The 57671-nt window shown below is 56.7% G+C and carries 40 protein-coding genes and 3 tRNA genes (2 of these 43 cut by a window edge); 35 read left to right on the plus strand and 8 right to left on the minus strand.

Annotated features, from left to right (window positions below; all coding sequences use genetic code 11):
• Together CLV65_RS02935 and CLV65_RS02940 are read left to right on the plus strand one after the other, a co-directional pair.
• Positions 1–1784, plus strand: partial view of a SpaA isopeptide-forming pilin-related protein gene (locus tag CLV65_RS02935; protein ID WP_094691385.1) — the 3' portion only. It extends 160 nt beyond the left edge of the window; only the last 1784 of its 1944 coding nucleotides appear in the window; the start codon falls outside the window, past its left edge; its stop codon occupies positions 1782–1784.
• Positions 1785–2037: 253 nt separating this feature from the next.
• Entirely contained in the window at positions 2038–3099 is a 1062-nt protein-coding gene (locus CLV65_RS02940; protein WP_169713385.1) for a class C sortase, read from the plus strand.
• Here CLV65_RS02940 and CLV65_RS02945 read toward each other — a convergent pair.
• Positions 3057–4820 carry a DUF6020 family protein gene (locus tag CLV65_RS02945; RefSeq protein WP_144441885.1) on the minus strand — a complete coding sequence of 588 codons (1764 nt, stop codon included), beginning with the start codon at positions 4818–4820 and terminating at the stop codon, positions 3057–3059. The two genes, CLV65_RS02940 and CLV65_RS02945, sit on opposite strands and share 43 nt — an antisense overlap.
• 166 nt (positions 4821–4986) lie before the next feature.
• Positions 4987–7521, minus strand: coding sequence for a hypothetical protein (locus tag CLV65_RS02950; RefSeq protein WP_094691383.1), 2535 nt, complete (start codon positions 7519–7521; stop codon positions 4987–4989).
• 244 nt (positions 7522–7765) lie between these two features.
• On the opposite strand from CLV65_RS02950, the gene CLV65_RS02955 reads away from it, so the two are divergent.
• Complete coding sequence (locus tag CLV65_RS02955) at positions 7766–9343, plus strand: amino acid permease (RefSeq protein WP_094691382.1); 1578 nt, start codon at positions 7766–7768, stop codon at positions 9341–9343.
• Positions 9344–9392: 49 nt separating this feature from the next.
• On the opposite strand, the gene CLV65_RS02960 is transcribed toward CLV65_RS02955, so the two are convergent.
• Positions 9393–9480: transfer RNA gene (locus CLV65_RS02960), tRNA-Ser, on the minus strand.
• Between the two features lie 284 nt (positions 9481–9764).
• Between CLV65_RS02960 and CLV65_RS02965 the strand changes: the two genes are divergently transcribed.
• From CLV65_RS02965 to CLV65_RS03020, 12 genes are all read left to right on the plus strand, one after another.
• Positions 9765–13145 carry a DUF4422 domain-containing protein gene (locus CLV65_RS02965; RefSeq protein ID WP_094691381.1) on the plus strand — a complete coding sequence of 1127 codons (3381 nt, stop codon included), beginning with the start codon at positions 9765–9767 and terminating at the stop codon, positions 13143–13145.
• The gene (locus tag CLV65_RS02970) at positions 13139–14995 is read left to right on the plus strand and encodes a DUF6020 family protein (RefSeq protein ID WP_144441884.1); all 1857 of its coding nucleotides are present in this window, start codon (positions 13139–13141) and stop codon (positions 14993–14995) included. The genes CLV65_RS02965 and CLV65_RS02970 overlap by 7 nt, the downstream gene beginning before the upstream one ends.
• 42 nt (positions 14996–15037) lie before the next feature.
• Positions 15038–17083: a DUF6020 family protein gene (locus CLV65_RS02975; protein ID WP_094691379.1), complete on the plus strand. Its 2046-nt coding sequence runs from the start codon at positions 15038–15040 to the stop codon at positions 17081–17083.
• Between the two features lie 724 nt (positions 17084–17807).
• Positions 17808–20213: an RICIN domain-containing protein gene (locus tag CLV65_RS02980; protein WP_158216101.1), complete on the plus strand. Its 2406-nt coding sequence runs from the start codon at positions 17808–17810 to the stop codon at positions 20211–20213.
• 124 nt (positions 20214–20337) lie between these two features.
• On the plus strand, positions 20338–21372 hold the full coding sequence (locus tag CLV65_RS02985) for a glycosyltransferase family 2 protein (RefSeq protein ID WP_244569153.1): 1035 nt from the start codon (positions 20338–20340) through the stop codon (positions 21370–21372).
• A gap of 98 nt (positions 21373–21470) precedes the next feature.
• The gene (gene rfbB, locus CLV65_RS02990; RefSeq protein ID WP_169713384.1) at positions 21471–22496 is read left to right on the plus strand and encodes a dTDP-glucose 4,6-dehydratase; all 1026 of its coding nucleotides are present in this window, start codon (positions 21471–21473) and stop codon (positions 22494–22496) included.
• 157 nt (positions 22497–22653) lie between these two features.
• A complete protein-coding gene (locus tag CLV65_RS02995; protein ID WP_094691377.1) occupies positions 22654–24006 on the plus strand; it encodes a glycosyltransferase family 2 protein in 1353 nt (450 codons plus the stop codon).
• A gap of 232 nt (positions 24007–24238) precedes the next feature.
• On the plus strand, positions 24239–25696 hold the full coding sequence (locus tag CLV65_RS03000; RefSeq protein ID WP_094691376.1) for a sugar nucleotide-binding protein: 1458 nt from the start codon (positions 24239–24241) through the stop codon (positions 25694–25696).
• Positions 25697–25809: 113 nt separating this feature from the next.
• Positions 25810–26700 carry a glucose-1-phosphate thymidylyltransferase RfbA gene (gene rfbA, locus CLV65_RS03005; RefSeq protein ID WP_094691375.1) on the plus strand — a complete coding sequence of 297 codons (891 nt, stop codon included), beginning with the start codon at positions 25810–25812 and terminating at the stop codon, positions 26698–26700.
• A gap of 210 nt (positions 26701–26910) precedes the next feature.
• Positions 26911–28923 carry a rhamnan synthesis F family protein gene (locus CLV65_RS03010; protein WP_157847202.1) on the plus strand — a complete coding sequence of 671 codons (2013 nt, stop codon included), beginning with the start codon at positions 26911–26913 and terminating at the stop codon, positions 28921–28923.
• 57 nt (positions 28924–28980) lie between these two features.
• Positions 28981–29829, plus strand: coding sequence for an ABC transporter permease (locus tag CLV65_RS03015; RefSeq protein ID WP_094691373.1), 849 nt, complete (start codon positions 28981–28983; stop codon positions 29827–29829).
• Between the two features lie 11 nt (positions 29830–29840).
• Positions 29841–31286: an ABC transporter ATP-binding protein gene (locus CLV65_RS03020; protein ID WP_094691411.1), complete on the plus strand. Its 1446-nt coding sequence runs from the start codon at positions 29841–29843 to the stop codon at positions 31284–31286.
• A gap of 119 nt (positions 31287–31405) precedes the next feature.
• Here CLV65_RS03020 and CLV65_RS03025 read toward each other — a convergent pair whose 3' ends face one another.
• Positions 31406–32659, minus strand: coding sequence for a hypothetical protein (locus CLV65_RS03025; protein WP_094691372.1), 1254 nt, complete (start codon positions 32657–32659; stop codon positions 31406–31408).
• A 303-nt stretch (positions 32660–32962) separates the two neighbouring features.
• Here CLV65_RS03025 and CLV65_RS03030 point away from each other — a divergent pair, with 303 nt between their 5' ends.
• Positions 32963–34558, plus strand: a complete 1596-nt coding sequence (locus CLV65_RS03030; protein ID WP_094691371.1) for an NAD(P)/FAD-dependent oxidoreductase — start codon at positions 32963–32965, stop codon at positions 34556–34558.
• A gap of 530 nt (positions 34559–35088) precedes the next feature.
• Here the strand turns inward: CLV65_RS03030 and CLV65_RS03035 are convergent.
• The gene (locus CLV65_RS03035) at positions 35089–35976 is read right to left on the minus strand and encodes an FAD:protein FMN transferase (RefSeq protein WP_094691370.1); all 888 of its coding nucleotides are present in this window, start codon (positions 35974–35976) and stop codon (positions 35089–35091) included.
• A gap of 371 nt (positions 35977–36347) precedes the next feature.
• On the opposite strand from CLV65_RS03035, the gene CLV65_RS08695 reads away from it, so the two are divergent.
• From CLV65_RS08695 to CLV65_RS03065, 7 genes are all read left to right on the plus strand, one after another.
• Positions 36348–36488, plus strand: a complete 141-nt coding sequence (locus CLV65_RS08695; protein ID WP_157847203.1) for a hypothetical protein — start codon at positions 36348–36350, stop codon at positions 36486–36488.
• Between the two features lie 89 nt (positions 36489–36577).
• Positions 36578–36871, plus strand: a complete 294-nt coding sequence (gene rpsF / locus CLV65_RS03040) for a 30S ribosomal protein S6 (RefSeq protein ID WP_094691369.1) — start codon at positions 36578–36580, stop codon at positions 36869–36871.
• A 215-nt stretch (positions 36872–37086) separates the two neighbouring features.
• A complete protein-coding gene (gene ssb, locus CLV65_RS03045) occupies positions 37087–37716 on the plus strand; it encodes a single-stranded DNA-binding protein (RefSeq protein WP_094691410.1) in 630 nt (209 codons plus the stop codon).
• A 66-nt stretch (positions 37717–37782) separates the two neighbouring features.
• On the plus strand, positions 37783–38031 hold the full coding sequence (gene rpsR / locus CLV65_RS03050) for a 30S ribosomal protein S18 (RefSeq protein WP_094691368.1): 249 nt from the start codon (positions 37783–37785) through the stop codon (positions 38029–38031).
• A gap of 28 nt (positions 38032–38059) precedes the next feature.
• Positions 38060–38512: a 50S ribosomal protein L9 gene (gene rplI, locus CLV65_RS03055; RefSeq protein ID WP_094691367.1), complete on the plus strand. Its 453-nt coding sequence runs from the start codon at positions 38060–38062 to the stop codon at positions 38510–38512.
• Positions 38513–38720: 208 nt separating this feature from the next.
• The gene (locus tag CLV65_RS03060) at positions 38721–39290 is read left to right on the plus strand and encodes a GtrA family protein (RefSeq protein ID WP_211278419.1); all 570 of its coding nucleotides are present in this window, start codon (positions 38721–38723) and stop codon (positions 39288–39290) included.
• A 220-nt stretch (positions 39291–39510) separates the two neighbouring features.
• Positions 39511–39858 carry a phenylpyruvate tautomerase MIF-related protein gene (locus tag CLV65_RS03065; protein WP_094691365.1) on the plus strand — a complete coding sequence of 116 codons (348 nt, stop codon included), beginning with the start codon at positions 39511–39513 and terminating at the stop codon, positions 39856–39858.
• Positions 39859–40022: 164 nt separating this feature from the next.
• On the opposite strand, the gene CLV65_RS03070 is transcribed toward CLV65_RS03065, so the two are convergent.
• Positions 40023–41273, minus strand: a complete 1251-nt coding sequence (locus CLV65_RS03070) for a LacI family DNA-binding transcriptional regulator (protein ID WP_094691364.1) — start codon at positions 41271–41273, stop codon at positions 40023–40025.
• Positions 41274–41659: 386 nt separating this feature from the next.
• Here CLV65_RS03070 and galE point away from each other — a divergent pair, with 386 nt between their 5' ends.
• The 7 genes from galE to CLV65_RS03105 all read left to right on the plus strand — a co-directional run bounded on the left by galE (position 41660) and on the right by CLV65_RS03105 (position 48120).
• Positions 41660–42661, plus strand: coding sequence for a UDP-glucose 4-epimerase GalE (gene galE / locus CLV65_RS03075; protein WP_094691363.1), 1002 nt, complete (start codon positions 41660–41662; stop codon positions 42659–42661).
• 275 nt (positions 42662–42936) lie between these two features.
• A complete protein-coding gene (locus CLV65_RS03080) occupies positions 42937–44124 on the plus strand; it encodes a pyridoxal phosphate-dependent aminotransferase (RefSeq protein WP_094691362.1) in 1188 nt (395 codons plus the stop codon).
• A 2-nt stretch (positions 44125–44126) separates the two neighbouring features.
• Positions 44127–44819: a histidine phosphatase family protein gene (locus tag CLV65_RS03085; protein WP_094691361.1), complete on the plus strand. Its 693-nt coding sequence runs from the start codon at positions 44127–44129 to the stop codon at positions 44817–44819.
• A gap of 8 nt (positions 44820–44827) precedes the next feature.
• Complete coding sequence (locus CLV65_RS03090) at positions 44828–45715, plus strand: hypothetical protein (protein ID WP_094691360.1); 888 nt, start codon at positions 44828–44830, stop codon at positions 45713–45715.
• A gap of 191 nt (positions 45716–45906) precedes the next feature.
• Positions 45907–47424: a glutamate--tRNA ligase gene (gltX, locus tag CLV65_RS03095; RefSeq protein WP_094691359.1), complete on the plus strand. Its 1518-nt coding sequence runs from the start codon at positions 45907–45909 to the stop codon at positions 47422–47424.
• A 514-nt stretch (positions 47425–47938) separates the two neighbouring features.
• Positions 47939–48011: transfer RNA gene (locus CLV65_RS03100), tRNA-Glu, on the plus strand.
• 37 nt (positions 48012–48048) lie between these two features.
• Positions 48049–48120: transfer RNA gene (locus CLV65_RS03105), tRNA-Gln, on the plus strand.
• Between the two features lie 1075 nt (positions 48121–49195).
• On the opposite strand, the gene CLV65_RS03110 is transcribed toward CLV65_RS03105, so the two are convergent.
• Complete coding sequence (locus CLV65_RS03110) at positions 49196–49828, minus strand: VanZ family protein (protein ID WP_157847204.1); 633 nt, start codon at positions 49826–49828, stop codon at positions 49196–49198.
• Between the two features lie 403 nt (positions 49829–50231).
• On the opposite strand from CLV65_RS03110, the gene CLV65_RS03115 reads away from it, so the two are divergent.
• On the plus strand, positions 50232–51827 hold the full coding sequence (locus CLV65_RS03115; protein ID WP_094691357.1) for a metallophosphoesterase family protein: 1596 nt from the start codon (positions 50232–50234) through the stop codon (positions 51825–51827).
• Between the two features lie 280 nt (positions 51828–52107).
• On the opposite strand, the gene CLV65_RS03120 is transcribed toward CLV65_RS03115, so the two are convergent.
• Complete coding sequence (locus tag CLV65_RS03120) at positions 52108–52908, minus strand: IclR family transcriptional regulator (RefSeq protein WP_094691356.1); 801 nt, start codon at positions 52906–52908, stop codon at positions 52108–52110.
• A 173-nt stretch (positions 52909–53081) separates the two neighbouring features.
• Here CLV65_RS03120 and leuC point away from each other — a divergent pair, with 173 nt between their 5' ends.
• The 4 genes from leuC to metK all read left to right on the plus strand — a co-directional run.
• Complete coding sequence (leuC, locus tag CLV65_RS03125) at positions 53082–54485, plus strand: 3-isopropylmalate dehydratase large subunit (RefSeq protein ID WP_094691355.1); 1404 nt, start codon at positions 53082–53084, stop codon at positions 54483–54485.
• A gap of 90 nt (positions 54486–54575) precedes the next feature.
• A complete protein-coding gene (gene leuD / locus CLV65_RS03130; protein ID WP_094691354.1) occupies positions 54576–55259 on the plus strand; it encodes a 3-isopropylmalate dehydratase small subunit in 684 nt (227 codons plus the stop codon).
• A gap of 1006 nt (positions 55260–56265) precedes the next feature.
• Entirely contained in the window at positions 56266–57006 is a 741-nt protein-coding gene (locus tag CLV65_RS03140; RefSeq protein WP_157847205.1) for a class I SAM-dependent methyltransferase, read from the plus strand.
• A 239-nt stretch (positions 57007–57245) separates the two neighbouring features.
• Positions 57246–57671 carry the beginning of a methionine adenosyltransferase gene (gene metK / locus CLV65_RS03145; RefSeq protein ID WP_094691352.1) on the plus strand. It continues 825 nt past the right edge of the window, so 426 of the gene's 1251 nt are visible here — the first part of the coding sequence; the start codon lies at positions 57246–57248; its stop codon lies off the right edge, out of view.

Consider the following 57671-nt stretch of genomic DNA (forward strand, 5'->3'; position numbering starts at 1 on the left):
CGCCGAACGGTACGACAGGCCATACGCTGACTGCGTATCTTGTTGCCGCATACAACAAAGACTATGCTGCCTACACTGATACTGATAGTGCTGTTACCAGCGGCACCGCTAAGGCCGGCAATCTCAACATCGATACGTTCCGTTACGTTGTGCACGACAGCGACGAGACGGCTATCGAGAATGCTCTTACTACAGCAGGCGTCACCGCTGAAGCCTCTGGCTCGCAAACCGCAGCGGAAGAGGGGCTGAAGTCCCTGACTGGAGTTTCTGCTACATCTCCCTACGGCTACGATGTCAATACAAATACTGCCAGCGCACAAGAGCGTAAGTTCGCTGATGCACTCGCGGCACTGCTGAATGATACAGATACAACCAAGAAGTGGACGCCGAGTATTTCTAAGGACTTGACGCTCGGACAGGAAAACACGCTCACTCCTGAGGGCCTGTATCTGGTGATTGATACGTATAAGCAGGATGATGATAAGGTCGCTAACAGTACGCAGTCTGTGCCGATGCTCGTGGGAACCACGTTCGCCACCCTCACGGTTACCGACGAAAACGATCCTAACAAGAACCTGGGCGTGGGCACCATCGATATGAAGAACACCACGGCTCCCATCACCAAGCAGGTGGTGGGCAAGGACGGCACGACCCCGAACAACCATCCTTCCTACAATATCGGTGATACCGTGTTCTTCCAGCTGACGACCACGATCCCCGATTTCACGGGCTATGCTTCTGATCCGACTCTGAAGTCGGCAACGACGCGTCTGTTCAACATCGTGGATACCTTCCAGGATGGCAGCTTCGAGGCTCAGAAAGTTGAGTCTGTCACGGATAAGACAGCTGTAGATAAGACAACGAATCAACCCCTGGCCCTGAACCCCGGGACGGATTATGATGTGACCGGCGAAAGCACGAATACCCTCACCGTCGATTTGAAGAGGCTTGTCAATGGCGCTGCAGGTGCTCAGACCGGTTGGAAGGCTGGCGATGAGATTGTGGTGATTGTGTCCGCCACGCTTGCGAAGGGCGCCACCACGACCGATTCTCCGAATGTCGATGCCGCCGACAAGACCGGTGCTGATCCCCAGGGTAACTACAACAAGGTGGAGCTGAACTACTCCAACAATCCCTCGGATAATTCCAAGATGAACAATGTGCCTGGTCCGACGGTCAACGTGTATTCCTTCAACCTCAACCTGAACAAGGTTGGCCCCGACGGAAAATCCCCTGTGTCGGGCGCTGGGTTCACAGTCAAGACTGGTGAAACAACCTATAAGTTCACTAAGCAGACTGATAGCGCCACCGGTAAGGTCACATACGTTGTCGATAACGTATCAGGGACGACAGATCAAGTTCTTTCTGGCGAAGACGGTACCATCTCCATCAAGGGCCTTGACGCTGGTACCTATACGGTGGAAGAGACCAAAGTGCCGAGCGGCTACTTCTCTGGCGCTCGTCCGACGTTTACGGTGACGATTGCTGACACTTCCTATCAGAACGATAAGACCAACAATGCTCCTAAAGGCACTGCAGATGGGGCGGGTGATGATTGGCTGACCGGGCTGACGTACACCACATTCACCCCGGATTTCTTCAATCTGGTAACGCAGGATAACGCTGACAAGGATGGCTTCACTGTGAAGAACGTCAAGTCCGTCACCCAGCTGCCGAAGACCGGTGCTGCTGGCATTGCGTTCTTCAGCTTCATCGGTCTGGCTCTTATCGCCGCGGCGGCATTCTTCGCCATCCGCGCACGCAAGGCAGCCAAGATCGCCTGAATCGAGACTGACGCATTGTGCTAGTTCCTCGTGCTCGTCACGTGGTGCTATTCGCACGATGCCGGTCTCACGACGCGCACATGTGGTTGACGCAACCTAGTTGCGCAACCTACCCTGACCCCGTGGGCAGAAACGCGGACCTCGAGCCCGCCGCTCTGCACACGGGGTCATTTCTTGAATCGTCCAGTGCTTTAAGAAACAGAAGAATCTCAGAAATTTCAGTAAGCTCAGGAACCTGAGGAACCGAGGAACCATGGCTGCGAAACATTCACCCAAGGCGGCACGCCCAACGCGGGACGCGAGCCGTTTCACCGCCACTCCCTCCACCATGCCCGAGCTTTTTGACGCTGGCTTCACCGAGCGCATGCGTGCGCAGCGCTCCGCCAAGCGTCAGGCGACTTTCTTCACTGCCGTCGCACTCGTGCTGTTCATCGTGGGCTGCACGGTGATCGGTTACCCTTACGTGCTGCAATTCATCGACCATCAGCGCCAGGCGCAGATCGCCGCGGAGGTCAAGAAAGACGTAGCCGATTGGCCCTACCCGCAGGCCGAGGACGCGCTTGCCGCCGCGAGAGCTTATAACACTGTGCTTGCTTCGAACGGTCAGCCTACGATTGGCGAGACAATTGACCCGTTCACCGCGGAATCCGGCCAATCCTCCACGAATGATGACTCCGATTCTGCCTCCGCCCAAGATGCCACATACATGGGCCTGCTCAATGCTTCCAACGACGGCATCATGGGATCCATCGTGATTCCCAAAATCTCCGTGAATCTTCCCATCTACCATGGCACGAGCGCCGACTCCCTCAACCGTGGTTCCGGCCATCTCTACGGCACGTCGCTGCCAGTGGGCGGTGACAGCACGCATGCCGTGCTCACCGGTCATCGCGGCATGGTGAGCGCCCTCATGTTTACTCGTCTCGATGAGATGGTAATCGGCGATGATTTTTACATCAACGTGATGGGCGAGACGCTTGCCTACGAAGTGGACTCCATTCGCGTGATTCTGCCCACCGAGGGCAGCCAGTACCTGCGTATCCGCTCCGGTGAGGATCGCGTCACCCTCATGACGTGCACGCCCTATGGTGTGAACACGCACCGCCTGCTCGTTTCCGGCCATCGGGTCTCCATGCCGGAACCGGCTCCGTACCCTGAGGAGGCGCGCGGCGATTACCGGCTGGTGGCATGGTCGGTGGGTGCTGTGTGCGCCGTGGTGGTGATTTTCAGTTTCGCTATCATCCACCGCCGTCATCGCTTCCTGCCGGCGCATCACCGTGCGACTGCGGCAGCCAGCGCCAATGGCAGCGCGTAGACGCTGGCTACGAGGTAGCGGGGGAGCACAATAGCCGCGGCAGCGAGCGTGGCGAGAGTGACGAACGCGGGCACGAGCATCACAAGCCCCAGCCCGTTGCGACGGCGCAGGCAGTAGGCGGCGCAGATGAGAGGAATCCACGTGGTGAAGGTCGCCTTGATGAACAACACGGGTGTGTAATGCTCCAGCCATGCATACGCGGTGTCGAAACTGTCGGCGATGCGCGCTGCCCAGGCGGGGCGGTAGGAGCTGCGCATGAGGGCTTGCACACGGGCGAGGCTATCGGCGGTCGTATCGCCGGTCTGCCAGCATAGATAGGCTTCAGAGCCTATGGCGGACGGGCTGGTGGAGGCGGCGGGCAGATTGTTGCGGTAGCTCACGAAGGATTCATCCGCCTGCGTGGTGGTGTCAGGATACAAGAGCGGCAGGGCGGTGGCACCCCATGATATGAAGAAAACACCGGGATTGCGAAGCATGGTGGCGGCATACCAGCGCAGGAAACGCCATTTGGCGGCAGATGGGGCATTGCTGACCCAGCTGTCTTTCGTCGCGTCGGCGCGGTACGGGTCATACACAGTGCCTAGATTGTGTGCATCCGTGAACACATCGCTCACGGTTTGCCAATCTTCGTCGCTCATCTCGTCACCATGCCATGCAATGTAGAGCGCTGTCTGCTGAGTAATGATGCTCATCGTTTCTTTGCTGGGGCCGGGCTGCACGCCCATCGCAGGGAGTGCGACGTGCTGCCAGACTCCGCCCACCAGGGCAAGCGCTGCACACAGCATTGCGATTGCGCGCGTGAAGGCATGCGGCTGGCGTTGATCTCGCCGCGACCACCACCATATGTATGCGATCAACACAATGCAACTGATGACGGCAATGTAGAGACCGGTTTTCTTGGTAAGCATCATGAGGCATGTCACCACGCCGAATGCGCCGACAAAACGCCACGAGGCGAATGCCGCGCCTCGCGTGCGGGCGGCTTCGGCGAGGCAGAGCAGGAACAGCAGGTATGGCCAGGCGAATAGCATGTCTTTCGCCATCGTCTGGGCGAAAAGGGGTATTGCGGGGTAGAGGGCGGCGAAAATCAGTGTGAAGCGTTGCAGGGTGCGCGGCAGGCCGGCATTGTGCATCCAGCGGATGCACAATGCAAACGTGCACGCAGTGCAGGCCATTTGTATGAATTCATACAGCAACAGCGACCATGCGAAGGAACCGAGCGCCTTGCCGAGCTGCCAGAATGCGCCGAATACGAGTGTGTCAAACCATGGGTGCTGGTCCGTGCGGCTCGCCAATCCGTAGAACTCCAACAGTTGCCATTGGGTGTCTGGATCCAGGTTGCCGGGGAATCTCAGCAGCAGGTATGGCGACCAGCATATGCAGATAATCGCAACATGGGCGGCAAACGGGTGGGATGCTCTGGTGGGTTGGCGCTTCTCGCGACTGGTGTCGGTTGATGTGGGCTGCGACTGTTTGAATGAACGGTCAAGTGAACAAAAAACAACATGAAGCGATAGATATAGCACGGCGATAATCGCTAATGTCCATAATCCGGTGACCGGCCAATATGCGGAGTGCATATGCCATGTGTCGCCCGCGCTGAACACGCGGTGCACGTAATCGCCCCATGCAATCGGCAAAGCTATGGCGATGGAGGTGACCAGCGCCCATGTGTCGCATCGCGTCGAGCGTGCAGTGGCTGCAGCGGCGGTAGGGGTCATCGGGGCTGCAGGAGTGTTGCGGGCGTCATTAGAGTTGTTGAGCGATATGTGTTCGAAAACATGTTCAGATTGTTCACAGGTGTTTATGGCTTGAGTGTTCATATGTGTGTTTGTGTGCATATTGCGAACATCCATTGCCTGCGCCATCCGTCTACATGCCAGTCCGCTACATGCACAGTCCGGTGAACCAGCTGCGCACATAGGCATACAACACCGGATCGCGGTAGGTGAGGGCCTCATAGCGTCCCGGCGCAAAGAATCCAGCAAAGACCATGAACAAGCCAATCAACACCATCGCGGCAATCGTCGCAGCGAATATGCGTGCCGGAGCCGTGGCGCATGTGGCTGTCACATCATCACGCCTGCCGTCCGGCCGAAGGGCCTCTTCCACGCAAGCGGCAACACAAATCGCCGCCAGCGCGATGAGATACGCGTAATCGCCGTAATAGCGGTTGTTCACGCCACCAATCGACGTATCAAACCACAGCGCCACAGCAGCCAGCGCCAGGCACAGCACAGTGAGCCCCCATACGCGGTGAGCCTTGAGCTGACGGCGCATCATCCAAAAGCCCAGAGCCAGCACGGTGAACGGTACAATCGCGAAGATGCCGCCCAACGACGGTTCGCAAGGCAGCGGCAGCGCGTTGTCGGTCGTCTGCACGAAGGGGAACCTGGGGCTGATGGCAATCGGTTGGAACAGTTGCACAAACAATGCCGCCGCCATCAGGAACTTCGAGGGGCGCTGACTCGTCATGTCGAACGCCGTGAGGTTGTAATCCGAGCCGAAATCCAGCAGCGAGCCAAAGCGCGCGGCGTTGTAGCCGAGCAACGGCACGAGCACGATGAGTGCGCCGAGCGCCGCCGCCAGCGTAAGCCTCCAGCTGCTGCGCGAAAACAGCTGGCGCGTATGGCGTATCTCGTCCCAGAAAATCGGCACTGCCAGCAGAAAAGCGATGGCGAACTGCGGCCGACTGCCCACGTTCATCGTCATGAGCACCGAACCTAGCACCACGCGCCACGCGGAAAGTGCCGTGTTGCGGGGCTGCGTAGCAGCGGTGGCGGTGGTAGTTGCGGCAGCCGTAGTGGCGGCGGCAGTGGTGGTTGTTGCATCGGTGCCCGTGGAAGCCGTGTCCGTGGAAGCCGCGACCGTGGCATCTGCGAATTTCGCAAGACCTGCCCATTCACCGCTCGCTGAATCACGCCGCGCGCTCACCCAAAAATACAGCGCCGCGGCGGTGAGCATCATGGACATCAGCATCGGAATGCCATAGAACGACGGGGCGAACACGTAATACCACATGCTGTTTGCCACCATGAGGGTCAGCGTGCACATCACCGCCAACGCCTGCGAGATATGGGGGAAATAGCGTGCTACGAATTTCGTAGCCAGCAGCGCGGCAAACACCGTGAAGCCCACCGACAGCAGCCATGACGCCGCCCACGTCGGCAGCCAATGCCCGGTGAGAGCCTCGAACGGTGCGAAGAGGAACACGGCAGGCAGCACGCCAAAGTAGCAGTAATACTTGCCTTGGAAGTAGGCGTGATCCCAGTAATACACGGCGCCGGTGCTGCGGTTCAGCGCCTGCCGCTGCGAGAAGTCATAAGGATTGCTCATCGCCTGCAGCGAATTGTCAACCTGCAGGTCAAGCCATGTGTGCCCATGGAGCAGCGCATCGCCGAGACGCTGGTATTGCAACGGATCGAACCAGTGCTGGAATCCCCAGCCGAAGCTCACGCCTTGGCCCACGAACGCGCCACCGGTCATCTGGCTGACCGCGAGCAGCACCAGCGACTGCACGGCAATGAGGGAGCCGACCGCCATTTTGTGACCGCGGCTGGAGACGTCCAAGCGCCTGCGCCACAGCACAGAGCCAGGGCGCAGGCAGATGAGGAATGCTGCAATCGCCAGCATGATGAGCACGCGCAGCGGCGAATAAAACATCGGCACCGTGGGATTGAGCTCAAACGACGCTAGGCTCACCGTGGAGCCGGCGGTTTCTTGGCTGAAGCTGATGCGCAGCCACGTGCTCGTGCGGTTGTCGGCGCTTTTCTGCCCGGCGAGGATGTATTGCGTGGAGGGCAGCTTCGTGTAGGTGAGCGTGCGCTCATTGTCGGTCCACACGCCTGCGCCTAGGTCGCGCCATGAGATGTCGTCGGTCTCGCTTGAGGTGGCGTCGCTCGACGTGTAGAACTCCACTGTGGTGCTTTCCCACCCTTGCGAATCAGGCACCAGCCGGATGCTGTGCAATTCCGCCGCGCCGCCGGTCTTGGCATCGCTGATGGGAATGTCAATCGTGGCTGTGTCCGGATCGCTCACCGTGAACGTGCCGGTGGCGCTGGTCGCCCGAGTGCCATCCGCGGAGGTGAGGCCCGCCCCGATCACTGCTGTGCCGGTCTGGATGCTGGGCGTGTGTAGCGTGCGCCAATGCGCCAGATTGAAAACGCCGACTTCCATGACGGCGATGATGGCGATGGCAATGATCCACAGGATGGCAGTGTGCATGCGCGGGCCCACGCGGTGCAGCTTGCTGCTGCGAGCGGCGGCGTCTGTGGTGGCAGCCGTGGCGGCATCTGTAGCGACGTCTGCGGCGGCTTTTGCGGCAGCGCTTCCCGACGTGGCGCGTTCTGCCGAAGCAGCGCGTGAAGCATCACCTTGCGAAGCGGTGCTGAGTGATGTCTGTGGATTCCTCGGGAGATTCATGGGGCTCCTTGCCAATTGCCTGCGGCCGGTGCATGTGCGCGGCATATGAGCGGCGTGCCTGCGCCGGCCTTCCGTCTGTACCGTACCATTGACGCTCGAATGGCGGGCGAGGTTGCGGGTATGGCGCTAGCGTTCATGCGAGTGGCGGCGTTTGCCGGTATGTGGTGCCGGCGTCCCTGCGGGCGGTGACATTTGTGCGGTTGTGTCGGCATTCATCGATATGCGGCGGTAGAGTGCCATTATTATGTCTTCTCATTCTTCTGTGCACGAGTCGTCTGATACCGCGGCCAATGCAGCGGCTGTCACCAATACCACCGGCACCAATACCGCCAATACCGCTGGCGCCGGCACCAGTGCCGACCTCGCCGACCTTGACGCATCCAACTCCATGAAACGCGGCCTCAAGAACCGCCACGTGCAGTTCATCGCCATCGGCGGCACCATCGGCACCGGCCTGTTCCTTGGTTCCGGGCGGTCCATCAGCCTCACCGGCCCCAGCATCATCTTCGTATACATCGCCGTGGGCGCCATCATGTTCCTGCTCATGCGCGCCATCGGCGAACTCATGTACCGCGACCCCAGCCAGCACACCTTCATCAACTTCATCCACCGCTACCTGGGCTACGGATGGGGCAAGTTCGCCGGATGGTCATACTGGATCGTGCTCGTGCTGCTCGGCATGACCGAAATCACCGCCGTCAGCACGTATTTCGTCACGTTCTTCGCCACGTTCGGCATCGACCTCGCCGCATGGAAGTGGCTCATCGAACTGGGATTCCTCGTCGTGCTCACAGGGGTGAACCTCATCGCCGTCGAAGTGTTCGGCGAAGTCGAATTCTGGTTCTCGATGATCAAGATCACGCTCATCATCGCCATGATCGCCACCGCTATCGTCATGGTCATCGTGGGATACCACTACAACTCCGTGTCGGTGCCCGGGCAGGACCATCCCTCGCTCGCCGGCACAGCCAGCCTGCACAACCTCGTTGATAATTTCCAGATCGCGCCGAACGGTTGGCTCGCATTCCTCATGAGCTTCCAGATGGTGTTTTTCGCTTACGAGATGATTGAATTCGTGGGCGTGACGGTTTCCGAAACGCGCAATCCGCGCACAGTGCTGCCCAAGGCCATCAACGAGATAATCATGCGCGTGCTGATTTTCTATGTGGGAGCGCTCGCGGCGATCATGGTGATTGTGCCGTGGCGCAGCTTCCAGCCGAATGCGGATGGTTCGTTCGCATCGCCGTTTATCATGGTGTTTCGTTTCGCGGGGCTGAACTGGGCGTCGGCGCTCGTGTTCTTCGTGGTGATCACCGCCGCCGCCAGCGCCCTGAACTCGCTGCTGTATTCGGCAGGGCGCCACTTGTATCAGCTTGCGCAGGATTCCCCGTCGCCCACCTTGGGCAAGCTCGGCGTTGTGTCGCGCCGGCAGGTGCCTGCGCGCGCCATCGTGGCGTCGGCGGCGTTGATCGTGCTGTCGCCGATCGTCAACGCGATTCCAGGCGTGAAAGGTGCGTTCGTGCTGTTTTCATCCGCGTCGAGCGCGGTGATTCTGTTCATTTACATCCTCACGATGGTGGCACATCGCCGGTATCGGCGCAGTGTCGACTTCATGCCGGATGGCTTTGTGATGCCCGCATGGCGGGTGACGAACACGCTGGCGATTGCGTTTTTCGTGTTCATTTACGTGACGCTGTTCCTGGATTCTTCAACGCGCGGCCCGGCGATTGCCGGCGTCGTGTGGCTGGTGGTGTTTGGCGGGTATTGCGTGCTGCGCGAACACTGGCAGGAGCGTCCGCTGCGCCGTGCCGCGAGGCGGTAAGCGAGAAACAAAAAGCCGGAAGGCTTGGCGTTCCAAGCTTTCCGGCTGATGGCGGAGGATACGAGATTTGAACTCGTGAGGGCTTGCACCCAACACGCTTTCCAAGCGTGCGCCATAGACCACTAGGCGAATCCTCCATTAACTTATTTAAGTTATTGCTGACCGCTTCGCAACTTCACAGTCGCTCGGCAAGCAACTTGATAAAGATACCGCACATTCCCTGATTGCGCAACCGCGTGTCGCGATGTCGCACGGGTACGGCTGCCCGCCCGGTCTTGCGTCCGTCCATGAATCTCCCAGCCTCGGTCAGTGCCATTGCACGCTCGAAGACGTCAGACAGTCGGTTCTGTATACTATCAGGCAGAATCAGGACTGGTCCTTGTACGGTGTGTGCGCAGTCATGTGAGAAAGTGAGCGAAAAATGTCCGAAGCGTCTCAGGAAGCACAAAAGATTCGGCTCTTTGTCTCGTGCCATAAACAAGGGATCCATTTCCCCAAGAACTCCTTACTGGTCCCTATTCATGTGGGTGCTGCATTGTCGCAAGTGACGCTTGACGGTGTGCAGCGCGATGATGAGGGCGATTCCATTTCGGAGAAAAATAAATCGTATTGCGAACTCACAGGGCAGTACTGGGCCTGGAAGAACACAGATGCGGATTACTACGGTTTTCTGCACTATCGTCGGTATTTCAACTTCACCGAGCATGAACTGCCCATTCATCATGAACCCTTCATTTTTGGCGATGTCGTATTTGAACACAACGACGACGCGACGTTGCGCCAGATTGGGTTTGAAGAAGAGAATATGCGAAAGGTGATAGAAGCCCATGATTTCATCGCTCCTACACCTATCGAGACGCCAGACCACGCAACAGTTTATGAGCAATATTGCACGTCGGTAGGCCATCACATTGAAGATCTGGATACGTGTCTGGCGATTATCCGAACTGATTTCCCCCAGATTTGGAGAAGCGCTAAAAAATACCTGTCTCAGACAAAGGTATACGCATGCAATATGTTCGTGATGCGAAAAGATTTGTTCAACGACTATTGCAACTTCCTGTTCTCCGTACTTGCGAAGCATGAGCAACTCCGTGACATTTCTCACTACACGGCCGTCGGCAGACGAGTTTCGGGATACCTGGGTGAGCGTCTATGCGGCATTTATTTGCAGTATCTGTATGATTCCGGATACAACGGAATTGATTTGCAGCGTGTGTACTTCCGCGATCCTGGCGAACATTCCGACGGCGCCGTTGGCAGCAAGGCAGTTACGGCAAATGGCGGCGTTCAGCCTTCCCTCCGCTTGTCTCACACCACGCGAGGGACCGGGAAGTCATATTCATTGGTCTCGGTTGATGATTCATTGCGGCCGTGCCATCTCGTTGCCACTGCAAAAAATGAGAAGGGTAATTCGCTTCCCGTAAAAATCATCAAGACGCAGTGGGGGAACGTCCTCGTTGCGGCGCTGATACTGGGCAAGCAAACGGTTACCATTCAGGCGAAGAAAGGGAAGCGGGTACTCCTGTCGCAAGATTTCGTACTGCATCCTGAGCGAATCAAGCGGGAGTCGCGTTTGCATACGTTGCGGCATGATCCCCTTGCTATGAATATTCGTCGATGCGACGAAAAGATGATGCTCAATGATGTTCAGGTCGTCATTGATCAGATCAGTGCGGATGTGGATGGCTCCGACATCGTTCACGGGCATGTATCCATTCCTCAGGTTGGTTTGCATTCCGATCCCCATGAGTTCGTGGAAATAAACGTCATGGGGAACTCCGGTGTGCCTTTTGGCATTACGGATTGGGTGTGCATGGGCGATCGGATTGAGGACGAAAAAGAGCTGCCCGGATTGCGGGTGCGCACGGTGTCTTATTCGGTGAAAGTGCCAACCGGCTCGACCTTCTATATTCAGGCGAGTTTCCCGGACTCTGACGCTGCGGACGGATTCCAATATTGTGATGTAGCGATGGCCACCCGACTGCGAGCACAGTGGAACGCAATGACGGAACCTGCTTGCAAGGCGCCGTCATATGATTCGTGGTTCCGCTCACAGCACCGTGCATCAGCGGAAGAGATCGAAATGCAGCGGCATATTCATTTCGATGTGGAACCGACCTATTCCATCATTGTTCCGTTGTACAAGACCCCTATCAGCTTCTTCAGAGATATGGCGAATTCCGTGCTTCGACAGAGCTATCCTCGCTGGGAATTGGTTCTTGTCAATGCGTCCCCGGAGGATGACGCCTTGAGGGGCCAGGTGGCCAGTCTCTGCGAGCACGATAAGCGAGTTCGTTGCGTTGAGCTTTCTGAAAATAAAGGAATCACTCTCAACACCAATGAGGGTATTACTGCGGCAACGGGGGATTTCCTGTGCTTCCTCGACCATGATGATTTTCTCGAGCCCGATGCCCTGTATAGATATACGCTTGCGATCAATGACCGCCCTGACACGGATATGCTCTATTGCGATGAGGATAAGTTCGATAACGGTCGTTATCGTGAGCCGTTCTTTAAGACAGAGTGGAATCCTGACCTGTTAATCGGGATGAACTATGTATGCCACTTCTTGACGGTGCGCAAATCAATTGTTGATTCTCTTACGCTTCCCGAAGCGGAATACGATGGTTCGCAGGATTGGCATATGACATTCCGCGTCGGCGAAAAGGCGCGTCACGTATGCCATGTTCCTAAGGTCCTCTACCACTGGCGCGTCCATAAGAATTCCACCGCACAAAACGCTGAACAGAAGGAATACACGCTTGATTCAAGCAAGCTGGCGGTGGAAACCCATCTGCAGCGATTGGGCATCAAGGGCGAAGTCGTCGAATCCCCGATTGCGCCGCGTCGTTTTCTGGTGAAGTATGACCTGGCGCCATTTGCGAAGCATCCGCAGCAAAAAGAAGACACGGCCAAGGATATTGATGTGACATATGGCGAGCCGTTTGTGTCCATCGTGATTCCTAACAAAGACTCGGTCAAAGTGCTCCATCGCTGCCTGATGTCGATTCGCAAACTGACGACATACCATCATTATGAGATTGTCGTTGTCGAAAATAACAGCAGTGAGGAAGAGACCTTCCAGTATTATCGCGATATTGAGAAGGCGGATGAGCGCATCCATGTCGTTTACGATCGCGATGTGGAAGGCTTTAACTTCTCTCAAATCGTCAACTTCGGCGTGAAGAATTCGCATGGCGACTATATCGTTTTGCTGAATAATGATACTGAAATTATCACGCCGGAATGGATTCAGGAATTGCTGGGGCCCTGCACCCGCGAGGATGTTGGCGTCACCGGCGCCAAGTTGCTATTCCCGGATGACACCATCCAACATGTTGGTATAACCTGCGGTCCTTCTGGCCCTGGTCACCTGTATTATCAGATGCCTTATCGCAACACAGGCAATTTTGAAGAGACAATTGTCGCTCATGACGTGGCGGCAGTGACCGGCGCCTGCATGATGGTATCCCGAAAGCTCTATGACGCGGTCGGTGGATATGACGAAGATTTGGCTGTGAATTACAACGACGTGGATTTCTGCCTTCGCGTGCAGAAGGCTGGAAAACTCGTGGCGGTATGCCCCACTGCGATGCTCCGTCATTATGAATCGGTATCGCGCGGTCCGGAGACGGAGGGTGCGAAGGCCCTTCGCTTCCAGCGGGAACGAGGGCAATTCATGGAACGTTGGCCTGAAGCCTTTAACGTCAAGACTGCGCCGATGGCAAATCCCAATCTGGTATTTGGAAACATTTACCAGATCCTCGATACCTTCCAGCCCAAGAGAGTTCAATGGTAACATTCCGCGAGCATATCCGGACGTGGGTGTCTCCGAGGAACATCCTTGCCTCCTTGTTGCCTGCGGTGGTGGCGGCAGGAGTAATGGTGCTATGCGATGCTATCGATGGGAACGGATACTTTGCCTTCTCCCATACGGTCCTGCATGCGTTACTCCTGACCGGGGGAATGACATTGTTATTTCTCCTTCTTCTGGCGGTCGCTCCTTATGCGCGGCTTCCTCAGAAGGAGAAGCGAGGCGGAGATTCTCGGGATGCAGATAAGGCCAGATGGTATTCTCGACATGCGGTATTGGTCGAGACCGGCATTATCTTTCTTTGCTGGCTTCCTTGGCTGATTGCGCTGTATCCCGCGAACTTTCTCGGCGATACATTGATATCCATCGGTTGGTTCACTGGAACAGTTGACGGGGCTGGTAATTTCCTCTCGGACCACAATCCGATTTTGACGGTTGCGCTTTTTGGCGGGCTCGCCGAATTAGGAAAACTGCTTCATCATGTGGGGTTGGTTTTCTTTGTGTTCGTGCTTGTTCAGGCGGTTTGCACCTGTTATGCATTCGCCCGCGCTGTGCAGTATGTGTATGCCGAGTTCGGATTGAGAAAAGCTGCGAGAAATCTCGCGCTTGGCTTCTATGCGTTATGCCCGTTGTTCCCAGTATGGTGCACGTATCTTTCGAAGGATGCCCTTTTCTCGCCGCTGTTCGTGCTGTGGTGTGTTCATTTTGTAGAACTTGTGCGCACATCGGGGCGTTCGATGGCTTCTTCTCGAGAGGCGGTTGTTTTTTCGCTTCTCACTATTGCCGCCTGCTTGACGAAGAAGCTCGGGATTTATATCTTATTGCCCTCAATATTCATTGCGCTCATATGCTGTGCCATTTCCCGGGGTGGATCTGATGCCTTTGAAGGCAATGTTGCGCATGATGGTGGTGTTGCGTGCTCCGGCGCACATGGCGAAGGCAAGACCTCTGGCACGTCTCGTGTGCCAGTAATGAGGAATGTCATTATTTCTTTTGTGGCGTCGGCAGCGGTTTTGCTGGTGCTCGTTCCTCATGTCCTGCTTCCAATCCTTCATGTGCAGCCGACTGAACGATATGAGACATATTCGGTGCAGTTGCAGCAGACGGCTCGGTATGTTGCCGATCACCCTGATGACATAACTGCCGAAGAATGGTCCGCTATCGACCGATTGCTTGATGGTAGTGATTTGTCCACGCGATGGGTTTGGTACATCTCGGATCCCGTGAAGTATCGCATCAGTGAACCAACGGATGCTTATTCGGATTGGTTGAAGGCGTATCTTGCCGAAGGTCTGCGCCATCCATTGTCTTATGTGCAATCGTATGTTGCTCTCGAAAGCGGTTTTGGGAAGTCGGATTTGCAAATCGCTGTGCAGATGGACTCGAGTTTCATGTCTGCATATGACGCTTCAGACATTCCTGATGCGTATATGAGCACGGGGTGGAGTCTGAAGACAGGAGAGATGGCGGAACGGATCTATACGAAGCTGGCTTCGTTGCCAATCGTGGGGCTGGCCCATCGATGCGTCGTGTATACCTTAGTCATCCCGGGTTTTTATGTTGCGGCATTGCTTGCTTCTCGAAGAAAGAAAGCGTGGATGTGGCTTATTGCCTTGCCGTTCGCGCTCACGGAATTGGGACTATGGGTGTCGCCTATTTCCATAACTGTTCTTGGCAGTCGGTACTTCTTGCCATTGCTGTATTGTGGTCCCTGGCTGTTTCTGTTATCAATGGCAATGTACGCATCGGGCTCGCCTGCTGACGGGGAATCTTATGGTGATGATGCACCGTCGAAGTCAGCGTCACAAGCTTCTCTCAGCGCCGCTGAGGCCTAATATGACGGATCACGATAGTTTGAGCAGTACAAAGGAAATCGGATGGTAGACAGGACCTCAACTGAGGGAGATACCTCAGAACATTCGGCGGCGACGAAAATTTCGAAAAAATTGAAATATGGCTATTGGAGTCTTTCCGATATCATCCTGTGCCTTGTTTTATCTATCATCGTCGGGTCCGGCATGAGCCTCGGTGCGGAGTTTTACCACACATCCGGCTCTCCTGACTATTGGTCTCCGTCGATGTGGGGGATAGGCGCTGGCATTGCTGTCGTCGTCGCGTTGCTGTTCTTGGGGCTTGTGGCTTGCTGGAACCGGAGATGGTCAAGAAGCAGCCACAAGGGCACCGATTGCGATGCTCCGGATGCTTCTTATGCAGAAGGTGCATCAATGGGTGGCCGACGGGTGGCTGATCGTATCAAGCGCGTGAATCCGCACCTGGTCAGATTGGTGATGTGCCTTGGCGTGGTGCTGATTTGGCTGCCGGCAATCATCGTTTTCTTTCCGGGCAACTATTCTTCGGATGCTCCTTTGCAGCTTTCCGCGTACTACAACGGGCATGTGCTTGATGCACATTGGCCGTTGGCTCATACGCTTTTTCTTGTCGCGTGTTTCAACACCGGCTTTCATCTGTTTGGGAATTTGAGTGCAGGGGTTTTTCTGTATTGCCTTGCGCAATTACTGTTTCTCGCATTCGCATTATCATTCGCTGCTGATCGACTGATCCGTTGGAACGTGCCTGTTGGGGTTGTGGTTGGTGCATTCGCCATCATTGTTTTTAATCCCGTGGTCCAGACCTATGCGATGACAACTGCAAAGGATTCGTTGTTCTCTGGTTTTCTGCTATTAACCGGCGTGCTTCTGGTTCAGGTACTTCGGGATACCAGCAACTTGCGGGACTGGAAATTTGTAGTTGAGTTTTGCCTAGCATGCCTCGGGATGTCTTTGCTCAGAAAGCAGGGACTGTATGTGCTGCTGATCGTATGCCTCATCGCTGTTTGCATGTCGTCGCTGCATAAGAAGAGGGTGCGGTTCGCCGCTATTGTAGCCGTGCCTGTCTGTGCTGCAGTGATCTTTCCTGTGGTGGTTGGATGGTGCTTCCCCGTGCAGCAAAGCCAGGTCCTTGATGAACTCTCATTAGCTCGACAGCAGATTGTCGCAACGTATATGTACGACAACAGTTCGCTGTCGGCCTCCGAGAAAGAAAGAATCTGGGAATACTTTGATAAGTCCTCGCTGGATGCAGGTCTCAACAGCGAATATCCGTGGGAGGGTATGCCAGGAGTCGGCAGATATTACAACTCCCAGACGGGGACTGGCTATTTGGAACCGTTGACCGATGTCGCGGGCATCGATATGAAGACGGATTATACGAAGCAGCATCTGGCTGGTTTCATTAGCTTGTATTGCGAGTTAGCGCTGCATCACCCATACAGGTTCACCACGGCATTTCTGTGGGGGTCGATGGGCTATGTTTACCCGACGACGCTCGCCGACAATCGTTGGTCAGGCCTGGCTCCATGGAATGAGTTCGGAGTGCAGCTCGGAATCGCCTCTTCTGAAGCCCAGCCAGTCGACTATCACCAATCATGGAAACCCCAGAAATTATTGGCATGGTATTGCGATGCGGCGGAATTTTTTGCCAAAGCTCCTGCATCAACCCCATGGGGGACTCCGTCGAGCAGATATCTTCCTTTCCTGAGGCTATTGGTGCCGTGGGTTTCGCCAGCCTTGCCGTTTTTCGCGTTAATCCTGTCGTTGTTGCTGATTGGCAGCCGGAGGAAATTCCTGCGTGGCGCCAGCCGGAAAATGGCTGATGGGACGGCTCATCGAGGTGATGAATTTGCCTTGGGGGCGGGTTCTGCAACCTTTGTTGCCATGACACTTGTATGGCTTTTGGCAATGCTGTACTGGCTCACGTTGTTTGTGTCTCCCGTCATGTGCGGCAGATACGCTTTGCCCCTGTTTCTCTTGATTCCTCTGTTACTCTGCGTGCCATGGATCTCATCGTTGGCGTATCGGCAGGCGGAACGCCAACGGGAGAATGTTGAAAGGACTGCAGTTGAAGGGACAGGTGCAAATGCTTGATTCTTCCACCACGACACCAGATGGTGCAATTCATGCGTGCGATTCGGGCTGTGATGATGATGCGTTCTTTGAGAACGTGAGGCGTTGCAGTCAGAAAGGGCACGAGTACCGTTCGCAGCAAGAATTGGCTCGATTGAATGAAGCGGCAGCTGAGAGCAAACAGCTGCCCGGGGGAAGCAGCCCTCGGACGGCCGTTGCCGTTGTGAAGAGAGTTGGCGGTCATGTTCCGCTCTTGCGCAGGGCGGGTTCCGTAACAGGACGTGCATTGCGCATCGCGCGGTCTGGAAAATGGCATGGAATGGCGCTGCGGGATTTATTCGTTCGCTGTGCACGGATGTGTCGCCCCGTGTTGTTGGAGCGCTTGAAGCAGTACTATTTGTATGTGAAAAGACGGTGATCTGAAGTCGACGACCAGATTCTTGGGTGATTTCAGGTTGCCGTTCGTTGGCGTAGATTCGGTGTGATGCCGATACCCGTACATACGAACTGGGATAGTTGGAGAACACACATGAGAAAAAGTCGTCACTGCGCTGAAGACACTTCGCGTTCGTCCCGATTCCACGGCAGGCGTGGTCTTTATGCTGCCATGATGTCACTGGGCTGCATCGCTGCAGTGGTCGCCGCAACCTGTATGCCAATGGGTGCTGGGGATGGTGGCAACGCTCAACTCAGCCAATTGACGTTTGCGAGTAATCAGGCGGGTGATGTCGCGGCTTTGAACGCGATGTCTTCGAGCGCGCAGAAGCAGGAGCTTCCCGCCACAGTGGATTCTTCTCTTGCGGATTCTGATACGGTGGTTTCGCCAACGATGGCGGTGAAAGAGGATGGCACCGCCGTTGATGTTGCGACCGGCGATGAGATTACCAATCCCCAGCTGGTCGGCACAGTTGACGAGCAGCCTGATCCGCTGGCAAAAACCGATGGCGATACCTATGTGCCAGTTGAAGTCGGAGAAGTTCGTGCAGCCAATTCGCACAATGGGACCGATGGCGATACGGCTGTCAATGGTGACGGTGCTGCAATGGCAACCGTGGCAACGAGTGCTCTGGGGCTTCAAGATGATGGTTCCTTTGCGGCAACGGCAGTTGCGGAACGAGTCGGCAATTCATATGGCGCATATTGGGGCACTTACGATGGAGCCGCGGCAATGTTCAATTCCGATGGAACCGTCGCCATCCCTAATGCCTCCGCGGTCATTGACGTCTCCTCGTGGCAAGGGCGCATCGATTGGAACAAGGTGAAAGCAGCTGGTGTTGAGGGTGCAATCATCCGCATCGGATACGGTTGGGACAATCCGATGGATTCAACAGCGGCATATAACATTTCCCAGTGCGAACAGCTGGGGATCCCCTTTGGCATCTATTTGTATTCCTATGCTTATTCATCTGAGCAAGGAACATATGAGGCGAACACCGTTATCAGGTATTTGCAGCAGCTGGGGATTTCTTCGGCACAAATGACCTTCCCGATTTATTACGATTTGGAAGCGTGGACGTGGACAGGACATTCGCATCCCACAGATGCGAATACCTATGGGCAGATTGTCCGTAATTTCTTCTCGACACTCGCTTCAGCGGGATATTCGAATACCTCGGTGTATTCGTATACCTCATATCTCGACACTGCGTTGAACAGCACATATCTGCATCAACTCACGGGTTGGGTCGCTCAGTACTCATCGGAATTGCAATATTCCAACTGGTCATCGGCCCAACGCGGCTGGCAATATTCGGCCTCGGGAGCGATTGCTGGAATCAGCGGGAACGTGGACTTGGATGCCATGTCGTTATCGCCGGGAACGGCAGTTCGTCTTGATGATGATAGCTATTATGTAAATTCTGCTGTTTCTGATGCGTATTCGTTGTCAATCGACGGCGAATCTACAAGGTCGGGGGCTCAGACTCGGTTGGGGCGGGGCACTGGAACATCTGCGCAGCAGTTTGCTTTCACGCGTCTGGACGACGGGTCCTACAGGATCACGGATGTGGAATCCGGGTTGTGCCTGGATGTGCCTGGAGCTGATGCCCGCTCGGGTGCTCGCGTGCAGCAGTATCAGTGGAATGGCACAAAGGCACAGCGCTGGTATGTGATCGACGCTGGTGATGGTGCGTATTATCTCCAGTCCGCTCTAGGCAACTGGGTCTTGGATTTGGCAGGGGGCAACGCGGCTGATGGGCAGGTCGTGCAATTGTATGCTCCCAATGCCACTGCTGCTCAGAAATGGAAGCTTGCGTCCGCCACTGTTTCCGTCCCGACATCGGGAGCGGTGCGGATTACTTCTGCGGTTGATTCCTCTCATGTGATGACTTTCACAGATGCACAGAAATCTCAAGGGGCGAAGCTCCGCATCGCGTCGTGGTATGGAGCGAATTCTCAGTTGTTCCAATTCGTGCGCGTCGGCAACGGTGTCTATGAGATCAAGAATCTGGGGTCGGGGAAGTTCCTCGACGTTCCGAGCAATAGCACTGCCGATGGAACGCGGATTCAGCAGTGGGATGGGAATGGCACACCGGCGCAGAAATGGTATGTGAGGAACGGTTCCAACGGGACTGTTGTCTTCTTCGGTGCGGGAAGCGGCAAGACTTTGGATCTGTCGGGGGCGTCCGTGGCGGATGGCAACTCCATCGATTTGTATTCTTCGAATGGCACGAATGCCCAGAGGTGGATACTGTCGCGTGGGAATACTCAAGTCTCAATTACGGCCGGCACATATTCCATCCGTGCATATGGCAATTCAACATATGCCTTTGATGTGGCGGGAGGATCACATGCAAATAGCGCGAATGTGCAGTTGTATGCATTGAACGGCACTGCTGCACAGAAATGGAACGTCCGAGTTGATTCGTCTGGCTTCCTTACCTTCGTCAATGCCGGATCTGGGAAAGCCCTCGATCTGAGCTCTGCGCGTGCGGTGAATGGCGCGAATGTCCAACAATATTTCGCAAACGGAACCAATGCCCAGAAATGGCGGGTCATTGCCAAGAATGATGGGTCGTTCGTCCTGCAATCAGCGGTAAATGGATGGTACGTCATTGACCTATCCGGTGATTCTCTCACCAATGGCAGCAACATCCAGCTTTATTCATCCAACAATACGGATGCGCAGCGCTGGTATTTCGCTAAGCTATAAATGCTGATAGAAGTCCGAAGATAAGAATCACATTTCGTGAGACGTGTCGGGATTCATGCTCTTGTGAGCGCAAATCCCGACACGACGCGAGCGACTGAACAACTCTCCTAAGACGAGGAATTTGATGATGCCTGAGACAAAAGAGCAACTTTCCCCCAAGGCTGCGGCGAGCAGCATTGCTGTGCTGATTCCCTGCTACAACGAGGAAGTTACAATCGGCAAGGTTGTGCGCGACTTTCATGCCGCGCTGCCGGGCGCGACGGTGTACGTGTATGACAATAATTCGACGGACGCAACCGCCGAGATCGCCCGCCGGGAGGGAGCGGTGGTGCGTCGCGAGCCGCGGCAGGGCAAGGGCAACGTGGTGCGCGCCATGTTCAACCAAGTGGATGCCGACATCTACGTGATGGTGGACGGCGACGACACATACCCGGCGGAAGAGTCAGTGAAGCTCGTGAACAAAATCGCCGAAGGCTACGACATGGTGATCGGCGATCGGCTGAGCTCCACGTATTTTGAAGAGAACAAGCGCCCGTTCCACAACTTCGGCAACAAACTGGTGCGCTCATTCATCAACCGGTTCTTCCACGCGAATGTGCGCGACATCATGACGGGGTACCGTGCGTTCTCGTATTCGTATGTGAAGACGTACCCGTGCCTGTCGCGCGGCTTTGAAATCGAGACGGAGATGACGATTTTCTCGCTCGACAAGAACGTGCGCATTTATGAGACGCCAATCCAGTACCGCGACCGGCCGGAGGGGTCGGAGTCCAAGCTCAACACCGTGGGCGACGGCGTGAAGGTGCTCAACACGATCTTTTCGATGATTCGTCAATACAAGCCGATGCCGTATTTCAATGCGCTGGCTGCGGTGTTTGGCGCATTCGGCATTGGGTTCCTCATCTCGGTTTTGGTTGAGTTTTCGCAAACGCATATGGTGGCGCGGTTCCCCACGCTCATCGTATCGGTGCTGCTGATTCTCATCGCCTTACTGCTGTTCGTGGCGGGCATCATCCTGGATGCACATGCGCGCAAGGACCGCAAGGACTACCTGCTGTGGCAGAACCTGTTTGCGCAGGCACCCGGTGCAGCATCTGCTGAGAACGGTGTGGTGCGCGGCGCCAATGCACGCGATGTCAATACTCGCGACAAGCGATGACGCCCGCGCAATCCAAGATGATTACACCGGATGATTACATATCCAAACAGAGGCGGCTGAGCGGTGTTTGGTTCGTGCGTTCGGTTATGATGGGTGCCATGGTTGATACTGAGGTTTTTGCTCCTCGTAACATCATTGTGACGGGCGGGGCTGGTTTCATTGGTTCGAATTTCGTGCATTGGGTGGTGGATCATCATCCGGAGACGCATGTGACGGTGCTGGACAAGCTGACGTATGCGGGCAACCTGGAGAACCTGGCGGGGATCCCGGACGACCGCATGGATTTCGTGCATGGGGACATCTGCGACGCGGAGCTGCTTGACAGGATTGTGCCGGGGCATGACGCGATCGTGCATTATGCGGCGGAGTCTCATAACGACAATTCGATCGCGGACCCGGAGCCGTTTGTGCGCACGAACGTGGTGGGCACGTTCCGCTTGTTGGAGGCGGTGCGCAGGTACGGGATCCGTTACCATCACATCAGCACGGACGAGGTGTACGGGGACCTGGCGTTGGACGACCCGGCGAAGTTCACGGAGAGCACGCCGTACCATCCGTCGAGCCCGTATTCGTCGACGAAGGCGAGCTCGGACCTGCTGGTGCGCGCGTGGACGCGCACGTATGGTTTGCGCACGACGATCAGCAATTGCAGCAACAATTACGGCCCGTACCAGCATGTGGAGAAGTTCATTCCCCGCCAGATCACGAACATCCTCACGGGCGTGCGCCCGAAGCTGTATGGCGCGGGCCTGAACGTGCGTGACTGGATCCACACGGAGGACCATTCCTCCGCGGTGTGGACGATCTTGACGAAGGGCCGTGTGGGCGAGACGTATCTGATCGGCGCGAACGGCGAGAGGAACAACATCGACGTGCTGCGCATGATCCTGCGCCTGATGGGCCAGCCGGAGGATGCGTTCGACCATGTGAAGGACCGTCCGGGGCATGACCGCCGGTATGCGATCGACGCGACGAAGCTGCGCACGGAACTGGGCTGGGAGCCGAAGCACACGGACTTCGAGTCGGGCCTCAAGGCGACGATCGACTGGTACACGCAGAACCCGCAGTGGTGGGAGAAGACCAAGGCTGCGACCGAGGAACGCTACAAGCAGCAAGGCCAGTGAAACGTAACGAATTAATGCTGGGGTTTGATTCGCCCCAGCATTAATTCGTTGTCATTGCGGACGTTGCATGTGCGTTGCCATCAATTCATGTGCCTGGATCTTGCCGGGCAGCGATTGAAAGAAACGTGCGAAGCGGCTTCAGAAGCGGAGGTGCAGGGTGCCAAGATTCTCCTTTGTCGTGATTGCTTATAACGTTGAACGTTATATAGAAAAGTGTGTAGAGAGCATCAAGTCCCAGACGTTTTCCGATTTTGAAGTCATCATCGTTGATGACTGCAGTACGGATGCAACGGCATCCATTGTTGATAATGCAATTGCCGAGGATTCGCGTTTCTCTCTCGTGCGTCGGCGCGTCAATGCTGGAGCGCACATTGCGAGGAAAACAGGGGCTGGCAGAACACACGGAAGGTATCTGCTTTTCATCGACGGAGACGATTGCGTCCGACCGGATTTGTGCGAACGTCTGGATACAGAGTTTCAACGCGATGATGTGGATATTCTCCGTTTCGGGCTTGAAGTGTCATCGACGGATGCGCCGTTGGACTTTCGCCGTGCACTTGAGGACTCCTTTAACTTGGATACAGGCTTGCGGCGTGGCCATGAGATATTGCAGTCCATTTTCTCCGAGACTTTTCCCCAGCGCGGGAATTGGAGCGTGGAAGATTGCTGCTTTGAAGGTGACTTTGCCAGAGAGTCCTTCGCAATGATGACAGAGCAATCATTAGGGCGGATGGAAGATGCCTATGAGTTTTTCGTTCTGGCCGACAGGGCTCGCAGCATGCGCGTTATCAATGATTATCGTGGTTTGCTGTACTCATATGGTGCGGGTGATTCCGGGAATGGCAACCAACCCCGCGAAAAGTTCGAGAAAGGGCAACGAGGCATTCATGATTCACTTCAGGCCCTGATGGACTATTCGGCTAGTCATGATGATGAAATTCATCGAGAATGCTCTGCCTGGATGAGAAGGACTACATTAGGCATCGTTGGTCGCGATTGGTCGGGGCGAATGCCAATGGAGGACCAGATTCACTCGTTTCCCGCTTTGCGTGACACATGGCAGCCTTCGGAAGTTGCTTATATCGTGTCTGAACCTTTGTATGCACGAGCAGTTTTTGTATGGCAAGCGGGTGGTTATCCGGATTACCAAGACCCGTTGGTTCAATGGGCACAGTTACTGATGTCTGTGCCTCGACAGGATGACAGAGATGAGCGCGTGACGGCAAAGGTCAGAATGTGCCGTGAACTATGTTCAGCGATTGAACATCGTGAGGATTCCCGGATGCAGGCAGGCTTTCTCGCGTGGGCGCGTATGCATGAGGCGGACAGGCAGAATGATTTGCGTGCACGCATTGAACGTGCGCGTGCAACGGAAGTTCAGGCTGTCGAGGAGTATGAAGCATCGAAGGCCGGTGTGGCACGCGCGATTGGTCATCGAATGCTCCCTGCAGGGACGCGCCGTCGCGAAGTTGTCAGAGCTCTTGCCCGGCGGAGTCTGCATCGGTTGTGATGGTCTAAGGAGGAGGGACGCCCCTCCCGCCCTTCGTTCATCCCTCCACTCATTGGGATATAATCAAGGCGGATTGTTTTGCACTCGCGTGCATTCCCGCTTGACAGTAATGCCGATGCCGGGAGCTGCGCGAGCGGTGCGATTGGGGCGCCCAGTGGATCCGCGCGGCACACACCGCCTGATTCACACGAGAATCCAGAGAACTCAAGAATCGTAAGGAACGAGAACGCACATGGAATTCGAAAAGGAACTCAAAGCCACCCAGACCGGTATCCCAGGCCTCATCGTGTTTGACCTGCCGGTGCATGGCGACAATCGCGGTTGGTTCAAGGAGAACTGGCAGCGTGCCAAGGAAGTCGCCCTCGGTCTGCCGGACTTCGGTCCCGTGCAAAACAACATCAGCTTCAACACCAAGCGCGGCGTGACGCGCGGCATCCACGCCGAGCCGTGGGACAAGTACATTTCCATCGCCACGGGCAGTGTGTTCGGGGCCTGGGTGGATTTGCGCCCCGGCGAGACCTTCGGCAAGGTGTTCACGTGCACCCTCGACCCGTCCAAGGCCATCTTTGTGCCGCGCGGCGTGGGCAACAGCTTCCAGACGCTGGAGGACGGCACCGCCTACACCTATCTGGTGAACGCTCATTGGAGCCTCGAGCAGAAGAAGACCTACACCTTCGTGAACCTCGCGGATCCGACGCTCAACATCCAGTGGCCCATCCCGCTCGACCAGACCGAGCGCAGCGAAGCCGACCTGCATCATCCGATGCTCAAGGACGCCAAGCCGATGGAGCCCAAGCGCACGCTTGTCACCGGTTCGAACGGACAGCTGGGTCGCGCCATCCGCGAATACGCGGAATCGCATGACCTGCACGGCTTTGAATACCATGACATCGACACCTTCGATTTCTCCGACCCGGCAGCCTACGATCAGTTCGATTGGGACCTGTATGGCACAATCATCAACGCCGGCGCGTTCACCGCTGTCGACAAGGCCGAGACGCCGGAAGGCCGCACCGCCGCGTGGAAGGCGAATGCCAGTGGCCCGGCGCTGCTCGCCAAGGTCGCCCGTGAGCATCACATCACGCTCGTGCATGTGAGCTCCGACTACGTGTTTGACGGCACGGTGGAGGAGCACACCGAGGACGAGCCTTTCGCGCCGCTGGGCGTGTATGGGCAGAGCAAGGCGGCGGGCGACATCGCCGTGGCTCAGGCGCCGCAGCACTACATCCTGCGTTCCAGCTGGGTGATTGGCGATGGCCATAATTTCGTCAAGACGATGATGGCGCTTTCCGATCGCGTGGCGGATCCGGGGCAAGCGCTCAACCAGGTGACCGTGGTGGATGACCAGTTCGGTCGTCTCACCTTTACGAAGGATATGGCCGCCGCCATCTTCCACCTGCTTGATTCGCAGGCGCCGTATGGCACGTATGACCTGACCGGTGAAGGCGCCGTGCGCTCGTGGAAGGACATCGCGGCCGAGGTGTTCGACCTGACGAATGGCAATGGCGCCGCCGTCAAGCCTGTCACCACCGAACAGTATTTCCAGTCCGCCAAGGGCCCCATCGCGCCCCGCCCTGTGCATTCCGCGCTGTCGCTGGGCAAGATCGAGGCAACCGGCTTCACACCGGGCGACTGGGAGCAGACTCTGGGGGAGTATGTGCGCGCTGAGCGCACGAAGCAGGCTGAGTGACGCACGAAGCGTTGCGCCAGATGCGGCGCCAGGGCAGCACACATGATTCGCCCCGGCGCCGCCCTCGCAACGCTTGTGCATTCGCTCTGTCAATCACAACGCGAAAGGCAAATATGAAGGGAATCATTCTTGCAGGCGGTTCAGGCACGCGCCTTTACCCCTTGACCACCGTCACGTCCAAGCAGCTGCTGCCCGTCTACGACAAGCCGATGATCTACTACCCGTTGAGCGTGCTCATGATGGCCGGCATCCGCGACGTGCTCGTGATTTCCACGCCCAAGGATCTGCCCAACTTCGAGCGCCTCCTTGGCGATGGTTCGCAGTATGGCATCTCTCTGAGCTACAAGGTGCAGCCCAGCCCCGACGGTCTCGCGCAGGCGTTCCTGCTGGGCGAGGAGTTCATCAGCGGCGATTCGTGCGCACTCGTGCTCGGCGACAACATCTTCTACGGCAACGGCTTGAGCAAGCAGTTGGAGCGCGCTTCGCACATCGAGCGCGGCGCCACGGTGTTTGGCTATTACGTGGATGATCCGGAGCGCTACGGCGTCGTGGAGTTCGATGACAACAAGAAGGTCGTGTCCATCGAAGAGAAGCCTGCGCACCCTGCATCCAACTATGCGGTGACCGGTTTGTATTTCTACGACAATCGCGTGGTGGATTTCGCCAAGCATGTGCGTCCTTCGGCGCGCGGCGAGTTGGAAATCACCGACCTCAACAAGATGTATCTTGCCGATGGGTCCCTCAATGTGGTGACGCTCGGCCGTGGCTATGCTTGGCTTGACACCGGTACGATGGACAGCCTTTATGAGGCGGGTGAATTTGTGCGCACCGTGGAACGCGCCCAGGGCCTGCCGATCTCCGTCCTTGAAGAGATCGCCTTCGAAAACGGGTGGATCACCCGCGAGAAGCTGCTTGAGGCGGCTCACGCCTACGGCAAGTCCAACTACGGCAAGCACCTGCAGCAGGTCGCTGAGAACCGCGTGATCTCCAAGCCCAACGACTGAGACAATAGACTGCGATTCCGCGATCGTCGCTCAATGACAGGGCAGGATTGACAGGGCAGGATTGGCTGGACGCCTTGGTCGTCGCTTATGGTGAGGTAACCATGGGGAGTTGTTGACCGGGGCATCCAGTCAATGGCGTTACGTACGCTACCTAACTCATACTATTTTTCAATAGACTCGATTCACAAGAAGCTCGAGGCAGAGGAAGCCATGGCACAAAACGACGATAAGACGCTGACGAGCGGCACGACGAACCGCCTTGCGATTTTCTGCTTTTACGATGCCCAGGGGCACGCTGATGATTATGTGCGCGTGTTCCTTGAAGGGCTCATGCCGAGCATCCGCCGCCTTGTCGTTGTATCTAACGGCAAGATTGATGATGAGAGCCGCGCGATGTTCGAGGGATTCACCCCATTCGTCATTGAACGTGAGAACGAGGGCCTCGACACCGCTGCCTACAGGCAGGTGCTGCTGCAAGTGGGATGGGATCAGCTGGTTAAGTTCGACGAAGTCATCTGCTGCAACGACACATGCTTTGGTCCTGTCCATCCATTCGAGGACGTCTTCGATGAGATGAACAAGCGTCCTGTGGACTTTTGGGGGATCACGTCCTACGCTGCGACAGTGCTGCCCTCAGGGGAAGAGATTCCAGAACATGTGCAAGCATACTGGCATGTTTATCGACCGTCATTGATTGCGGCACCGTGCTTCCAGCGTTATTGGGAGACGCTCAGGCTTACAAACGATTATGGAGAGAACACTCACAGGCATGAGATAACGTTCACCAAGTATTTTCAAGATTTGGGATTTTCTTGGGATACGTTTGTTCCGCGTGACAAATATGCGGGCATGACACCATACCCATTGCTGGACATGCCGATGCAGGTCATGCGTGATGATCACTGTCCCGTGTTGAAGAAGCGAGTCTTTGAGACGGGACTTGTTATGTCGCTTGAGCACACTGCGGGGCAAGGTGCTCGCCAAGCATTAGATTATGTTGCTTCCTCCACAAATTATGATACGAGCCTGATTTGGCATCATGAGCTGCGATCCCAGAACGTTACACGATTGCGGCAAACCCTGCATTTGGAGTATGTGCTTCCTCGGCACGCTCTTCAGGATTCCGGGCAGAGGCCCCGTCGAGACTTGACACATGTGCGGAGTGCGTTCATTTTTCATATTTTCTTCGTGGATATGCTCGATGAGACTCTTCGTTATGTAAGAAACATTCCTGAAGAAACTGACATTTATATCACGACCAATGAAGAGAAGATTGCCCGCATTGATGAGGCGATCCTTGACGCAGGCATTACGCGACGCGTGACATTTCTTCCAGTGAAGAACCGAGGACGTGATGTTTCTGCATTGCTGATTGCTGCTCAAGACGTCGTGCTTTCCGGACGCTATGATGTCATCGGATTCGCGCATGACAAGAAGTCGTCTCAGAACACGAGACTGCTCGGACGTCAGGGGACGGAATCCGAGGGTTTCCAAGAGCGTCTCTTGGAAAATACGCTGGGCAGCACGGAATATGTGCGGAATATCCTTTCGCTGTTTGAGAAGAATGCCTGCTTGGGGCTTGTGGCACCTCCGTCTCCCTTCCATGCGATTTATTTCCCAACAACGATGCCGACTGATTGGGGGCCGAACTTTGAAAATACGGTGACGCTCCTGGAATCTTTGGATATTCACGTTCCGCTGGATTCCACAATCGGGACGACAAGTGCCATAGGATCGTGTTTCTGGTTCCGTCCTGAAGCGTTGCGGCCACTGTTCGAACGAGGGTGGGAATATGAGGATTTCCCCGATGAATCGCACATGAGTGGAGATGGCACGATTTCCCATGCGATTGAGCGAGCCAATGGATATGTGGCTCAGTCACAGGGATTCTATCCGGCATGGGTGATGACGGATGAATGGGCTTCGTTGGAAGCGAGTCAGTTGCGGACGCTGCTGGAGGAGTTCATTGCTGCGCGCCCCCAGCGATACGTGGAAGCTACACCTCGAGAAACGTTGCTGAGCCAGCGCTTGGGGACCCGATTGACATATGTGGATTCGAAAAAGGTAGCAGGCAGGCTTGGGTCTCTTATGGAGCGGATCATGTCTGCTCTGCCTGGGCGCATGGCCGAGTCGATGAAACATGCTGCAGGCAACGCGAATGTCCGGGGGCGTTGGGCGATGCATCGCTTGCTAGACAACTTTCAAAGGATGACGAGACACTGACGACATAAATGCCGGAGGTTAGACGTCCTTGGTGTCATCAGCGTATATTTAAGAACTATGGCTAAGAAAATCAAGAGTCAGGGAGGTGCGCGAACTGCGCCCTCCTCAGGTCATGAATATTCACGAATCGTTCTGAAAGAGCTCGTCAAGACCGATTTCAAGATGAGATATCAGGGCTCTGTTCTTGGCATGGCTTGGTCAGTGTTGAAACCGCTGATGCTATTCGTCGTGATGTATTGCGTATTCGTCCGTTTTCTAAAGTTCACGGACGGAACTCCTCATTTCGCCATGGTGCTGTTATTGGGCACTGTGTTGTGGAATTTCTTTTCTGAAGCGACTGGAATGGGTCTACAGTCGATTGTCGCTCGTGGAGATTTGCTGCGAAAAATTCACTTCCCCAATTACATCATTGTTATGGCTGCAACGTTGAATTCATTGATTTCGCTTGCCATCAACTTGGTAGTGGTGGTGATATTCAGCATCATCAACGGCGTGCATTTCACGTGGCGAGTCGTTCTGGTCCCCGTTGGAATTGCGGAACTCTTCTTTTTGACTCTTGGCGTATCGTTACTGCTTGCGACGATGAACGTATATTTTCGAGATATCCAGCACATCTGGGAAGTCTTGAGCCAGGCGCTTTTTTACAGTATTCCTGTGATTTACCCTCTTTCCATGGTCATCAGTGTATCCCCGGTTTTTGCGAAAATCCTGCTGTTGAATCCTCTTGCACAGACAATTCAGGATATTCGATACTGGCTCATCGCCCCCGAGACCACTCCGACTGTGTGGAACTACATTAATACTTGGTGGATCTCTTTGATTCCTCTCGTTATTGCTGTGTTGATTTTTGCCGTTGGAGCGTACGTCTTCAATAGGAACAGCCGTCGGTTTGCAGAAATTCTTTAGGATTGTGGGAAATGAATACACATTCAACTGATGAGTCAGAAACCATCATTACCGCACGAGACGAATATTCCGAATCCGTTGTGGATGCTCAGAAGAATGATGATTCTTCCGATGATGTTCCTCAAGACGTTGTGCTGAGAGTGAGCCATGTCTCGAAGTCATTCCGTTTGCCAACTGAAAAATCCAGCGGTTTGAAGCAGGCGTTCATTAATTGGACGCGAGGAATTAAGGGCTATACGGAACAGCATGTTCTTAAGGATCTTACTTTTGACGTGCACCAGGGTGATTTTTTCGGTATCGTCGGACGCAATGGCTCGGGTAAATCCACTTTGCTGAAGTTGATTTCCGGCATCTATGTGCCCGACTCCGGTGAAATTCTGGTGAAGGGTAAGCTCGTATCTTTCATTGAACTTGGTGTTGGATTCAACCCTGAACTGACCGGTCGTGAGAACGTATACCTCAACGGCGCTTTGTTGGGCTTCACTCGCGATGAGATTGATAGTATGTATGACGAAATCGTTGAGTTTGCTGAGCTCGAGGATTTCATGGATCAGAAACTGAAGAATTATTCTTCAGGTATGCAGGTTCGTCTTGCATTTTCCGTTGCCATCAAGGCGCGTGGGGACATTCTTGTGCTCGATGAGGTGCTCGCTGTGGGCGATGAGGCGTTCCAGCGCAAGTGCGACAATTTCTTCACCAGCATCAAGAAGGATCCGACAAAGACCGTCATCCTTGTGACTCACGATATGAGCGCAGTGAAAAAGTATTGCAATCGAGCCATTCTTATCAAGGATGGCGTCATCGTTGAGTCGAAGAGCAAAGATGATGTAGCAGATGCATACTCATTGGAGAATCTTGCAGTTCCCGATGCTTCAGAAAAAGCATCTTCTTTTGAAGCATCTCATGGCACGCAGGCAGATGACAAGACACCGACAGAAAATCCCGCTCCGGAATACGAGACTGGACTCAATGCTCGAGTGCCGTTGTTGAGAATAACACCAGCAGGGCTGCCTATTGTGACGTCGGACGATGACTTTGCGTTCGACATCGAATACCGCTTTGACGAGAAGGAGACCCCGTTCTATGTGGCGTTCTCCTTGCTTGACATGAAGCGTGGCGGCATTCCCTATGATTCTGGCTCCGTGCCGCTGACGAAGCGCGGGCATCAGAAGATTCGCTTCACGCTGCCGATGAAGCTGTTCAACTCCACCGAGTTCAAGATTGTTGCGTCGATTCGTGAGGATGACCCCGACAATGAGCGCGATACCAAGCTCGTGGCGTTCACCAGCGACAAGAACTCCTGCTTCTTCTCGGTGCACAACGACTACATGCGGCCGGATTACGCGCTCATCTCCCCGGACCAGCTGCCGCTCAAACAGGAATACGTGCCTGTGGAGGACGAGCCGACGGAGAAAACGCAAGCCGAGGATGCACAGGGTGCAGATTCACAGGCCTGATTGTCCATCGGCCTTGGTTATTCATCCAAGCTCTTGAAGAGTATGCAATAGCCAGTACCTTGCACTAACAAGGCTGCGCTGCCACGAAGCAATTCCGTGGCAGCGCAGCCTTTTCGCATCTATTCGTTGTTGCTCGTGCCTTCGCCTCGCGTGGGATCGCCGAACCACGCGTTGTAAAACAGCGTGAAATTACGGTTGCCATACGTCGAGCAGGAATCACCCTCGCCGCCGGAACCATCCGCCAACCCCTCAAGCGCTGCCTTGTTGGGCTGGTATGGCGTGTAAATGTAAAGCATTGCGGTGGCGTCGTTTTCAATGTAGACCTTGGTGCCGCCGCAAGACTCGTCAGGATTGTATTGGATGTATGCCGTTTGCTTGGGGCGATAGTTGTAATCCTTGAAATGCGCCTGATAATACTTAAGTCGATGGGCAGCACCGAAGACCTGGTTGAAGAAACCGTAGTACGCTGCGTCGCAATCGCCATCATCAGGGCATGAGAGTCCCATCGCGATTGTGTAGTTCTTGTTGGTCGGGTTGGCAGCGGTCACCAAGCCTTGTTCCTTTTGCAGCATGACAATGAGCACTTTTGGGTTGATGCCGCAGCTTGTGGCGACACCGCTGATGATTTGCGCCGCAGTCTGGTCGCTCGCCTTGGTGTATCCGTCGCACAGCGAATCCTTCTTTTCATCATTGGTGTCAAAGGTTTTCGTTGCAAGGCACGAATCGCCAGAGCACCCCGCCCCGCGGGTATCCAGAAAATCCTGGATCTCATCGGTAGTGAGCGACGTTGAATCAGTCATTTCATCATCGGCGATGATGAGCCCGGGATTGAAGCCATACTGTCGCGCGAGCAACGCCTGTTCGGACTCATATTCGCGCACTTGCGCCGCGCGCCGCCGTGCAATCACCACATCTGCCATCAAACCGATGATGACGAGCACGCCGAGCACCAGCAACACGATTGACGTCAGGCGATGCGATGCCGGGGAGGGGGCATGCGCGGCGGGCTGAGCGGCATCCGGAGTCGCCGTGTCTGCCGTGTCTGCCGTGTCTGCCGCAACGTCGGTTACGTCATCAGACGTTGCGGCATCTGTCTCCTTTGCATCATCCGTTGCCTTCGCGTCAGCCGCTGCTTCTGTGCCATCCGTTGTGTCGCTTGCGGCGTCCGTTATTTCGTTTGCGGAATCCGCCGTGTCGCTCTCCGCCGTGTCACTGCCTGCAGTGTTGCTTTTCGCAGTGTCATTCACCTCAGTGCCATTCATCGCAGCGGCGCTTTCCGCTGTTGCGCTTTCCGCCTGCGCTGCGTCGCTCGCTTGTGTTGCGTCGCTTGTGTTGTTGTGTGCAGCTGTGTTGTTACGTGCATCCGTGTCCATGCGGTCTATGCGATCCCGTCTTGTTATTGCCTCAATAACGTCATCACCATCGTACGCAATAATGCGTCAGAAAGCTCAAGACATTCGTGGGGAAATAAAGCAAAGACGCGACAGGACGAACACAGCCGCAGGTGAATCCACGCCAGAACCGACATTCACGATTTCGCCGCTGTGGTGCGCTTGCAACGCGCTGACGAGTTGTGAAAACATCGTTAAGGTTGCGGCAAATTGGCGGGAAAGGTCACAGTCATGAACTACGCTAACAGGTTGGAATAGTTTCATTTCGCAGAAAGTTCAAAGAACATGAGCGATAAGAAGTCTGTCGTAATCATCGGTGGTGGCCCTGCGGGTCTGACCGCCGCATACGAACTTCTTAAGGACGGCGGCGCCGATAAGTACGACGTCACACTCCTCGAAGCCAGCGGTGAATTCGGTGGCATCTCTCGTACCGTCAAGCACAATGGCAACCGCATGGATATTGGCGGTCATCGTTTCTTCTCGAAGGATGATCGCGTGATGGATTGGTGGAAGAACATCCTGCCGCTGCAGGGCGCTCCTTCCTACGACGATAAGAAGCTTGGTCGCAAGCACGACCTCGAGCCCGGCGGTCCGGATCCTGAGACCACCGACGAAGTCATGCTCAAGCGCCATCGCGTCTCGCGCATTTATTGGCATGGCAAGTTCTTCGATTACCCGGTGAGCCTCAAGTGGGACACGTTGAAGAACATGGGCTTCGCGCAGACGATGAAGGTCGGCTTCTCTTACCTCAAGTCGCTGATACACAAGCTGCCGGAAGACAATCTTGAGAACTTCTACATCAACCGTTTCGGCCGAGCCCTGTATGGCATGTTCTTCGAGGGCTACACCGAGAAGCTGTGGGGACGCCATCCGAGCGTGATTTCCGCTGATTGGGGTTCGCAGCGCGTCAAGGGCATCTCGATTACCGCTGTTCTCAAGGATGCGTGGGGCAAGCTCGTCGGCAAGCAGAAGAAGGCCGGCGAGGGCGAGACGTCCCTCATCGAGGAATTCTGGTACCCCAAGTATGGTCCTGGCCAGCTGTGGGAAACCGTTGCCAAGATTGACATGGGCAATGGCTGCACGATTATCAAGCACGCCAACGTCATCAAGGTCAATGAGGCTGACGGCAAGATTGCTTCCGTCGTGTATGCCGATGCAAACGGCGATGAGCACACGGTGGATGGTGACGTGTTCATCTCGTCCATGCCCATCAAGGATCTTGTCAACGCCATTGACGCCGGCACCACCACCAAGCCGGTCGCCAAGGAGCAGCTTGACATCGCCAACGGCCTGCCATACCGCGACTTCGTGACCGTCGGCCTGCTCGTTGACAAGCTCAACCTCAAGAACGAGACCGACATCCCCACGCTCGGCAACCCGCCGATCGTGCCGGATTGCTGGATTTACGTGCAGGACACGACCGTCAAGGTCGGCCGCATCCAGATCTTCAACAACTGGAGCCCGTATCTCGTCGATGACGTGGACAACAAGGTGTGGATTGGCCTGGAGTACTTCTGCAACGAGGGCGATGACTTCTGGAACCAGACTGACAAGGAAGGCATTGACTTCGCCATCAAGGAGCTCGTGCGCATGCACATCATCGGCTCCAAGAAGGATGTGCTCGATGCTCACCGCGAGCGTGTGAAGAAGGCATACCCGGCTTACTTTGACACGTGGTACGACATGGATAAGCTCACACCGTGGCTTGATGGTTTCGGCAATCTGTATTGCGTGGGTCGTAATGGCCAGCACCGCTACAACAACATGGATCACTCGATGGTGACCGCCATGGAGGCTGTGGAAAACATCAAGACCGGACGTGCCGACAAGCACAACGTGTGGTCTGTCAACACAGAAAAGTCCTATCACGAGGCCAAGTAGCCACAAGCCTCGTCCCCGTCACGTGTGACTGGCTGATGCCATTGGCGCTGTAAGACTGATGCGAATGGGCGTTGGGCGGCCTTGGATGGGAATCTTTGCGAAGGAACCTCCGCGAGCTGTATGGCACAGCTTGCGGAGGTTCCTTTTTGCCTGGACGTCGGTTGTTGTTGAGTATAGGTGGGCTGACGAAGGTCGGTGCTGAATGGGTGTCTGTGAGGGGCTGTTGAACGGGTTTGCCCGATGGTCCGCCGGACAGAGGTCTTTTCTAGGGCTCGCTTGTTTTCCGAGAAAAAGAAATGGGTGTGGTCGGGGAGAACCCTCGACCACACCCTGAGACAAGAGGAGTGAAGGATAAGTCTTGAATTATGCGCCTGCTCATTGCGAAATCACCCAAGCCTTGCATGGGATGCCGCGCGTAGTCTCCATCGCGGGTTTCCGCTAGGCGGCGTATACGCAGGCTCCATGCAGTGGCGCAGTGGAGGCAACTGTGCAGGCGACTGTGGATTCAGCGTGCTCGCAAGCCGAGCGGCTCAGGCATTGAGCACCATGAAGTCCGGGCGAGGATCGCCAACGAGCAATCCCGGAACCGACGAGACTTCACCCGCCTTGACGTTGTAGAGGTTTTCTCCATCCGTCAGGACGATGGCGTTCAGCTTGTTGCGCTGTGCCAAATCCATGAAGTTATTGGTACCGGCTGCCAGTGCAGCGGTGGACCAGACATCGGCCAGTGCCAGGTCAGGCGACACGATTGTCGTCTGCTCGCAGTCACGTGGTCCCATGAAGTGGAAGTTCGGCGAAATCATGTTCGCGAACGTCGTCGAGATGGCGCCGTTGCGAAGCACGACCTGCTGAAGCGGGGCACTGGAATCAAGCGAGTTCTTGATCGGGATGTTCCAGTTCGTCTCGAAGTCGCTGTTGGTTGCGTAAATCGTATCGTTACGCGAACCAAGGGAAGCGGACTGAACAATGTCTTTCTCGACGAGCGGGCGCACGTAGCGGTTGAAGGCCTCGTTGATGGCCCAGCCGCGCAGCATTCCAAACGGGTCAAGCTTGCCCTCGCGGAAAGGCTGGAAGTAACCCTCAGTGACGCGGTGTGCTTCAACGCACTTGGACACCACCTGAAGGAAGTCGTTGTTCTCGGACAATCCGGAATCATCGCCCCCGTTGTAGCGGGTCAGCAGTGACGTAGCCGACTTCGGGGAGAAGGTGTCCGACACGTACTTGAGGAACTTCTGAACCTCAATTGTCTGATCATCGAGGATGTTTTCATCCTTGACTCTCATCTGCAAAACATATGTTGCACCATCAACGGGCAGGACGCGGAGATGGAGCTGCTCAACCGGCTTGGTGTCGTTATCGGCTTTGTCGTCCCCGCGGCCGAATAGATGGAAACGCGAAGAAAATCCTGCGGCGGTCATTTTTGGCTCCTTTCATATCGTCGAACCTGTATGGTGGACAGGTCGGTTTGATAGGGAAGACAGCTCCGCCTTATGGGCGTTGCATATGAGCCTTAAACAGCACGGCACTCCTCGTCGCTCTGCTCTGAGCTCTATCCCTACCTAAACCTAGGTTCCTCTTGCAGTTTTTTATTCTAGCAGTCTGGCGCTGGTCGACGTCGGCGTGTCGTGTGCAAATCGTGAAAAATTTTGATACATCGAACACTTCAAAGCGGTTGATTTTGCCGTGGTGAAACGTTTTTGCAAACTGTAAAAATTCCAGAATCAATGCTCTGAATCCTTGGAATCTTGCCTGTTTGGCTTGGTTCCGTTGTGTCGAACGTGGGGAAATCATGGGTGAAGGCGCGACCATTGTGCATATCGCTCAAATGACTTTGTGGGAACACGTGCGTATGACAGATTTCGAGAAAAGTGGTATGCGTGCGGTCGGTGGGTTGGTGTATTTTAGTGGAGTTGCTTTGGTGAAAGCATGACAGTGAATGCATGCGATTCGCTGGGCAGCGCGCTTACACACTCCTGTTGCGGGAACGTCCCGTAACCATTAGCCCGAAGGAGGTGGGTGATGTCTGCGCATAAATATGAACTGATGCTCATCGCTAATCCTGAGCTCGACGAGCACGCACTGCGTAAGCTCGTGGATCAGTATCTGGAAACCGTCACCAATGAAAAGGGTACGGTTGACGACATCAACGTGTGGGGTCGTCGCAAGCTTGCCTACGAGATCAACGGCAAGACCGAAGGCAACTACGTTGTGGTCAACTACACCGCTGAGCCGACGACTTCCGATGAGCTCGATCGTCTGTTGAACCTCAACGAGGCAATCGTCCGCACCAAGATTCTGCGCAAGGACAAGTAAGTCCATCTGCGCGCAGGTCGCGGATGCTGAATGTCCTGACTCGGAAACCTTTCCATCACACTCAGGCGGACATGTGAAAAACACACGTGTCTGCAGGAAACATGAGTCTACGGGGTAGTCCGATATACAATTGTCTGACTTCAAACCGCAGATTTGGAAAACCTATGCAGTGTGCAGCTGTGCAAGGCAGTTGCGAGATAAGGAGCATGAGCAAGATGGCTGGAGAAACCCCGATTACCGTTATTGGGAACCTGGTGCAGGATCCTGAGCTGCGCAACGTGGGCAAGGGAACCGTATGCGATTTCCGCATTGCCTCTACGCCGCGCACCTACAACCGCACTTCCCAGCAGTGGGAAGACGGCTCCACGCTGTTTCTGACGTGCTCGGCTTGGGACAGCCAGTATCAAACGCTGGCTTCCAACATCAAGGCCACTTTGAGCAAGGGCATGCGCGTGATCGTGCAGGGCAACCTGACGTCTCGCTCATACACCGCGCAGGATGGTTCTCAACGCACTGTGTTTGAAATCCACGTGAATGAGATCGGTCCCGCTCTGTCGCGAGCCACTGCAGTTGTCACCCGCGCCGGCGGTACCGGTGGCTATGGCAACGGCGCAAACGGTTACAACGGCGGTGCCAACGCACAGCGCGGCGGATACTCCGGTGGCGCACGCGGTGGCTATGGCAGCAATGCCCCGGCCGCTGCCCCCGCAGCACAGCCCGCTCCCACCCAGGATGTCTGGGGCGTGGAATCGCAGGGAGCACAAAGCTTCGGAAGTTTCGGGCACTCCGGTTCTTCCGACGCAGGTTCCGGTGATGATGAGTTTTCCGCAGGTGTGGATTTCTAATTCAATCATTGATTGACATATCGCACACGACCTGTCACAAACATTTAGATTTAAAGGAGCATATTTATGTCACGCAAGAGGCCGCAGCCCCCTGTTAAGCCGTTCAAGAAGAAGCCGAACCCGCTTCGCGCCGCCCATGTCAAGGAGATTGACTACAAGGACGTCGCACTGCTGCGCAAGTTCATTTCCGACCGCGGCAAGATCCGTTCCCGCCGTATCACTGGCGTCACCGTGCAGGAACAGCGCGAGATCTCCAAGGCGATCAAGAACGCCCGCGAGATGGCGCTTCTGCCCTACGCCTCCAACGGTCGCTGAACCGGAAGTCGGAAAGGATTGAACGAAAATGTCTAAGTCCGTTAAGGTCATCCTGACCAAGACCGTGTCCAACCTTGGCCAGTCCGGCGACGAAGTCCACGTCAAGGCCGGCTATGCCCGCAACTTCCTGTTCCCGCAGGGGCTCGCCTTCGCATGGAGCAAGGGCGCAGGCAAGCAGGTTGAGGCTCTCAAGCGCGCTCGCCGCGCCAAGGCCCTCGCTTCCCGCGAAGACGCCGTGGCAGCAAAGAACGCCATTGAAGGTAGCGTCGTGACCATCGCTGCCAAGGTCTCCGAGTCCGGCAAGCTCTTCGGTGGCGTGAACGCCGCCGCTATCGCTGCCGCTCTCAAGGAAGCTGGCAACGCTGTTGAGGCTTCCGCCATCACGGTGGAACCCATCAAGACCACGGGTGAGTTCCCGGCAGAGGTGCAGCTGCATCCTGAAATCTCCGCGAAGTTCACCGTCAAGGTTGTCGCTGAGTAAGTCTGATTCAGACTGAGCGCCGGGCGGGACCCTGCAAGCGCCGTGAAGTCGTGTCCGATGGCATTCCATCCGGTGAAATCACGACGTGTTTGCTGCAGGCACACTCATGAAATCGGCCGCCGTATGTTGTGTTCGCAGCATACGACGGCCGATTCTTTTATGTGTATTGTCTGCGGCTTGTTCCCGCGGTATGCGTATCATCAGTCGCGTGGAAAAACTGTTTGAACAGGTAGTGAAGTTCGGCATCGTCGGCATCATTGCATTCTTTATCGATTGGGGCATCCTCAATCTGCTCGTCATCTTCCTGCATATGAATGCAACGGTGGCGGCAACCATTTCGTTCCTCATTTCGCTGTGTTTCAACTACATCGCCAGCATGAAGTATGTGTTCGTGCACCGCGATGACATGGCGCGTTGGATGGAAATGCTGATCTTCCTGCTCAGCTCTGCCATCGGTCTGCTGATCAATGACGCCATTATCTGGTGCTTCACAACGGTTATCATCGACCCGTCGGTGGCCGTGACCAACCACCCTCGATACACGTTGTACGCCAACATCGGCAAGCTCATCGCAACCGTCGTGGTGGCAGTATGGAATTTTGCAATTCGTAAGTGGCTGCTCGATGCTCCGGATCCTAGCAAGCCGGTTAACGAGCATTCCGCTGCGCATCGTCTCGGCACTTGGTCGCTGACACATGGACCGGGCGCCGCCCACCGCATGCAGAAAGCAGAACAGACGGCGGACGCATCTACGCCCACCAGTGAACACAAGCGCTAGGCGGTACGTTTTAGAACACAGCGGCGACAAGCGCCAGCCATACCCCTGTGTGCAGGACTTCCGCTGCTTGAAGCAATCGCCTCGATTCACCCTCATTGCCTTTACAATGAGGGTGAATCCGTTTATGCGCGTGCCTTCGCAGACGATTGGCATGGTCCAGATGGATGTGCTGGAGCCATGGATCGCTGGGGAAGGGCGACTATCGAGGAATCGAGGAACAATGCCCGTTATTCATACCCATGTCAGCACTCCGCTCACCGCTGAAAACCGTGAACATCTCAAGACGGCATACGGCAAGGCGATCACAGCCGTGCCTGGCAAGTCCGAGGGATGGCTCATGTGCCCGTTCGAATCCGATATGCCGATTTACTTTGGCGGCGACGATTCCCAGCCCGCGGCATACGTGGAGGTCAACGTGTTCGGCAGCTCCGTGCCTAAGTCCGCATGGGAAAAGCTGACGCATGCCATCATGGCAGCGCTGAACTCCGAGCTGGAGATTCCCGAGGACCGCATATACATCCGCTACACCGCAACCACCGATTGGGGTTGGAACGGCGGCAATTTCTAGCCGTTCCACGTTTCTCTCCGCCCTGGAATCCGCCCTGGAATACGCCTTGGATTCCAGGGTTGGGTTCCACGGTTGGATTCCACAGCGGAATCTTGCAGAGGAATCCCACATGGCGCCAGGCGGTCCGGTTGGCGACCCGCCTGGGTCGGTCAGCTCTGTGGGGCTCAGCCAAGTCTGTGGAATCTTTTCATTGTTGCGTAAACCGGAGTGGAGTCATCCAATTCGGCCGATTGCACAGGTGGCATGTCGTTGATGGTGCTGCCTCGCAATTCCAGCGTCGTCCCGAACAACAGATGGCAGGGAGCCTTCACTGATTCGTTGTCGGTAATCATGCCGTGAAGCAGCATCGCCGAGGCTTGGCCCATCGCCGATGTGTTGAGCGTGAGTGTGCTCAATTCGGGATACACCTGCTGGGTTATGGGCGTGCCTTGGAACGTGATGAGGCTGACTTCATGGGGCACGTCTATGCCACCTTCATGCAGCGCTTGCAGCGCCCCCACACCCATGGCGTCCGCGCAACAAAGAAACGCTTGGGGACGTGCGTTCCGATGCTCCATCATCGCCTGCCTCATGAGTTTATAGCCACTATCCGCTGTGATCTGCCCGCGGTATACATAGCTGGGCACGAACAGGTTGCGTTGCGTCATGTAGTCGCGGAACGCGCGGAGGAACGGGTCGTCATACATCACGTTTTGCTTGGAGAACTGCAAGTCAGTGCAGAGCAGTCCGATACGTGTCTGCCCGCGGCTGATGAAGAAATCAAGTGCGGCGATAACTGACGATTCGATGTCGGGCGTGACGCAATTGCAACGTTTGGCGGTCGTGTCGGTGTAGATGGACAGCAATGGCTTTCGGAACTTTTGCAAATGCACGATTTCTCGTGAGTCGAAGATTCCGACGGCTGCGATGGCGTCGGCAGGGTGGTCGGTGAGTTGCTCAACGACCTGCGGCAGGCTGCCGTTGAGACGCATCACGGTATAGCCCAGCTGTTCCAGTTTGTTTTCCAATGGCACGCGAATGTAATACGCGAACATCTCTTCGCCTTTGAAAAACGGCGCGATTCTTTGCACCACCGCCACGGTTTTGTGACCGTCGCGACCGGCTGATCCATGTGTGGTCCGGCGGTTTTTGTGATATCCCATTTGCGTGGCGACCGAGAAGATGCGGTCGCGGGTCGTGCTGCTCACTGACAGGGTGTCGTCGTTGTTGAGCACGCGGGAGACGGTGGCGGCTGAGACTCCGGCGACTTTGGCAACATCGCGGATGGTGGGGGACTTGCGGCTCCGCTTCTTGGCGCTGCCGGTCGGTGATGCGCTCGTGGTGGCTTTGGCGTAGTTACCTGATGGCGTGGTGTCTGCTGCAGCCGCAGTCGGGGCTGCGGTATTGGGCGAGGCGGATGGATGAAACTCGTTCATGGTTGCTCATCTTCGATTCGTGGTGATGATTCGCGGCGATTCACAGTCATTCGAGAGGAATAAGCATGATATCGTTCGTGTGCTAACCGTCTGTTTAGTAAACATAGCATACAGTTTTATCGAGGCAGGCGCTGCTTGTTTCTGCGGGCGCTGCTTATTGCGGATTTTCGCGGATCGTTGCTGATTGTCTCGGCAGGCGCTGATCTGCCTGGCAGAGCGTGGGCGTGCGCGGATTCGTAGGAATGCGCAGATTCGTGTATGCAGACGCGTTGAGAGATGTCCGCCCCTGCCTACAATGGAGACGGTGCGCAGATGGCTACGGCTGTTGCGGACTGCGATACAAAGCAACAAAGCGCGGTGCATGGCATCTGCGCGAAGGAGTGGGAATGACTGTATTGGTGCTGGGGGGAGCCGGTTACATCGGTTCACATATGGTTGACCGTCTCGTTGAGCGAGGCGAAGAGAAGGTCGTCGTGGTCGACAGCTTGGTGACGGGACACCGTGCCGCTGTCAATCCCGCGGCGAAGTTCTATCAGGGCGATCTGGCGGACCAGGATTTCATGCGTCGTGTGTTCCACGAAAATCCGGACATTGACGCGGTCATTCATTTCGCTGCGTTCTCGCTTGTCGCTGAATCGATGGGCAATCCGCTCAAGTACTTCGATAACAACACCGCTGGCATGATCAAGCTGCTGGAAGTCATGAACGAGGTCGGTGTCAAGCGCATTGTGTTCTCGTCCACCGCTGCCACTTATGGCATCCCCGACAGCATGCCGATTCATGAGGATGACCCGCAGAGGCCGATCAATCCTTATGGCGAGAGCAAGCTCATGATGGAGAAGATCATGCGCTGGTCCGACGCCGCATACGGCATCAAGTTCGTGGCGCTGCGTTACTTCAACGTTGCCGGCGCCAAGCCGGACGGCTCCATCGGCGAGGACCACAATCCCGAAACTCACCTGCTGCCCATCGTGCTTCAGGTGGCGCAGGGCAAGCGCGATATGCTCAAGATCTTCGGCAACGATTACAACACGCCCGACGGCACGAATGTGCGCGATTACGTGCATCCGTTTGATCTGGCGGACGCTCACATCCTCGCCGTCAAGTATCTGCGTGATGGCAATCCATCCGACGCTTTCAACCTCGGTTCGTCCACGGGCTTTTCGAACCTGCAAATTCTCGAAGCCGCCCGTCGTGTGACCGGCAAGGAGATTCCGGCACAGATGGCGCCGCGCCGTCCCGGCGACCCCGACACGTTGATCGCTGCATCCGACAAGGCGCGTTCCGTGCTGGGATGGAAGCCTCAGTTCGATAACATCGACAAGATCATCGCCTCGGCATGGGCATGGCATTCCACCCATCCGAATGGGTACGACGACCGCAACTAATGCTGCGCATGACCCTGGTGGCACGCCCTCGCTGGCTGCGTCACCAGGGTCTTTTGCATAAACCGCCACTAGTGGGACCAGTCGCAATCCTGTGGAATCCGTTTTGGGGTTCACCGTGCGGAAACCGATGCGACACATGTGAATGGATTCGGGATAATGGTGTGTGTCGCCAAAGCCATTGAGTAATGTTGGTTGTGAGTATGTGTCGATCAAATATGATGGCTAGTTGACGGCATGGCGCAGTCCCGCGGGGAACGTGAAAGGAAGGACATCGCATGAGTTCTCAGGAAGTCAAGGAATTCAGCCTGCTGGGCATGGTTCCGAATGCAATCAAGAATTCCGAGGCATCGTTGATTCGCACGTTCGATGCTTATGCCAGCCAGTTCGAAGGTGTCATCCGTCTGACGCTCGGTGAGCCTGATTTCGACACTCCGCAAAAGATCAAGGACGCTGCCGTCCAATCCCTGAAAGACAACCACACGCATTATCCGCAGACCGTGGGTACCCCGGAGTTCCGGAAAGCGGTGTGCGAGTTCCTGAAGCGCCGCCGCGGATTGGATTACCAGCCGGACCAGATTATCGCCACCATTGGTGCCAGCGAGGCCTTGCGTTCGGCGATGTCGGCGCTTATCTCTCCCGGCGATGTGGTGATTGTGCCGACGCCGGCATTCGGATTCTATGAAACGATTGCCCGACAGCTGGGCGCGCAGGTCGTGCGCATCGACACATCCCGCTCCGATTTCAAGCTCAGCCCCGAAACCCTTAACCGCACGCTTGCTGCGCTGGAAGACGTCAACACGCTGCTCGTGCTCAACTACCCGAACAACCCCACCGGCGTGAATCCCACGCGCGCTGAAATCAAGGCGCTCGCGGATGTGGTGGCGCGTCACAAGGCCGCAGTGATCAGCGATGAGGTCTATGCGCTCATTGCCTATGACGAGCCGACGACCTCCATCGCCGAGTTCCTGCCGGATCGCACGGTGCTCGTGGATTCCTGCTCCAAGACGCTTGCCATGACCGGATGGCGTCTTGGCTATGTGGCGGCGCCGAAAGAAATCATTCCGCAGATTGCGAAAGTGCACCAGAGCACCGTCGCCACGGCCCCCCGCCCTGCAATGGATGCGGCAGTGGTGGGTTACCGCGATTGCGATGATGACGTGGATGCGATGGTCGAGGAATACCACACCCGTCGCAACCTGCTGTATTACGGCTTGAAGGCGCAGGGCTTTGACTGCGTTCCCTCCGCTGGCGCGTTCTACCTGTATGCACGCATTCCGGATTCCTTCGCAGACACGATGACCTTCTGCAAGGCGATGGTTGAAAAAGCCAAGGTGGCGGCCGTGCCCGGCGACGCATTCGAAAAGAACTCCCGTTATGTGCGCTTCAGCTACGCCACAAGCCAGGAGAACCTGCGTGAGGCATTGCACCGCATCTCTGCCTGGAAGGCGAAGGAAGGCTTCTGAGCGTGACATACACGACGATTCACTTCGTGCGGCATGGCGAGGTTTACAATCCTGGCCACGTGCTGTATGAGAGGCTGCCTGGATACCATCTTTCTGACCGCGGTCGCTCGATGGCGCGTCGCACAGCCCGATACCTTGCAGCAAACGCCGGCCCGGCGCATGCCATCGCCGTGTATTCGTCACCGCTGGAACGGGCGCAGGAGACCGCAGGGTGCATTCTTGATGCGCTCAACGAATTGCGCGAGGCCGAAGGCGAACCGCAGCTGGAACTGCATACCGATGAGCGCCTCATCGAAGCGGGCAACGAATTTCGCGGCACCACTGTGGGCAAAGGCGACGGATCGCTGTGGCGCCATGGTCATTGGCGGCTGATCGGCAATCCATACAAGCCGTCATGGGGCGAAAGCTATCGTCACATCGCGGAACGCATGGTGGACTTCACTTACGATCTGCTGGATTCGCTGAGCGACCCTCCGCATGATTCCTCGCCTGCATTCTTCGGCAAGGATGTGATTGTCGTCAGCCATGAATCGCCTATCTGGTGCTTGCGCCGTGCCTTGGAGATTGGCAAGCCCGAACACAACATGTTGAGGCGCCAGACTGCGCTCGCATCCGTTACTTCGTTCACTTTTGAGAACGAAACTCATCGCTTGCTGGGATTGGCCTATGCCGATCCGGCCAAGCACGTGAAGTGAGGCGCATTATGAACAATTCTGATTGGAATGATCCCGAGCTGGTTCGCCGTTTGTGCGATGAAGCTCCCGTGCGCGACGCTGCGGAGACCGGGCAGCGCTTGATGGCGATGTGGCCGCTCACAAAGCCTCTGTATCTCGAGAACGACACGAAATACGCTGAGGAACTGCAAGTGCGGCTTACGCAGGAATTCGCCAAGCTCATCATCGGCGACCCTGAACTTGCACAATCCGTGACGCTTGCGGATGCCGACTTCGTGTATGAGGGCGCGCAATCCATCCCCGGCAGGCCGCAGGAGATCGTGGATGCATTGGTTGCCGCCAATGAAGCCTATGACGCCGCTGCCGATTATTCCGATGACGGTGATGCCCGGCACTTGGTGAGCGCAGCGCAGAAAACCGGCGCTCGCGTGGATTATGGCGAGGATGCCGAGCTGACCGGCGCAGCGGCGGAATTCGCACAGACTCTTGATGCCGGTGACGCATTCGTGGATCAAATCGAACAGGATTCACAGTCCTTGGGCGATCCCGTGGAACGTGTGTCCGTGGCGTTGTGCGCTGTCGGACTTGCGTTCTATGGGGCAATGCAGGCGTCTCGGGCGCTTGCTGAGTCCACCGACGGCAATCTTGTGGCAGGCATGATCAGCAGTGCGCTGTATTGCAATGAACTGGGCGAGCGCCATGGCGTGCCGCGGGTGTTTTTCGACGCAGACACGCTTGCAAAGCTGAATCGCCCGATGGAACCGGCGCAGTTCGTGCGCGCAGTGGCGCATGCTGCTTCGCTCGAATGGTCCCGTCATAAGGCGGATGTGGTGTGGGATCCCGATGCGGCGAAGGCCGATGCTGAGGAGGCCGACCGCAAACGTGAGCGTGAGGAACTGGCCAAGAAGTTCCAGTGAACGCGGCGCTGGCTTGGGTGTGAAGCTGGCGGCGGACCGTTGCGGCCTCTGTTGGCCGGTGGCGGTGGAGCGCCTGCGCAGTAGCGAACTCATGCGGCAGGATGCCTGCACGGTAGCCGACTCATGTGGCGGCGAGGGCTGCTTGCGGCACTGTGCTGCGATTCGTCTCACACTCGCGGCAAAATGGCGCTATGTCTGAAGATAACAATCGTCCGGAACTCCCGGAGAACGTTCGAGTTCGATTCTGCCCATCGCCCACCGGCACCCCGCACGTGGGCATGGTGCGCACAGCCCTGTTCAACTGGGCGGAGGCGCGTCACACCCATGGCACGTTCGTCTTCCGCATCGAAGACACCGATGCCGCTCGTGACACGGAGGAGAGCTACAACCAGATTCTCGACGCCCTCAATTGGCTGGGCATCGACTGGGACGAGGGCATCAACGTCGGCGGCCCGCACGGCCCCTACCGTCAGTCTGAACGCACGGACATCTACAAGGATGTCGCCGCCAAGCTTCTCGCGGCAGGATACGCCTACGAGTCCTACTCGACGCCGGAGGAGATCGAGGCGCGCAATGTGGCGGCAGGCCGTCCGAAGGCATTCGGCTACGATGGCTACGATCGCAACCTCACCGAGGAGCAGAAGGCTGCTTTCCGCGCAGAAGGCCGCAAGCCGGCGCTGCGCATCAAGATGCCCGATGAGGACATCACGTTTGTCGATCTCATTCGTGGTCCTATCGAGTTCAAGGCCGGTTCCGTGCCGGACTATGTGATCGTGCGCCCGAATGGCGATCCGCTGTACACGCTGACCAACCCGGTCGACGATGCAATGATGGAGATCAACGTCGTGCTGCGTGGCGAGGATCTGCTCAGCTCCACGCCGCGCCAGATCGTGCTCTACCGCTACCTGATGGAGCTCGGCATCGCCAAGCAGATTCCGCTGTTCGGCCACATGCCGTACGTCATGGGTCAGGGCAAGAAGAAGCTGTCGAAGCGCGATCCGGAATCCAATCTGTTCCTGCATCGCGAGCATGGCTTCATTCGTGAAGGCCTGCTTAACTACCTTGCGCTTCTCGGCTGGTCCATCGGCCCCGACCGCGATGTGTTCTCGATGGATGAGATGGTCGAGAAGTTCGATGTGCGTGACGTCAAGGCGAACCCGGCTCACTTCGACATTGACAAGGCGATCGCCATCAACGCCGAGCACATTCGCATGCTCGATCCGCAGGACTTCCTCAACCGTTCCGTGCCGTACTTGCACCGTGACGGCGTTGTGTCCGCTGATACGTGGGACGGCCTGACCGATCATGAGCGCGAGGTGCTCACTGCCGCTGCGCCGCTTGTGCAGCCGCGTGTGCGTCTGCTGGGCGAGGTCTCCGGCATGGTGGGCTCTCTGCTCTCTGATGCTTCCTACATTGAACCGGATGCTGATGCGCGCAAGACGCTCAAGGATTCCGCGGGCGATGTGCTGACGAAGGCGATTGCTGCGCTTGAGGCCGTGCCTGAAGGCGAGTGGAAGGCTGAGCATATTCATGACGTGCTCAACACTGCGCTCGTGGATGAGGCCGGTTACAAGCCGCGTCTCGCGTTTGGTCCTGTGCGCACGGCTCTGTCGGGTCGCCGCGTGTCGCCGCCGCTGTTTGAATCCGCCGAGATCATTGGCAAGGATGTCACCGTGGCGCGTCTCAAGGGGCTGCTCGAACACCTGTGATGCAGCGGGCGCCGCATGGTGCCTGTGATGCTGTGTCGCGGGCGGTGCCTGTTCGATGAATTAGGGCTGGGGCATGGTTAACATCATGCCCCAGCCTTTTGCGTTGGGTCGTGTGTGCCGGATTGTTTTCGCCGGGGTAGCGCTAGTTCATTGACCGGTTTGCGAGTATTAGTTCGATTGCTATGTATTGCTCGCGCGGGGTTGCTCGCGCAGGGATGTTTGCGCACCGGGGGTGCTTGTGTACTGGCTCGCTCTCGCCGAGTTGCTCGCGTCGAGTTGCTCGCGTCGGGATACTTGTCGTGGTTTGCCCACCGTGGCTTGTTTGTGTTGGTTTGTCTGTGTTGGTTTGCGCACTTATCTTGCAATCGGACGATCATGACGCGGATTGTCCGATTGCGAAAACCGCGGAATTCTGCGGCGACACGCCGAACGTTATTGCGATTTGCCTTATTGCGAATGAGGCGGTATATTATTCAACTGTTGCGCCGAGAGGTGTGACCGTGGAAAAGTGAATGCCCCTGTCGTCTAGCGGTCTAGGACTACGCCCTCTCACGGCGCCAACACCGGTTCAAATCCGGTCAGGGGTACGAAGTCTGGTTATTCCAGGCCCAGCTGAAAAGCTATTGGGGTATGGTGTAATTGGCAACACAGGTGATTCTGGTTCATCCATTCTTGGTTCGAGTCCAGGTACCCCAGCAAGTTGACGGAAACCGCACAATCGCGGCTTCCGTTTTTTGTTATTCTGTCGCTGCAGAATTGCAGTGCAGCTAATCTCTCTGTGGGCTCATTCTTCCCATGAGCCCCGTCTTCCCCAAGAGCCCGTCGCTTCTAATGGATTCGCCTCTTTCTATGAATCCTGTCTTTCCCCTGCAAGTCTCGTCTTTCCTCGTGAATCCGTCTTTTTCTCATGGATCCATCTCTCTTAGTGAATCCACCTCTTCCTGTGGATTCATCTTTCCCTATGGATTCTGCCTTTTCTCATGGATTTGCTTCTTCTCGTGGATTCCGTATTTCCCTGTGAATCCATACTTGACGGAGCCCCATGTCTGTCGCGCCTTACCGTTCCGCAATGTGCGAGTGGGCGCTGTCACATTGTGCGTTCATAGACCCTATGTGTGAGCGGCGGTTGGCACTTAGGCGGGTGGGGTGGTGTGTTTGGTTTGGGGTTTGGCTTGTTTGCTGGGTCGTGGTCTGCCGGGCTGTTGGGTTTGTGCCTATGTGTGAGTGGTGGCTGGCACATTGGGGCATGTTGCTGTGAGAGATACCGGATGAGTGGCTTGTTTCCGGTGGTTGCTGTGCGTCGGCGTGTGGGTTTGGCCTCTATGTGTGAGTGGCGGCTGGCACATAGCGGCGGTGATGTGCGTCGGCGGTGATATGCGTGAGCGGTGGCTGGCACTTAGGCGGCGAGGGCGTGCTGGATTGCCGGGGTGGCCTTATGTGTGAGCGGCGGTTGGCACTTAGGCGGGTGGGGTGGTGTGTTTGGTTCGGGGATTGGCTTGTTTGCTGGGGTCGTGGTTTGCCAGGCTGTTGGGTTTGGCCTCTATGTGTGAGTGGCGGATGGCACATTGGGGCATGTTGCTGTGAGGGATGCCGGATGAGTGGCTTGTTTCGGTGGTTGCTGTGCGTTGGCGTGTGGGTTTGGCTTTTATGTGTGAGTGGCGGCTGGCACTTAGGCGGCGAGGGTGTGCTGGATTGTCGGTGGCGGTGATATGTGCGGGTGACGGCTGGCACATTGGGGCATGTTGCTGTGAGGGGCGACGGGAGCCGTCCCTCACTTCGTGAGTGTCAGGAAGTGGCGGTCCATGCCAAAATGCCAGCCGTCAAGCATGGCGGATGAGATGATAAGCGCCCCTAGCATAATTCCGCCCACGTTGAGCACAATGTCGAGGATGTCAAAGATTCCCACGCTGAATATGTATTGTGCGCCTTCCACAATCAGCGCAAGCACCGCAGCGCCAATGGCGGTTTTCCACATTGATTTGATGAGCGCTTGCAACACCATGCCGAGGGGAAGAAAGATTGCAATATTCCACATCATGTCGAGCGGTGTGGATGCGAACTGCGCTCCGAACTGAGTGATGTCGAGATTGATGCCGCGAGTGCCGGGGGTGCGGTCAAACAGCACATACCACAGCGAGAAAAGGTATAGCAGGCCCACGGCGGCGGCGAACACCACTTCGAAGCGCTTTGCGAGCAACTGGAAGATGAATGCCCCAAAGATCACGCCGCTCAGCACCAAAATCGTGCCGGCGAAGATCCCTGGTCCGACTGCCGCATATGCCCCGTGGAATGCGGTGATGAGGCTCTGCCGTAGGTCAGTGAATGTGATGAGGGCGTATTGGAATATGAAAATCCACAAAATGCCGCACGTGACTGAAATGCTGGCGATCGTCCGCTTCTCCATCGAAGGCCTTTCCTTTGGGCGGCGGTGCGGAAGATGGCGCCTCCGCATGCCGTTCTGCTCTCGTTGCCTTCGTGGCGCGGCGTGATGATGACGCTGGACGAGGGCATTCCTCCTCTTGATGATACTTGCACTATGCGTCTTCTGCACAGATATCTAGGCGCAGACCCTAAGCGCAGAGAACCTATGCGGTTGTCTAGCTTCCGTCTTCGGCGACTGTTGTGGCGGCGGCGTGGATGCTTGGATGCGGGTATCCGGGTTTTTCGGTGTGGTCGTCTAGCCTCCGTCTTCGGCGACCCTTGCGATTTGTGGCGTGGATGCTTGGGGACGGATATCGTTGGCGTTGAATTGACTTGGAAACCGTGGTGACGCTAGCTGGTGCCATTCGCGGTCGTATGCTTGGAGCATGAGCATTCATCTTGATCCTCATCATCATGCTGCCGTGGGTGCCACCAAGGGAGAATCCGCCGCTGGTCAATCCGCTGCCGTGTCCGCCACCGGTCGACCGGCCGCCCAAACTGACCCGTCGTCCTTTGCCGCGTCGCAGGTGCCGGCGTCAGCGCAACCGGGGCGCCCGCTGTCGATTTCGGCACGATTGGGTCGTTTGCAATTCCATAATTCCGGCAAATTCCGCGTGCTGCAGCTCTCCGACATTCAGGATGGCCCCAAGGTGAGCGCTGACACCATCAAACTCATCGCGGCGGCGTGCGATGCCGCGCGTCCCGATCTTGTGGTGCTCACTGGCGATCAGATCGCTGGATATCATTCCGCTTACCGCGCCACATATCGCAAGCGCCGTTGGAATGATGCGCTTGACAGCATTATTGGCATGGGGCGTCAGGCCGTGAACTTCCTCGGCGACGCGTTCCAAGGGTTCCCTCAGATGCCGCAGCCGTCGCAATCCACGGTGCGTCAGCAAGAAAGCCTCGACGAGCGCGCACAGGAAGCCACCGACCCGCAGGATGTGCGTCGCCTCGAATATGAGCGCGACCTTGCGCGCACCCGCGACATGGTGCGGCAGTCGATCCAGCAGTTCATGCAGCCCATTGTGGACCGCGGCATTCCGTTCGTCGTCACCTACGGCAACCATGACTTCCAATGCGGTCTCGACAATGCGGAATTCGATGCCATGTTCCGCGAACTGCCCGGGTGTCTCAACGCTGAGGCGACGGTGGCCGAGCCATTGCGTCCCTTGCATGTGCCGGGGAGTGGCCTGCCTGACCAAGTGGTCTACACCGCCGAACCCGGCACGCTTGCGCTGCCGGTGAGCGATGTGCGCCATACCCGCACGGTGTTTGGCATTGTGTTGCTTGATTCGGGTGATTATGCGCGCGAGGGTGGCTATGGCACGCCGTCGACGACCGGGATGGAATTCCTGCGCCTTGCACCGCAGGCCATGGGCGGTGCGAAGTCCATTGTGTTCCAGCACATTCCGTTGCCGCAGTTCTATAACTTGCTGCGTGTCGTTCCTCCTACGGCGGCGTATGCCGTGCAGGGATACCGCACGTATGATTCTCAGACGTATCTGCTGGATGAAAGCGTGACGCAGCCCGGAAGCTTCCTGGGGGAGGGCATTAGCTGCCCGGATACCGATTGCGGTGAATTCGATGTGATGAAGCAGACGAACGGCTATTTCGCATTGTTCGCCGGGCATGACCACCGCAATGGTTTCGTGGGGGAATACGATGGCATGATGCTTGGCGCCACCCCGACGTGCGGCTTTGGCGCATATGGTCCCGCGCCGAGCATGAGAGCGGCGAGGCTGTTTGAGTTCGACATCCGCCACCCCTACAACCCGCGCACGCAGCTGCTGCAGTTCGGCGATCTCGTGGGCAAGCCCAGCAGTCACAAGGCGTATACCTATGCCATGAGCCATGTGCCGACGAATGCTGGCGATACATGGAACCTGTTGCGCAAGCCTAAGGTGTTCGGCGGTGTTGTGGCGGCGGTGGCGGGGCTGCTTGCCACGACGCTGTTCGGTGGCGGTCGCAAGCGCAGATAGTGCAAGAACGCAGATCGCACATAGTGCACAATGCACAATGCACATAGCGCACAGAACGCATAGTGCGCAGAACACACGAAGCGCGAAAAATACGAATGCGCCCCGAGGCTCCTCCGCGCACCCGCAATGGGGTGGCGGCGGAACCTCGGGGCGAATTGATGTGGCGCATGGCGCGGCACGTGGCGTAGCGCATGGCACGGCGCATGGAGCGGCGTCTGATGCGCGGCACGATGTGCAGCGTCTAATGCAGCAACGGCGGCTCAGTGCATGTCAGCGCATGTCAGTGCATGGCGTAGGCGCTGCCTTGCGCCTTGGCGAGAGTATCGCTCAGGTATTTCCCGGCGCTCATCACAAGAGGCGCGAAATGACGTCCCGGCGACGTGCCCATGCGATCGGTCGGTCCGGAGATGGAAATGGCGGCAATCACTTGGCCGGTGGCGTTGCGAATCGGTGCGGACACAGACGAGACGCCATGCTCGCGTTCGTTGACGGATTCCGCCCACCCGCGCTTGCGCACCGCGCTGAGTGTGGCAGTGGTGAAACGAGCGTGGCGCAGGCCCTGGTGCATCTGCTCGGGGTCTTCCCATGCCAGAAGGATGTGTGCGGCGGATCCCGCCTCCATCGAGAGCATGGCGCCCACCGGAATGGAATCACGCAGGCCCGATGCCCTTTCGACCGATGCGATGCATACGCGCTGGTCGCCTTGGCGGCGATAGATCTGGGCGGATTCACCCGTGCGGTCAAGCAGGGTCTGCAAAATCGGCTCGCATGCGGTGAGCAGGCGGTCCTCGCCGGCGGCGGCTGCCAGCTCGGCAAAGCGGGAGCCCAGTGTGAAACGTGCATGCTGGTCGCGCACAATGAAGCGATGCGCCTCGAGTGCCATTGCCAGGCGGTGCGCTGTGGGGCGCGCCAGACCGGTGTCGTTGACCAATTGAGCCAGTGTTGCGGGGCCGCGTTCCAGGGCATCGAGAATCAATGCCGTTTTGTCGAGCACTCCCACGCCCGAATGTATCTCCTCGAGTTTCGACGAGGCCTTTGTCCGTTGCGAAGACTGTGAATTACGTGAAGGTTGTGAAGCCATAACGATAGTATGCCATCTCATTATGTGAAATGCAAAAGTTTGATATGTGAGAACTGAAGCACAATCGAAGAGGAACAACACAGAGCGGCGTCGCGTCGTTGGGATGCCGGAATTCGACATGGATTCAGGATGCCGATGATTGACGATGCGCTCACGACTGAGGAGGTCATCCGATGGGAACAACGCTGGCCGAGAAAGTATGGAATGACCATCTCGTCCGCAAGGGTGAGAACGGCGCTCCGGACCTTATCTTCATCGACTTGCAGCTGATGCACGAAGTGACGAGCCCGCAGGCGTTCGAAGGCCTGCGCCTTGCCGGTCGCAAGCCGCGCCACGTGGAACTGACGATTGCAACCACCGACCACAACACGCCTACGGTGGACATCGACAAGCCCAATCCCGACAAGACGTCAGCGTTGCAGCTGAGCACCCTCGAGAAGAACTGCAAGGAGTTCGGCGTGCGCCTGCATGCGCTGGGCGACCCCGACCAAGGCATCGTGCATCAGGTGGGTCCGCAGCTGGGCCTTACACAGCCGGGCATGACCATCGTGTGCGGTGATTCCCATACGTCCACGCATGGCGCGTTCGGCGCCCTGGCGTTCGGCATCGGCACGTCGGAGGTCGAGCACGTGCTCGCCACCCAGACCCTGTCTCTCAAGCCGTTCAAGACGATGGCCGTGAACGTGGAAGGCGAACTGCCGTCGGACGTGACCGCCAAGGACATCATCCTCGCCATCATCGCCAAGATCGGCACCGGCGGTGGCCAGGGCCATGTCATCGAATACCGTGGTTCCGCCATCCGCAAGCTCAGCATGGAAGCGCGCATGACAATCTGCAACATGTCGATCGAGGCAGGCGCCCGCGCCGGCATGATCGCCCCTGACCAGATCACCTTCGACTACCTCAAGGGCCGTCCGCATGCGCCGGAAGGCGAGATGTGGGACAAGGCCGTCGAATACTGGAAGACGCTCAAGAGCGACGATGATGCGGTGTTCGACAAAGAGGTCACGCTCAAGGCGGAGGACCTCAAGCCGTTCGTGACCTGGGGCACTAACCCCGGCCAAGGCGCTCCGATCGACTCCGTGGTGCCCGATCCCGAGTCCTTCACGGACGAGACCAAGCGCGTCGCAGCCGAGCGTGCGCTCACATACATGGACCTCAAGCCGGGTCAGCCCATCAAGTCGATTCCCGTCGACACGGTGTTCATCGGCTCGTGCACAAACGGCCGCATCGAGGACCTTCGCGCCGCCGCGGCAGTGATGAAGGGACATCACAAGGCGGATTCCATCCACCGTGTGCTCGTGGTGCCGGCCAGCTCCCGCGTGCGCATCCAAGCGGAGAAGGAAGGCCTTGACAAGATCTTCAAGGACTTCGGAGCCGAATGGCGCAACGCCGGCTGCTCGATGTGCCTGGGCATGAACCCGGACAAGCTCGTGGCGGACGAACGTTCGATCTCCACATCCAACCGCAACTTTGAAGGTCGCCAGGGCAAGGGCAGCCGCACGCATCTGGCGTCGCCCGCAGTGGCGGCGGCCACCGCAATCCGTGGCACGATCTCCAGCCCCGCTGATCTGTGACCTGCGCTGCCTGCCGTGTGCTGCAGCCTGCGGTGCGCGGCAGGTGATTCGCGATTTAATAGAACTTTGAGAAAGCTTGAGTGAACGATTATGGAAAAACTGACAGTTGTGACCGGCACCGGCGTGCCGCTCCGCCGCTCGAACGTCGACACCGACCAGATCATCCCTGCTGTGTTTCTGAAGCGCGTGGCGAAGTCCGGCTTCGACGACGCTCTGTTTTACGCATGGCGCCGTGACCCGAACTTCGTGCTCAACCAGCCGGCATACAAGGACGGCAAGATTTTGGTCGCCGGCCCTGATTTCGGCATCGGATCCTCCCGCGAGCATGCTGTGTGGGCGCTGCACGACTATGGATTCCGCGTGGTCATTTCGCCGCGCTTCGCGGATATCTTCTACGGCAATACCGCCAAGAACGGCGTGCTGGCAGCCATCATGCCTCAGGAATCGGTGGAACTGCTGTGGAAGCTCCTCGAAGAGGAGCCGGGCCGTCAGATGACCGTGAGTCTCGAGGACCGCACCGTGACGTGCGGCGACGTGACTCTTCCATTTGAAGTGGACGATTACGTGCGCTGGCGCCTCATGAACGGCTACGACGACATCGACCTGACGCTGCAGCATGAGGACGATATCAAGGCGTACGAGAAGCTGCGCGCTGAGAAGTTCCCGTTCAAGCCCACCACGATTCCTGCGAAGCACCTGCCAGAGGTGCCGGTGGAATCTGCCCGTCCGGTGGATGATTCCGCCTGGGCCGGTCCGCTTGCCGACCGCAAGTAATCACGGCATGGCGTAAATCTCTTAAGGCCTCTGATGCGAGTGGAAGCTCGTGTCGGAGGCCTTTTGCGTTGGCTTGTGTGGTTGGCGCGGATTGTGTGGTCGGTGCGGATTGTGTGGTCGGCGCGGATTGGCAGGGCCATTTCATAACCGCGCGTTATCGAAAGGTATAGGCAACGGTTAGTGCAAACGCCCTCGAAGGCGCGATTTTCCCGCTATAGTGAAAGACATCAGGGGCACAAGTTCACAAACAATCACACAAACCAAGCATTTTCCACAGGCGTAGCTGCACGGTTTGGGTGTCTGGGCGAATCAGCCATACTGCATAGCCCCGTTCACCAATTCCCACAGCTGTATCATCCGCAACCCACGTATTGCACGGCTGCGGTTGCCATAGCATCGCCGGCGCGTAGCCCCTGGCGCGCGTATCAGGAAAGAAAGGAGCCAGCATATGTCACGCTCAATGGGCATCTCAATGAAGAACGCCGTTGCGGTCATGATGAAAGACCACCGGTCGATGCGCATGTGTATGCGCGGCTCCCGCATGATGGCTGCCTAAGTCACATGCTGTGAGCCCGGTTGCAGGCGATGGTGCGCTGTCATGAGCCTCGCGCCCACAACCCAGCATTTGCTATTTTCGATTCCTACAGATTTCTGCAGATTTACCGATGAGGCGCTGTGCGCCGAATCGCTCGTCATAATCGTCCCATACGCCCGCTGCGGCGCTACACGCAGCCAGCGGCAACGGAACGTGTGAATCCGACACCACCTACGGTCAATGTCCTGGAGACGCCAGGTAGGGCGAAGCATACCCTGATTCGCTTCACCCGGCAGGACGCCGCCAGGCGTTGACACGACGGCGAAGCCAATTCACACGGTCCAGGAAGCGCAGCCACGCCATCATTGCGGCGCGAGCGCATCCAAGCCCTGATATCGAGCCAAACGCTGCAACCGCATCGCAGCGGGCGCATGGGAATCTTCATTAACGCATATTGAAAAGGACTTTATCGTGACCACAGACGGCAAGAACGACGGTTTTGAACTCGACCGTTTCGAACGTCACTACACCGAACGCCCCAACGTCACCGAGTCGCGCCTGCGGCTCATATGGGCGGCTCTCACCACAAAGCTGCCAGGGCGCACGCTGTCGATCGGCGCCGGCACGGGTGATGTTGAAGCGGCGTTGCGTGACCGGTTCGGCTTCACGGTCGACACGATCATCGAGCCTTCCGAAGCGCTGCTCCCGGCATTGCGCAGCAAGGGTTTCAACACCTACGCGGGCATCGCCGAGGACTACCCGTATGAACCGCAGACCTTTGACACGATCTACTACAACGGGTCGAGCTTCGGCTTCATAGACGACGAGAACCTTGAATCCACGTTCACCAAGAATTACGAGGCTCTTCGCCCCGGTGGGCGTCTCATTCTCTCGGACGTGCCCAAGGAAAGCTCGCTGGGAATCGTGCTGCTGACGATCCTCAACCATCCCGACATCGATCGCGAACCGTACCGCGATTTGCTCAAGGGCACGGCGTTCTTCGATCTGGCGGATGGTGGCGTGCCCACCTACAAGCCGAACTGGCATGTGATCCCGTATTACATCGATGTGCTCAAGCGCGTGGGGTTCACGAACCTGCAGTTCAAGCAGACGGTGCTCGCCAACACCACGTATCAGGATGACACGGTGGAAGACCCGGTGCCTGGCTACGACAAGGGCAATTACGTGGCGATCATCGCAGAAAAGGCGTAGCGGGTTCGCTCCCGGGAACAAGCTATGCGTGTGATTGCGGCCGCGCGGCAATCATCAGTCAGATGCCAACGACGGCGCATCATTCGCATCAACACATCATTCACATTCACACAAGCACATATTCACACAAGCACACAAAGAACAACAGAAATAGCCAAGTATCCACGTCGTTCAGGCACGCATCATCTTGGCAAAACATCCAACGAACGCTGCGGACAGCGTTCAAGAAAGGACTCATCATGTCTCGCTATCTCGTTTCCGAATCCGTCACCGAAGGCCACCCTGACAAGGTCGCGGATAAGATCTCCGACGCAATCGTCGACGCCTACCTCGCAAAGGATCCGGATTCCCGCGTCGCGGTGGAAACCGTCGTCAAGGAAGGCCTCATCTCGCTCGAAGGCGAAATCTCCGCTCCGTTCACGCTCAACCACGCGCAGATCGCCCGTCAGGCGGCTGCTGAGATTGGCTACACGGACGCTGACAGCGGCCTCGACCCGCAGGGCGCTGGCATCATCAACAACGTGTGGCCGCGCGACTTCGATTCCAACATTGGCGATTGGGGCGAAGCCCGCGAACTCAGCCCCGAAGAGAAAGAGAAGCTGTACAACAGCTACGTGGGCGACCAAGGCCTGGTGATCGGTTACGCCACCGATGAGACGAAGGAA

This window comes from Pseudoscardovia suis (assembly GCF_002797875.1).
GTDB classification, from domain to species: Bacteria; Actinomycetota; Actinomycetes; order Actinomycetales; family Bifidobacteriaceae; genus Pseudoscardovia; species Pseudoscardovia suis.

Excerpts from the sequence above, each read along its gene's own strand:
- CLV65_RS02940 (WP_169713385.1), top strand. The coding sequence starts at position 2,038 with ATGGCTGCGAAACATTCACCCAAGGCGGCACGCCCAACGCGGGACGCG.
- CLV65_RS02945 (WP_144441885.1), bottom strand. The coding sequence starts at position 4,820 with ATGACCCCTACCGCCGCTGCAGCCACTGCACGCTCGACGCGATGCGAC.
- CLV65_RS02950 (WP_094691383.1), bottom strand. The coding sequence starts at position 7,521 with ATGAATCTCCCGAGGAATCCACAGACATCACTCAGCACCGCTTCGCAA.
- CLV65_RS02955 (WP_094691382.1), top strand. The coding sequence starts at position 7,766 with ATGTCTTCTCATTCTTCTGTGCACGAGTCGTCTGATACCGCGGCCAAT.
- CLV65_RS02965 (WP_094691381.1), top strand. The coding sequence starts at position 9,765 with ATGTCCGAAGCGTCTCAGGAAGCACAAAAGATTCGGCTCTTTGTCTCG.
- CLV65_RS02970 (WP_144441884.1), top strand. The coding sequence starts at position 13,139 with ATGGTAACATTCCGCGAGCATATCCGGACGTGGGTGTCTCCGAGGAAC.
- CLV65_RS02975 (WP_094691379.1), top strand. The coding sequence starts at position 15,038 with ATGGTAGACAGGACCTCAACTGAGGGAGATACCTCAGAACATTCGGCG.
- CLV65_RS02980 (WP_158216101.1), top strand. The coding sequence starts at position 17,808 with ATGTCTTCGAGCGCGCAGAAGCAGGAGCTTCCCGCCACAGTGGATTCT.
- CLV65_RS02985 (WP_244569153.1), top strand. The coding sequence starts at position 20,338 with ATGATGCCTGAGACAAAAGAGCAACTTTCCCCCAAGGCTGCGGCGAGC.
- rfbB (WP_169713384.1), top strand. The coding sequence starts at position 21,471 with ATGGTTGATACTGAGGTTTTTGCTCCTCGTAACATCATTGTGACGGGC.
- CLV65_RS03000 (WP_094691376.1), top strand. The coding sequence starts at position 24,239 with ATGGAATTCGAAAAGGAACTCAAAGCCACCCAGACCGGTATCCCAGGC.
- rfbA (WP_094691375.1), top strand. The coding sequence starts at position 25,810 with ATGAAGGGAATCATTCTTGCAGGCGGTTCAGGCACGCGCCTTTACCCC.
- CLV65_RS03010 (WP_157847202.1), top strand. The coding sequence starts at position 26,911 with ATGGCACAAAACGACGATAAGACGCTGACGAGCGGCACGACGAACCGC.
- CLV65_RS03015 (WP_094691373.1), top strand. The coding sequence starts at position 28,981 with ATGGCTAAGAAAATCAAGAGTCAGGGAGGTGCGCGAACTGCGCCCTCC.
- CLV65_RS03020 (WP_094691411.1), top strand. The coding sequence starts at position 29,841 with ATGAATACACATTCAACTGATGAGTCAGAAACCATCATTACCGCACGA.
- CLV65_RS03025 (WP_094691372.1), bottom strand. The coding sequence starts at position 32,659 with ATGGACACGGATGCACGTAACAACACAGCTGCACACAACAACACAAGC.
- CLV65_RS03030 (WP_094691371.1), top strand. The coding sequence starts at position 32,963 with ATGAGCGATAAGAAGTCTGTCGTAATCATCGGTGGTGGCCCTGCGGGT.
- CLV65_RS03035 (WP_094691370.1), bottom strand. The coding sequence starts at position 35,976 with ATGACCGCCGCAGGATTTTCTTCGCGTTTCCATCTATTCGGCCGCGGG.
- CLV65_RS08695 (WP_157847203.1), top strand. The coding sequence starts at position 36,348 with ATGGGTGAAGGCGCGACCATTGTGCATATCGCTCAAATGACTTTGTGG.
- rpsF (WP_094691369.1), top strand. The coding sequence starts at position 36,578 with ATGTCTGCGCATAAATATGAACTGATGCTCATCGCTAATCCTGAGCTC.
- ssb (WP_094691410.1), top strand. The coding sequence starts at position 37,087 with ATGGCTGGAGAAACCCCGATTACCGTTATTGGGAACCTGGTGCAGGAT.
- rpsR (WP_094691368.1), top strand. The coding sequence starts at position 37,783 with ATGTCACGCAAGAGGCCGCAGCCCCCTGTTAAGCCGTTCAAGAAGAAG.
- rplI (WP_094691367.1), top strand. The coding sequence starts at position 38,060 with ATGTCTAAGTCCGTTAAGGTCATCCTGACCAAGACCGTGTCCAACCTT.
- CLV65_RS03065 (WP_094691365.1), top strand. The coding sequence starts at position 39,511 with ATGCCCGTTATTCATACCCATGTCAGCACTCCGCTCACCGCTGAAAAC.
- CLV65_RS03070 (WP_094691364.1), bottom strand. The coding sequence starts at position 41,273 with ATGAACGAGTTTCATCCATCCGCCTCGCCCAATACCGCAGCCCCGACT.
- galE (WP_094691363.1), top strand. The coding sequence starts at position 41,660 with ATGACTGTATTGGTGCTGGGGGGAGCCGGTTACATCGGTTCACATATG.
- CLV65_RS03080 (WP_094691362.1), top strand. The coding sequence starts at position 42,937 with ATGAGTTCTCAGGAAGTCAAGGAATTCAGCCTGCTGGGCATGGTTCCG.
- CLV65_RS03090 (WP_094691360.1), top strand. The coding sequence starts at position 44,828 with ATGAACAATTCTGATTGGAATGATCCCGAGCTGGTTCGCCGTTTGTGC.
- gltX (WP_094691359.1), top strand. The coding sequence starts at position 45,907 with ATGTCTGAAGATAACAATCGTCCGGAACTCCCGGAGAACGTTCGAGTT.
- CLV65_RS03110 (WP_157847204.1), bottom strand. The coding sequence starts at position 49,828 with ATGGAGAAGCGGACGATCGCCAGCATTTCAGTCACGTGCGGCATTTTG.
- CLV65_RS03115 (WP_094691357.1), top strand. The coding sequence starts at position 50,232 with ATGAGCATTCATCTTGATCCTCATCATCATGCTGCCGTGGGTGCCACC.
- CLV65_RS03120 (WP_094691356.1), bottom strand. The coding sequence starts at position 52,908 with ATGGCTTCACAACCTTCACGTAATTCACAGTCTTCGCAACGGACAAAG.
- leuC (WP_094691355.1), top strand. The coding sequence starts at position 53,082 with ATGGGAACAACGCTGGCCGAGAAAGTATGGAATGACCATCTCGTCCGC.
- leuD (WP_094691354.1), top strand. The coding sequence starts at position 54,576 with ATGGAAAAACTGACAGTTGTGACCGGCACCGGCGTGCCGCTCCGCCGC.